We start from the raw sequence: 57,671 nt of genomic DNA on the forward strand, positions 1-57,671 counted from the left end.
CATCCCCTTCCACCGCGCCGTCGTCACCGACCCCGCCTTCACCAGCGACCCCTTCACCATCCACACCCGCTGGATCGAGACCGAATTCGTCAACGCCATCCCGGCGTTCGTCCCTCCGACGGCTGACGGCGACGACGACGTCTCCGCCGAGCGGGAGTCGGTGGTGGTCGAGGTCGCGGGCAAGCGCCTTGAGGTCTCGCTGCCCGCCTCGCTGGGCATGACGCTGGCCCGTACCGGCCTCGCGGCGGGCGCCAAGCCGCAGCGCCGCGCGGTCAAGAAGGCGGGCTCCGCCGTCTCGGGCGACGCACTCGCGTCGCCGATGCAGGGCACCATCGTCAAGGTCGCCGTCGAGGAGGGCCAGGAGGTCAAGGAAGGCGACCTCATCGTCGTCCTCGAAGCCATGAAGATGGAACAGCCCCTCAACGCCCACCGCTCCGGCACCGTCAAGGACCTGTCGGCCGAGGTGGGTTCGTCCGTCACGTCCGGTGCCACCATCTGCGAGATCAAGGGTTGAGGAGTCACCCATGCTGAAGCAAGTCAAGCGTCTCGACCGGGTGATCATCCGCTTCGCGGGTGACTCGGGTGACGGGATGCAGCTGACCGGTGACCGCTTCACCTCGGAGACCGCCTCGTTCGGCAACGACCTCTCCACCCTGCCGAACTTCCCCGCCGAGATCCGCGCCCCCGCCGGCACCCTGCCGGGCGTCTCCAGCTTCCAGCTCCACTTCGCCGACCACGACATCCTCACCCCCGGCGACGCACCCAACGTCCTCGTCGCGATGAACCCCGCCGCCCTCAAGGCCAACCTCGCCGACGTACCGCGCGGCGCGGAGATCATCGTCAACACCGACGAGTTCACGAAGCGCCCCATGGCCAAGGTCGGTTACGAGACGTCCCCGCTGGAGGACGGCACCCTGGAGGCGTACCACGTCCACCCGGTGCCGCTTACGACGCTGACCGTGGAAGCGCTCAAGGAGTTCGGACTCCCGCGCAAGGAGGCCGAGCGCAGCAAGAACATGTTCGCGCTCGGCCTGCTGAGCTGGATGTACCACCGCCCGACCGAGTCCACCGAGGCGTTCCTGCGGCAGAAGTTCGCCAAGAAGCCGGAGATCGCCGAGGCGAACGTCGCGGCCTTCCGGGCAGGCTGGAACTTCGGTGAGACAACCGAGGACTTCGCCGTCTCCTACGAGGTCGCCCCCGCCACCACCGCCTTCCCGGCCGGCACCTACCGCAACATCTCCGGCAACCTCGCCCTGTCGTACGGACTGATCGCGGCGGGCCGACAGGCCGATCTGCCGCTCTACCTGGGCTCCTACCCGATCACCCCCGCTTCCGACATCCTGCACGAGCTGTCCAAGCACAAGAACTTCGGCGTGCGCACCTTCCAGGCCGAGGACGAGATCGCGGGCATCGGCGCAGCCCTGGGAGCCGCCTTCGGCGGCTCGCTCGCCGTGACCACCACCTCCGGCCCGGGCGTCGCCCTGAAGTCCGAGACCATCGGCCTCGCCGTCAGCCTCGAACTGCCGCTGCTGATCGTCGACATCCAGCGCGGCGGCCCCTCCACCGGCCTGCCCACCAAGACCGAGCAAGCCGACCTGCTGCAAGCGATGTACGGGCGCAATGGTGAAGCCCCCGTCCCGATCGTGGCGCCGAAGACCCCGGCCGACTGCTTCGACGCGGCCCTGGACGCCGCCCGGATCGCCCTGACCTACCGCACCCCGGTCTTTCTCCTGTCCGACGGCTATCTGGCCAACGGTTCGGAGCCCTGGCGGGTTCCCGACGCCGAGGAACTGCCCGACCTGCGCGTCCAGTTCGCGACCGTGCCCAATCACACGCTGGCCGACGGCACCGAGGTGTTCTGGCCCTACAAGCGCGACCCGCAGACGCTGGCCCGCCCCTGGGCCGTCCCCGGCACCCCGGGCCTCGAACACCGCATCGGCGGGATCGAGAAGCAGGACGGCACCGGCAACATCTCGTACGACCCCGCCAACCACGACCTCATGGTCCGCACCCGACAGGCCAAGATCGACGGCATCCAGGTCCCCGACCTCGAAGTCGACGACCTCGGCGGCGCCAACACCCTCGTGCTCGGCTGGGGTTCGACCTATGGCCCGATCACCGCCGCCGTCCGCCGGCTGCGCGCCGAGGGCGTGCCCATCGCCCAGGCCCATCTGCGCCACCTCAACCCCTTCCCGAGGAATCTCGGCGAGGTGCTGAGGCGTTACGACAAGGTGGTCGTCCCCGAGATGAACCTCGGCCAGCTCGCCACGCTGATCCGGGCGAAGTTCGTGGTCGACGCCCAGTCGTACACCCAGGTCAACGGAATGCCGTTCAAGGCCGAGCAGCTCGCGGAGGCCCTCAAGGAGGCCATCAATGACTGAGACGACGGCACGTACCCTGCTCTCCCTGGTTCCCAAGGCCGAGGCCAAGCAGTCCATGAAGGACTTCAAGTCGGACCAGGAGGTCCGCTGGTGCCCCGGCTGCGGCGACTACGCCGTCCTGGCCGCCGTCCAGGGCTTCATGCCCGAACTCGGCCTCGCCAAGGAAAACATCGTCTTCGTCTCCGGCATCGGCTGCTCCAGCCGCTTCCCGTACTACATGAACACCTACGGGATGCACTCCATCCACGGCCGCGCCCCCGCCATCGCCACCGGCCTCGCCACCTCGCGGCGCGACCTGAGCGTCTGGGTGGTCACCGGTGACGGCGACGCGCTGTCGATCGGCGGCAACCACCTGATCCACGCCCTGCGGCGCAACGTCAACCTCAAGATCCTGCTGTTCAACAACCGGATCTACGGCCTGACCAAGGGCCAGTACTCGCCCACCTCCGAGGTCGGGAAGATCACCAAGTCGACGCCCATGGGCTCGCTCGACGCGCCCTTCAACCCGGTCTCGCTGGCGCTGGGCGCGGAGGCGTCGTTCGTGGCCCGCACGGTCGACTCGGACCGCAAGCACCTCACCGAAACCCTGCGCCAGGCCGCCGACCACCCCGGCACCGCCCTCATCGAGATCTACCAGAACTGCAACATCTTCAACGACGACGCCTTCGAGGTCCTGAAGGACAACGAGCTGGCGCAGGAGGCCGTGATCCGGCTGGAGCACGGGGAGCAGATCCGTTTCGGCGCCGACCTGCACAAGGGTGTCGTCCGCGATCCGGCCACCGGCGACCTCCAGGTGGTCGAGGTGACCCCGGAGAACGAGTCGCGGATCCTGGTGCACGACGCGCACGCCGCGTCGCCGACCACCGCCTTCGCGCTGTCCCGCCTCGCCGACCCGGACACGCTCCACCAGACCCCCATCGGCGTGTTCCGCAGCGTGAACCGGGCCGTGTACGACACGCAGATGGCGGACCAGCTGGACCAGGCCATCGAGCAGCGCGGCAAGGGCGACCTCGCCTCCCTCCTCGCGGGCAACGACACCTGGACCGTCATCGGCTGAGGAACACAAGGCCCCTAGGGCCTGTCCGGTGGATCTGGCCGCCTTCGGTCCGGGCCGCCGTTTCGGTGCTGGTGAGCGGGGGGCTGGTGCGTGCAGCTGCAAGGCGGAGGAGGGCGGCGACGCGGAGCGTCGGCAACCGACGACAACGCGGCAGATGGGCGTGCCACACCCCCGCGTCCCAGGCAAGATCCACCGGACAGGCCCTAGGGGACGCAAAGGGATACGCGGGGCTGAAAACCAACCCCTGCCGTCAAACCGGGACTCCGGTTTGTTAGTGTCCTCCCGCCCACGCGTCTGGGGGGAGGGCACAGTAGTCGGCATGGCACGCACCCCCCGTTCCCGTCCCCTTCGGAGCACTTCCATGCCCCAGCACTGCCCGTTCGCCATCGACGCCTCCGGGGCCGACATCCACGGCGAGATCGCCCGTATCCGCGAGCGCGGCCCGGTCACCCGGGTCGAGTTGCCCGGCGGCGTGGCCGCGTGGTCGGTCACCAGCAACGACGTTCTCAAGAGCCTGATGACCGACCCGCGTGTCTCCAAGGACGCCGAACTGCACTGGCCCGCCTGGATCAACGGCGAGATACCGCGCACCTGGCCGCTGGCCATCTGGATATCGGTGCGCAGCATGATCACCGCGTACGGCGAGGAGCACAGCCGGCTGCGCAAGCTCACCAACCGGGCGTTCACCGCGCGCCAGACGGAGTCGCTGCGGCCGACGGTCGCGCGGATCGTCTCCGACCTCCTCGACAAGCTCGCGGACACCCCGCGCGGCGAGGCGGTCGACCTGCGCACGGCCTTCGCCGGGCCGCTGCCCGTACAGGTGATCTGCGAGCTCTTCGGTGTCCCGGACGCCTCCCGCGACCGGCTCTGCAAGCTGATCGACATCACCTTCCTGACGTCGGTGAGCGCCGAGGAGGCCGAGGCGAACGGGCGCGAACTGTACGCCGCGCTGCACGAGTTCATCGCCTACAAGCGCGCCGAGCCCGGCGACGACATGACCAGCGGCCTCATCGCCACCCATGACGAGGACGGCAGCGGTCTGACCGAGGTGGAGCTCGTCGACACCCTGCTGCTGATGATCTCCGCCGGGTTCGAGACCGTGGTCAATCTGATCGACCAGGCGGTGTACGCGCTGCTCACCCACCCCGAGGAGCTGGCCCGGGCCCGGCGAGGCGAGGTGGCCTGGGAGGACGTGGTCGAGGAGACCCTGCGCTGGGAGCCGCCGGCCGCCCATGTGCCGCTGCGGTACGCCGTGGAGGACATCGAGGCCGGGGGCGTGCTGATCCGCAAGGGCGAGCCGATCCTGGCCGCGCTGGCCGGGCCCGGCCGCGACCCCGAGGTGCACGGGGACGACGCCGACCGGTTCGACCCGTCGCGCCCCCTGCGCCGCGAGCACCTGGCGTTCGGGCACGGCGTCCACTTCTGCCTGGGCGCGCCGCTGGCCCGGATGGAGGCGACGGTCGCGCTCTCCGCGCTCTTCGAGCGCTTCCCGGACGTGGCCCTGGCCAAGCCCGGTGAACGCCTGCCGCAGCTGCCGTCGTTCATCTCCAACGGCCACCAGGAGCTGCCGGTCCTGCTGAACGGCTGACCTGGCCGAGGCCCCGCGCGCCACCTACGTACTACGTACGTAAGGGCGCCTGACGGCCCGCGCTCACGCGAAGGCGCTCGCGTGGGCGCGGGCCCAGTCGGCGTACGAGCGCGCCGGGCGGCCGGTCAGTTCGCGGACCGTGTCCGACACCCCGGCCTTGGCGCCCGCCCGCTGGCGCTCGGCGCTGTCGAGCAGCGCCTCGGCCACCGGCTCGGGGTAGCGCTTCAGGAGCGCCGCGCGGGCCCGTTCACGGCCCAGTTCCTCGAACTTCAGCGGTCTGCCCAGGGCTTCGGAGAGCCGCTCGGTCTGCTCGACGGCGGTGACCGCCGCCGGGCCCGACAGGGCGTACCGGGCGCCCTCGTGCGCCTCGGGCTCACTGAGCACCCGTACCGCGACCTCCGCGATGTCACGGGGGTCGACGGTCGCGTTGGGCGCGTCCCCGTACAGCGCGCGCACCACGCCCTCGGCACGCACCGAGGGCGCCCAGGACAGGGTGTTGGTCATGAACGCCCGGGGCCGCAGCAGCGTCCAGGCGAGGCCCGACTCCCGTACGGCCGTCTCGTTCTCGCGCTGGCGACGCGTGATGAGGTCGGTCGCGTCCGGGTCGGCGACGGCGAGCGCGGAGAGCTTGACCAGATGGCGCACCCCGGCCGCGCGGGCCGCCGCCACGAAGTGGGCGTCGTCGGGCTCGGTCATGCTGTTCGTCACCAGGAAGGCCGCGTGGACGCCGTCCAGCGCGCGCTCCAGGCTGTCGCGGTCGCCGTAGGCGCCGGGCACGACCTCGACGGCCGGGCCCCGCTCCGTCACCCGTTGCGGGGTTCTGGCCAGGATCCGCAGCGGGCCGCGGGCCGCGAGCAGCCGGGCGACCTCGCGCCCCACGGTCCCGGTCGCGCCGGTCACCAGAATCATCCGAGCCTCCGTCAACTTCCTTGTGCTGCCGACAGGGTGGCGAGGAAGACCAGACTGTCGTCCTGGTGGCCGGTGACCTGCACGGCGCGCGTACCGGGCCGCGCGTCCGGCACGTCGGACACCTGGATCCAGCACGTCGTGCCGAATTCGGCGTACCGGTGGAAGGCTATGCCGCCCGCGAGCGGGACGAACGGCGCGGGTCCGAGCGCCGCGCAGGCCGCCTGCCGGGCCGCCTCCAGGAGCAGCATGCCGGGTATGTGGTCGTTGGGGCGCTGGAAGAGCGTGGGGTGCGTGGTGTCGACGCGCAGCCGCCAGACGCGCTCCTGCGGGAACGGCGCGAGCACCACATCCTCGGCGCGGGAGCGGCCCGCGAGGTCGGCGGGTACCGGCGGCGGCAGGTGCTCCAGGACGCCGGGGAACTCCTTGTCGCCGCGCAGCCTGCGGTAGACGCCGGGGCTCAGGATCCGGGCGCGGCCGTTTCCAGTGGCCACCAGCCGGCCGCCGCGCCGCAGCGTCCAGTCGACCTTCAGCTGGGTGAGCCTGCCGCCGCGCCATTCGAGCTGGGAGAAGTCCAGCTCGACATCGATGAGCGCCTGCGCGCCACCGACGTCCAACTGGTCGGCGTGGCCCTCGTATTCGAGGTCGGTGAGCATGAAATGCCAGTCGAGCGGCACTCCGTACCCCGCGTGCACGATGAGCATCGCGGACTGGCGCATCGTCTCCACGACGAGCAGCGGGTCGTGCAGAGCCCCGGAGACTGGCTCGAAAAAGACGTGGTCATGGGGCCAGCTGGCGGTGACCGAGAAGGTATCGTCACCGCGGCGCCGCCAGCCGCGCGGGAACGCGTCGGCGGGCCGGGCCCGGTGGACCAGGTCGGGTGAAACGGTGTGCGCAGGGCCGCTGTTCAGGGCGTTTGCGGCCGCGGTGCCGGATATGAGCTGGGCACCGGTCAAGACTGCCTGCGTTTTGGGCATGCTCCCCCCAGGGGCGTGTACCGAAAGACCGTAGTGGCGCGTCCCCTGATAAGATACAAACTAGACGGTTTTTTTCAAGACATGGGGGCGGGCGGCCCCGGAAAGCTTCACCGCGCTGACATCGCGGCGATACAACGAGGAGGCAGCGTGGCGAAGCAGGACCGGGCGATCCGTACCAGGAGGGCGATCCTGGAGGCCGCGGCCATGGTCTTCGAGAAGCAGGGGTTCCAGGCCGCCACCATCACGGACATCCTGAAGGTCGCCGGGGTCACCAAGGGCGCCCTCTACTTCCACTTCCAGTCGAAGGAAGCGCTCGCCCACGGGGTCCTCAGCGAGCAGGGCTCGGGCCCCGGTCTCCAGCCGCAGCCGATCAAGCTCCAGGAACTCATCGACGCCGGCTCGATCCTCGCGCACCGGCTCCGTACCGACCACCTGGTACGGGCGAGTGTCCGCCTCACGCTCGACCAGCAGGCCCACGGCCTGGACCGCAGCGGGCCGTTCCGGCACTGGAGCGAGGCCAACGCCGAACTGCTCACCGTGGCGCAGCAGCGCGGCGAGCTGCTGCCCAACGTGGTCATCTCCGACACGGCCGAGCTGTACGTGGGGGCCTTCGCGGGGCTGCAGATGATGTCGCAGATCCTCAGCGACTACCAGGACCTCTCGCACCGCCACTCGGTCATGCAGCGCCACATGATGTCCAGCATCGCGGTGCCGTCGGTGCTCGCGGCCCTGGACTTCGCCGAGGACCGCGGCGCCCGCATCTCCGCCGAGCTGGAAGCCGCCGAGCGCGAGGCCGCCGCGGTCTGACCTCCGGCGGCGGCCCGCCCGCGGCGATCAGGGGCTACTCGCCCGACTCCGGCTCGGGCTCCGGCTGGCCCTGGTTGGGGATCGCCCCGCCGAAGCGGCGGTCGCGCTGGGCGAACTCCAGGCACGCGCGCCACAGGTCGCGGCGGTCGAAGTCCGGCCACAGCACGTCCTGGAAGACCATCTCGGCGTAAGCGCTCTGCCAGATCAGGTAGTTGGAGGTGCGCTGCTCGCCCGACGGGCGCAGGAACAGGTCCACGTCCGGCATGTCGGGGTAGTACAGGTACTTCGCGAAGGTCTTCTCGTTGACCTTCGACGGGTCCAGGCGGCCCGCCTTCACATCCTCCGCCAGCGCCTGCGCGGCGTCCGTGATCTCCGCCCGGCCGCCGTAGTTCATGCAGAAGTACAGCGTGAGCCTGTCATTGTCCTTGGTCTGCTCCTGGGCGACCTGGAGCTCCTTGGCCACCGACTTCCACAGCTTCGGCATCCGGCCCACCCAGCGCACCCGGATGCCCAGCTCGTCGAGCTGGTCGCGGGTCTTGCGGATGAAGTCGCGGTTGAAGTTCATCAGGAAGCGCACCTCGTCCGGCGAGCGCCGCCAGTTCTCGGTGGAGAAGGCGTACAGGGAGATGCTTCCCACGCCCATCTCGATGGCGCCCTGGAGCACGTCGAGGACCCGCTCGGCGCCGATCTTGTGGCCCTCGGTGCGCGGCAGCCCGCGCTCCTTGGCCCAGCGCCCGTTGCCGTCCATGACGACCGCCACGTGCTTGGGCACCAGCTCGCCGGGGATCTTCGGCGGGCGCGCGCCCGACGGGTGCGGCTCGGGGGTCGTGTACTCCCGGCGGGACCGGCCGCCCAGGATTCCGCGTCGTGCCATGTGGAGTTCTTCTCCCTCAGTTCTTCTCTACGTACCGCAGTGAGCGCAGGCCGCGCTCCAGATGCCAGTGCAGATAGGCCGACACCAGGCCACTGCCCTCCCGCACGTGCCTCGGCTCGCTCGCGTCGGCCGTCACCCAGTCCCCCGTCAGCAGCGCGCTCAGCAGGGCGAGCGCCTCCGCAGAGGGTACGACGCTGCCGGGCACCCGGCAGTCGGCGCATATCGCTCCGCCGGCGGCGACCGAGAAGAACCGGTTGGGCCCGTGGATGCCGCACTTCGCGCAGTCCTCGAAGCTCGGCGCGTAGCCGTTGACCGCGAGCGAGCGGAGCAGGAAGGCGTCCAGGACCAGGCCGGGCGCGTGCTCGCCGCGCGCCAGGGTGCGCAGCGCGCCGACGAGCAGCAGATACTGCTGCACGGCGGGCTCGCCCTCGTTGTCGGTGAACCGTTCCGCCGTCTCCAGCATGGCCGTACCGGCGGTGTACCGGGCGTAGTCGGTGACGATGGCGCCACCGTACGGAGCGATCGTCTCACTCTGGGTGCACAACGGCAGCCCCCGGCCGACCAGTTCGCTGCCGCGTGCGAAGAACTGCACGTCGACGTGCGAGAACGGTTCGAGCCGCGCCCCGAACTTGGACTTCGTCCGGCGCACTCCGCGGGCGACGGCGCGCACCCGCCCGTGCCCGCGGGTCAGAAGCGTGATGATCCGGTCGGCCTCACCGAGCTTCTGGGTCCGCAGCACGATGCCGTCGTCCCGGAAAAGACTCATGGGCCCATTGTTTCACCGGTTCCCCGGCGCCCGGACCGCCGTACGGAACCGGCCTCTCAGGACGGCGTGCGGGCCGCCGCGAGCAGCCGTGAGACGTCGTCCGCGCACAGCTGGAGCGCGCCGCCGACCGTCGTCAGGACCTCGCGCTCGGCCGGGCTGTACGGGCCGTCGGCGAGCGCGATACGGGCGCCCTGGAGCAGGATCGACTCACGGCCGGCCGGGGCCAGGTGCGGGGCCAGCGGCTCCAGGGACTCATGGAGCTCGATGGCGAGGGCGGCGCCGCACGGGTCGGCGTCGGTGTCGGCGAGGTAGCGGCCGGTGTCGGCGGCCAGCGCCTCGATGAGGGCGATCAGCTGCTCCTCGGTGCAGTCGTCGTACCCGGCGGCGCGGACCGTGGCGGCCGCGGTGGCCGTGACCGTACGGGAGGAGGTGCCGCCGGCGGCGAGGACGGCGAGCGCGACGGTGTGGACCGCGTCCCGCAGCATCGCCGAGAAGCGGGTGGTGGTCGGGTGGTCCAGGGCGTCCATGCCGAAGTGGCTCTCGCAGGCGGCGCACTCGACGACGGGCCCGGCGTCCCCGCGCGAGAACAGCGGCACCCCGAACACGGCGAGCCGCCTGCGGCCGGTCCTGCGCCGGAAGTTGCGGTCGCCCCCGCACTCCGGGCAGAAGAAGTCGCCGTCGCCGACGGTGTTCCAGGATGTCCGGATCGCCCACACTCGTACGAGGATGCCTCGGGCGCGAGGGTTCGAACCGTTGTATCCCCGGCCTTGCACCACCGCGCACCTCCGTAACGGTCCGGCAACACTGCCGCGTTGACGTGATGTTAGCCACACCGACGAGGCGACGTCAGCACCCCGTAGGGAGGAGTGGCGCAAAGACGGCGCCCCACCGCCCGTACCGGGCCGGTGGGGCGCCGCAAACCCTCCGCAGGGGGTGTCAGCGCGCGGCGCGGTTGACCGCCGAGACGACCGCCTTCAGGGACGCGCGCGTGGTGTTGGCGTCGATGCCGATGCCCCACAGCACCTGGCCGTCGATCGCGCACTCGATGTACGAGGCGGCCTGCGCGGACGCGCCCTCGCTCATCGTGTGCTCCTGGTAGTCCAGCAGCCGCGCGTCCACGCCGACGGCCGCCAGCGCCTCGAAGAAGGCCGAGATCGGACCGTTTCCGGTACCGGTCAGAACCGTCGGCACGCCGTCCACGGCCGCCTCGACGGTCAGCGTGTCCCGGCCGTCCTTGTCGGTCGTGGTCTGGCCGGATCGCAGCTGGATGCGGCCCCACTGGTTGGCCGGATTCGGCAGGTACTCGTCCTGGAAGACCGACCAGATCTGGCCGGGCGTGACCTCGCCGCCCTCGGCGTCGGTCTTCGCCTGGATGATCTTCGAGAACTCGATCTGCATCCGGCGCGGCAGGTCCAGCTTGTGGTCGTTCTTCAGGACGTACGCGATACCGCCCTTGCCCGACTGCGAGTTGACCCGGATGACGGCCTCGTAGGAGCGGCCGACGTCCTTGGGGTCGATCGGCAGATACGGCACCGCCCACTCGATGTCGTCGACCGTGACGCCCTTGGCGGCCGCGTCGGCCTCCATGGCGTCGAAGCCCTTCTTGATGGCGTCCTGGTGGGAGCCGGAGAAGGCGGTGTAGACCAGATCGCCCGCGTACGGGTGGCGCGGGTGGACCTCCATCTGGTTGCAGTACTCGCTGGTGCGGCGGATCTCGTCGATCTGCGAGAAGTCGATCTGCGGGTCGACGCCCTGGCTGAACAGGTTCATGCCCAGGGTGACCAGGTCGACGTTGCCGGTGCGCTCGCCCTGGCCGAACAGACAGCCCTCGATGCGGTCGGCCCCGGCCATGATCGCCAGCTCGGCCGCCGCCACCGCCGTACCCCGGTCGTTGTGCGGGTGCACCGACAGGCAGACGAACTCGCGGCGGGTCAGGTTGCGGCTCATCCACTCGAACCGGTCCGCGTGCGTGGACGGCGTCGAACGCTCCACCGTGGCGGGCAGGTTGAGGATGATCTCGCGGCCCTCCCCGGGCTGCCAGACGTCGCAGACCGCCTCGCAGACCTCCAGGGCGAAGTCCAGCTCGGTGTCGGTGAAGATCTCCGGGCTGTACTGGTAGCCGAAGGTCGTCTCCGGGCCCAGGATCTTCTCCGCGTACTCCATCACCAGCCGGGTGCCGTCCACCGCGATCTGCTTGATGTCGTCCTTGGAGCCGCGGAAGACGACCCGGCGGAAGGTGGGGGCGGTGGCGTTGTACAGGTGCACGGTGGCCCGGTTCGCGCCGCGCAGCGACTCGACGGTCCGCTCGATCAGGTCCTCGCGGGCCTGGGTCAGGACGGAGATCGTCACGTCCTCGGGGATCGCGCCCTCTTCGATGATCGAGCGTACGAAGTTGAAGTCGGTGTCGCCGGACGACGGGAAGCCGACCTCGATCTCCTTGTAGCCCATGCGCACCAGCAGGTCGAACATCTCGCGCTTGCGGGCGGGCGACATCGGGTCGATCAGCGCCTGGTTGCCGTCGCGCAGATCGGTGGACAGCCAGCGCGGCGCCTTGGTGATGCGGCGCTCGGGCCAGGTGCGGTCGGGGATATCCACGGCGTCGTACGTGCCGTACTTGTGGATCGGCATCCCGGACGGCCGCTGGGTGTGGGTCGCGTTGGTGATCGGCGTGGGGCGGCCGGCGAAGGTGTGTTGCGTCATTGCGAAGGGCTCCTCGGGGGTCCTGCGACTGGGGGTCCCCCTGCTCCTCAAGAGCTTGGGGGAGGCCGACTGCAGAAGCGCAACACCAGATCCCGCGGGGAGGGGGTCGGCCTACGACTACAGGCCCTCGCCGCGGCAGCTAAGGAGAAGCAGCCCGAAACGCATGATGTGCAGAAGAGTAATCGAGCGGCGGCGGGGTGGCAGTCCCGTTTCAGTATGCGGGACGCCTCGGGTGACACCAGGGACGAAAGCCCCAAGGGGGACTGTCCGCCCTTGTCGGAACCAATCATGGTGGCGGGTAGTGACAGCCTTGTGACCCGGTGCCACATTGTCGCGACATGAACGCGCATACACCCGCCTTCTGCACCATCGTTCCCCCACACGTCTTCGACCGGCTCCTTGGGGCCGAGGACCCCGCGCTGTGCGAGAGCGCCCGCAGGACACTCGTCGCGGACGCGGCCCAGCGCACCTCCCGCCGCGTGACCACCGTGCTCGGCGCGCCCGCCGTCGCCCCGCCCCAGGGCGCGGCCGCCGACCAGCCGCACCGCACCGTCTGCGACGCCCGGCACGGCACCGCGCTGCCCGGCACCGCGGTGCGCCACGAGAGCGACAAGCCGGTCCAGGACGCCACCGTCAACCGCGCCTTCGACGGGCTCGGCGCGACCTTCGACCTCTACCTCAAGGCGTACGGGCGGAACTCGATCGACGGCGCCGGAATGCCGCTGGACGCCACCGTGCACTTCGACAACCAGTACGACAACGCCTTCTGGAACGGCTCGCAGATGGTGTTCGGGGACGGCGACGGCCGGATCTTCCTGGACTTCACGCTCCCCGTCGACGTCATCGGCCACGAGCTGACCCACGGCGTCACCCAGCACACCGCGAACCTCACGTACTTCGGCCAGCCGGGCGCGCTCAACGAGTCGATGTCGGACGTCTTCGGCTCGCTGATCAAGCAGTACACGCTCGACCAGGACGCACAGGACGCCGACTGGCTCATCGGCCAGGGCCTGCTCGCCCCGGGGGTGACCGGGACGGCGCTGCGCTCGATGAAGGCGCCGGGCACGGCGTACGACGACCACGTCCTCGGCAAGGACCCGCAGCCCGCGACGATGCAGAACTACGTCACCACCGGCCGCGACAACGGCGGCGTCCACATCAACTCCGGCATCCCCAACCACGCCTTCTACCTGGTCGCCGAGGCGCTCGGCGGCAAGGCGTGGGAGCGCGCCGGGCAGATCTGGTACGACGTGCTGACCGGCGGCGAGCTGGGCAAACAGGCCATGTTCACGGACTTCGCCCGGCTGACGGTGGCCGCCGCGCAGGGCCGGTACGGCGACGGGGAGGAACATCAGGCCGTTCTCAAGGCCTGGTCCCAGGTCGGCGTGGCTTCCGGCTGACGCGGACCCGGAGCACTGCTAGACAGGGACCATGCGAATCCAGGTGACCCGCACAGGAGGTTTCGCCGGTATCGAGCGCCGGGCCGAGGTGGACACCTCGGGCCGGCCCGATGCCGCCGAGTGGGAGGCCCTGGCCGAGGCGGCGCTCGCCGACGGCCGGGCCGAGCCGTCCACAGGCGTGCCGGACGGCTTCCATTACGAGATCACCGTCGACGGCCGCACGGTCCACTGCGAGGACCCGCACCTGTCGGAGGCCCAGCGCACCCTCGTCTCACGGGTTCTCAAAGAAGGTGCGTAGCCGGTCCGCCAGTTGCTTTGATGCGGAGCATGACGACACGCACTTCCAGCCTCGAACTCCTTGAGCGCTACTACGACTCGGTGCCGCGCGCATCGGCCCGGGCGGAGGACTTCGGTCCGCTGACCCTCTTCGTACGGGAGGGAGCGGGCTGGCCGTTCTACGCCCGGCCGACCCTCGACCACCCGGGCCCGGTCTCGGCCGCCGACGTGGACCGGGTCCGGGCGCGCCAGCGGAAGCTCGGGATACCGGAGGCGTTCGAGTGGGTGGACGAGGTGAGCCCGGGGCTGCGGGCCGCCGTGGAGGCGACGGGGCTCACCGTCCATGAGCACCCGCTGATGGTGCTCGCGGCCAACGCGCCGGACGCCCCGGCCCACCCACTGGTGCGGATGCTCGGCGCGGACGACCCGCTGCTGCACGCGGCGCTCGTCGTGCCGCACCTGGCGTTCTCCGCGCCCGGTACGGCGGTGGGCGCGGCCGGTCCGGCGGAGCTCAGCGCCGAGATCACCGCGCGGGTCGGCGACGGCCGGGCCGAGCAGGTCGCCCAGCGCATCCGTGACGGCCTCAGCGCGGTGGCGGCGGCCGTGGAGGACGGGCTTCCGCTCTGCTCGGGCATGCATCAGCCGGTGGGCGGTGTGACGGAGATCGTCGGCGTCGGCACGCTTCCGGCTGCGCGGCGGCGGGGGCTTGGCGAGGCCGTCACGGGGGAGCTGGTGCGGGATGCGCGGGCGCGGGGCGCGGCCACGGTGTTCCTGTCGGCGGGCGACGAGGATGTGGCCCGTATTTACGGTCGGCTCGGGTTCGTGCGGGTCGCTACCGCGCTCATTGCCGAGGGGTAGTTCGGCTGCGGACCGGTGGGGGCTGGTCGCGCAGTTCCCCGCGCCCCTTAGATGGGCCCTTCGGGCCCTCCTTCAGGGGCGCGGGGAACTGCGCGAGCAACCCAGCACGGTCCGCGGACGAAGAATCAGGCCGCCCGCCCAGGGCTTTCGGGAAGGGGCGGGGTGGGGGCTAGAAGCCCAGCTTCCGGAGCTGCTTCGGGTCGCGCTGCCAGTCCTTCGCGACCTTCACATGAAGGTCCAGGAACACCGGCGTCCCCAGCAGCGCCTCGATGTGCTTGCGCGACTTCATGCCGACCTCCTTGAGCCGCTTGCCCTTGGGGCCGATGATGATCCCCTTCTGGCTGGGCCGCTCGATGTAGACGTTGGCGTGGATGTCGAGCAGCGGCCGGTCCGCCGGGCGGTCCTCGCGCGGCAGCATCTCCTCGACCACCACCGCGATGGAGTGCGGCAGCTCGTCGCGTACGCCTTCGAGCGCGGCCTCGCGGATCAGCTCGGCCACCATGACCTGCTCGGGCTCGTCCGTGAGGTCGCCCTCCGGGTACAGCGCCGGGCCCTCGGGCAGCAGCGGGACCAGCAGGTCAGCCACCAGCTGGACCTGCTGGTCGCCGACGGCGGAGACCGGCACGATCTGCGCCCACTCGAAGCCCAGCTCCTCACCGAGCCGCTGCACGGCGATCAGCTGCTCGGCCAGCGCCTTGGAGTCGACCAGGTCCGTCTTGGTGACGATCGCGATCTTCGGGGTCTTCTTGATCCCGGCGAGTTCCTTGGCGATGAACTTGTCGCCGGGGCCGAGCTTCTGGTCGGCGGGCAGGCAGAAGCCGATCACGTCGACCTCGGCCCAGGTCGTACGGACCACGTCGTTCAGGCGCTCGCCGAGCAGCGTGCGCGGCTTGTGCAGGCCCGGCGTGTCGACCAGGATCAGCTGGGCGTCGGGGCGGTGCACGATGCCGCGGACCGTGTGCCGCGTCGTCTGCGGACGGTTGGAGGTGATCGCCACCTTCTGTCCGACCAGAGCGTTCGTGAGGGTGGACTTGCCCGCGTTGGGGCGGCCGACGAAGCAGGCGAAGCCGGCCCGGTGGGGGGCGTTGTTCTCAACAGTACGAGCGCTCATGCCGCCCATTCTCCCCGATCCGCACGGCCCCGCCGCACGCGCCCGGCGCGCACTCACGATCGCCGCGCCCGCACCCGCCGCAGCCGCCACCCCACGACACCCGCCGCGAGCGCCGCCACCAGCGCGCCGACCGCCGGCCAGGGCAGCGCGAGGAAGGAGGCGCCGCCGGAGCCGGTGGTGTCCTTGGCGCTCGCGGTGAGGGAGACATCACCCCAGTCCAGCTGGGGCGAGCCCGACCACGGTTCGCTGAGGCGGACCGTCTGGCCGGGCAGCAGCTCGGCCGGGATCCGGGTCAGGGCGCGGCTCAGGAGCGTACGGCCGAACAGGCCCTTCGCCTTGAGCTCGACCTTCGGGTTGAGCGTGACGTTTCCCCGGTTGTGCAGGGTGTACGAGATGACGGTCCGGCTGGTGCCGGTGCCGGGCACCAGGGGGCGGTGCTGGGCGAGCGAGACGTCCTCGACGGCGAGCGCGGGCACCGCCGGGCCGCTCACCCGCAGATAGACCCGGGCCCCGACGGCCTGCTGGACGCCCATGGCGAGCTGTCCGCTGCCGGCCGCGATCCTCTCGTCGAGCGCGACCAGCGCGCCCGGGTGATCGCCGGGTTCGGCGTCGGCCGGGACGGTGACGGTGAACGGCACGGTGACCGAGGCGTGCGCGGGGACGGTGACGACCGAGCGGTCCGGCCTGGTCCAGGCGCCGACACCGCGCTGGGTCTCGCGCTGGGTGCGCACGGCGAACCCGCCGTCGCGTTCGGTGTTGTACGCGTCGGCCCCGTAGAGCCGGAAGGTCATGGGCGCGGCGGTCTTGTTGGTGACGGTCACCTTGTCGGCCAGCGTGGTGCCGGGCGCGGCCGAGAGATAGAAGTACGGGCGCTGGGCGGCGGCGGTGGAGGTGGGGAAGACGGCCCAGTTGCCGTTGTCGGCGGCCCGCGCGGGCGGGGCGAGCAGCAGGACGGCCGCGGCGAGGAGGAGTGCGTACAGCTTGCGCACGGTCAGGGACCCCCGGGGACGGGTGGGCCGGCCGGGTGCGCGCCCGGCCCACGGGTTGATGCGTGGCGGCTCAGGCCAGCGTGAGCGTCAGCACACCCGCGTACGTGCCGGGTGCGGTGTACGCCGGGACGGTCAGCGAGACCTTGGCGTCGACGGTGAACTCACCGCCGGTCAGCGCCGCGTTGGGCGTGGTCGCGAGCGTCGCGCCCGCGCTGCCCACGGTGCCCGCCGAACCCGCCGCACAGGTCGACGGGGAACCGGCCTTGGTCGCGCAGGCCGGGGTCCAGCCGAGCTTCGAGGCGTCGATCCTGGCCCCGGCGGGGCCGGTGAAGTCGGTGACCTTGCCGGTCAGGGACCAGCCCGCGGGGCCGCCGCGGAAGTCCTGGACCGTCACCGTCTTCAGCGAACCGTTGGAGGCGCCGCCCTTGCCGAAGTCGACGGCGTCCATCGAGACGGCGTCACCGGCCTGGGTCATGGAGAGCGTGCCCGCCTTGACCGCGGAGCTGAGCTTCTGACTGTTCGGCGGCGTCGGGGTGTTGTCGACGACGGTGTACGCCGCCGGGCCCGCGCCCTTGTCGTCGCTCCAGCTCGCGCCCTCATAGGCGACGACGCCGCTGGTCGACTTGTCGTTGACCGTCAGGGCGGTGGAGAACGCGCCCTGCGCGTCCGCCGTCACGGTCGTCCTGTCCGCGGTCTCGGCGGCCCCGGCGCGGCCCGCGACCGTCACGGTCGCGCCCGCGGTGAACTTGGACCCGGTGACGGTGACGCTGTCGCCGGGCTTGCCGGAGGCGCTGCCGAGCCGGACCGCCCGCTGGTTGGTCTGGCCACCGCCGGTCGCGGTGACCGTCTCGGAGACGGGCGCGGGCGGGTTGGTGACCGTACAGGGGGTGTCCAGCTCCATGACGTAGCTGGTGTGGATGTTGTAGTCACCGGGCGAGAGGGTGATCGCGCCGGGTGCGGTGACGGTGAACGTGCCGGTCATGGAGAACGCCGGGAACGCGCCCTTCCCCGGTACCGGGTCGTTCTTCTTGGGCCCGGCGACCGTGACGGCGCCGGACTGCGCGCCGCCCAGGGCGACCTTTCCGGTGGGGGTCATGATGTCGGCGGGCAGCGCGATGTCCACCGGGTTGCTCGCGGCGGGCTTGGTGACGGTGTACGTCACGGTCACCGTGTCGCCGACCTTGGGGGTGGCCTTGTCGACGGTGATCTGGGCGGTCGTGGTCCCGTCGATCGGCGGGATGCCCGCGATGGGCGGGGGTACGCAGTGTGTGGCGAAGTCGACGGGCGTCGCGGCCAGGGCCTGCGCGGGCGCGACGAGCGCGCCCGTTCCGGCCATGAGCGCGGCGGCGCCCAGTACGGCGGCCCAGTTGCGCCGTCTTCGTGGCGAAGGCATGACTGCCCTCCTCTGCGATAGCGGCACAGCGCGGCTCGGCTGCGCCTCTGGCAGGGGCCATTGACGAGGGGGCGCGAAGAGAAGTCAATGGAATCGAAATCCATTGACTGATGGGCCATCAGATACTGTCAAGATCGGAGTTTACGCAGGTCAGGCGGCACGGCCCGCTGGCGCGGTGCTTGACTGCGGGCCAGTGGGGGCAGTGGGGGCTGGTCGCGCAGTTCCCCGCGCCCCTTAAGGGGCGGAGCCACAGAGCGGGGTGCAGGGGCCGCAGGCCCCGCCAGGGATGCAGTCCCCGCCAGGGGTGCAGGGGGCGGAGCCCCCGCCAGGGGTGCAGGGGCCGCAGTCCCCGCCAGGGGTGGAGGGGCCGCAGTCCCCGCCAGGGGTGCAGGGGGCGGAGCCCCCGCTTCCTTGGGGGGTCCGGGGGCGTAGCCCCCGGGAAACCCCCCTCTCCCCCTTCACCCCCACCCACCCCCGGAGGGTTAAGGGAACGGGCGGGGTGGGGGGATCACACCGGTGCCACGGACCGCAGGGCCCCGTCCGGCCCCGCCACCAGCACCGGCGTCCCCGCCCCGCCCAGGTCCCGCACCGCCGCCCGGTCCTCGTCCGACGCGGCCGCCGCCTCGGTGACCACGGCCGCCGCCTCCAGGGACTTCGCCCCGCTCGCCACCGCCATCGCGACAGCCGTCCGCAGCGCGGACAGCTTCAGCGAGTCCAGCTCCACGGTCCCGGCGACATACGTACGCCCGGTCTCGTCGCGCACGGCCGCGCCCTCGGACACCCCGTTGCGGGCCCGGGCGCTGCGCGCCAGCGTGATGATCTTGCGGTCCTCGGGGTCGAGTTCGGTGCTCTGAGTCATGCCCCGAGCATAAGGAGCGCCGTCGCGGCCGCTCAGCCCGCCACCGGGTACATCGAGCCGCGCCGCCCCTCGGGCGAGGTCAGCCACTCCAGCTTGGCCGCCGTGTCGGCCTTGGGCAGCGGTGTGTGCAGCACGATCGTGAGGTCCGGCCGGGCGGGCACGCGCAGCGGAGTGGACTCCACGAACAGCGTGCCCACCACCTCGTGCTGGAACTCCTTGCGGACCTGTCCGGCGGGCACGATGTCGCGCCGTTCCCACAGTTCGGCGAACTCCGCGGACAGCCGCGTCGCCTCCTCGATCACCGCCGCGAACCCCTCGTCGCCCGGCCGCTCCGAAGAGGCGGCCCGGTACTGGGCGACCACGTTCCCCGCGATCTCCTCCCAGCGCGCCGAGCGGGCCCGGTAGAGGGGGTCGGTGAAGAACGCGATCAGGCAGTTCTGCACGATCTCCGGCCGCATGCCCAGCACCAGCGCGGCCGCGTCGTTGTACATCACCGTGTTCCAGTACGCGTCCATGATGTGCGCGGGGAACGGCATCCAGGCGTCGATCAGCCGTTGCAGCCCCTGGCACATGTCGACGTCGGCCGGATCGACCTCGGGCGCCGGCGGGTTGAGCCCGGCCAGCACGTACAGATGGCGGCGCTCGGCGCTGGTGAGCTTGAGGACCCGCCCCACCGAGTCCAGGACCTGCGGGGAGACCGTGATGTCGCGGCCCTGCTCCAGCCACTGGTACCAGGAGACGCCCACCCCGGCGAGCACGGCGACCTCCTCGCGGCGCAGGCCCGGGGTGCGCCGGCGGGCGCCGCCGTCGGGCAGTCCGGCCTGCGTCGGGCTGATCCTGGCCCGGCGGTTCATCAGGAACTCGCGCAGCTCCGTGCGGCGCGAGGCGTTGCCGATCGGCGTGGCCACGTACGTACTCCCCCTCGTCGACTGCCCGTTGGCGCCACCGGTCGTGCCTGGTGGTGCCACCAACAGGATAAGTTCCCTCTCTCCACGGGCATTCCCGGGCGGCCAGGCTGTGGCCATGGCAATCGACACCCACACCGCATCGGCCACCGCGCCGGTGCTCACGCAGGACCCGGAGGACAGCCGGCTCTCGGGCCGGGCGAAGCTGGTCCTGTTCGTACTCTGCGCCGCCCAGTTCATGGTGGCGCTCGACTTCTCCGTACTGAACGTGGCCCTGCCCGTCCTCGGCGACGACCTGGGCCTGAGCCGGTCCGCCCTGCAGTGGGCGGTCACCGCCTTCGCCCTGCCGTCCGGCGGCTTCCTGCTCCTGTTCGGCCGGATCGCCGACCTGTTCGGCCGCAAGAAGCTGTTCCTGACCGGGCTCGCCCTGTTCGGCGCGGCCTCGCTGCTCGCCACGCTCGCCTGGGACCCGGCGTCCTTCCTCACCGGGCGCGCCCTGCAGGGCCTGGGCGCCGCCGTGATCGTGCCGACCGGCATGTCCCTGCTGACCACCACCTTCCCCGAGGGCCCGCAGCGGGACCGGGCGCTGGGCATCAGCGGCACCCTGCTCTCGCTCGGCTTCACCGTCGGCATGGTGCTCGGCGGGGTCATGACCGACACGCTGGGCTGGCGCTCCACGATGGCGCTGCTCGCGGTCGCCGCGGTGATCGTCCTGGCCCTCGCCCCCGGCCTGCTGCCCGAGTCCCGCACCACGGGCGAGCGCCCGCGCCTGGACGTGCCCGGCGCGGTCACCGTCACCGGTGGTCTGCTCGCGGTGATCTACGCCCTGTCGACGGCGGCCCAGCGCGGCTTCGGCGGCGTGGACGTCTGGGGCACGCTGGTCGTCGGCGTCGCGCTGCTCGCCGCGTTCGTCGCGGTGGAGTCGAGGGCGGTCGCCCCGCTGGTCTCGCTGCCGATGCTGAAGCGCCGCACCGTGGCGTGGGGCAACCTGGCCGGTCTGGTCACCTTCTCGATGATGTCGACGGTCATCTTCGTGCTGACCCTCTACCTCCAGGAGGTGCTGGGTCTGTCGTCCTTCGAGACCGGTCTGGTCTTCGGCGTCCAGGGCGTCCTGTCGGCCGTCGCAGGCTCCCTCGCCCCGAAGGTCATCGGCCGCTTCGGCGCCCGCCGCACGCTGGTCGGCTCGCTGCTCGGCCAGGGCCTGTTCATCGCCGCGCTGCTCGGCATCGGCACCGGCTCGGGCGCGCTGCTCGCCACCGCCGCCGTCTCGCTGGCCAGTATGTGCCACCTGGGCGCGATCATCTCGTACGGACTGACCGTCACCAGCGGGGTGCCGGACGAGGAGCAGGGCCTGGCGACCGGTCTGGTCACCACCACCCAGCAGGTCGGCATCACGATCGGGATCCCGCTGCTCGGCGTCCTCGCCACCACCGGGGACAGCCTGTTCGACGGGGTGCGCACGGTCCTGCTCATCGACGCGGTGATCGTCGTCGCGGCGGCGGCCCTGGTGGCCCTCGGCCTCGGCCGCCGGGCCGCCCAGTGACTCAGGGCCGGTCGAGCCTGAGCCGTTCGGCCTTCGGGAGACCGGCCACCACCAGGTCGTACGAGTCCTCGATCAGCTCCCGGACCAACCGGTCCGGGAGCTGGTCCACGTCCACCGTGTTCCAGTGCCGCTTGTTCATGTGCCAGCCGGGCACGATCGCCGCGTACTCCTCGCGCAGCCGCACCGCGTCGTCCGGGTCGCACTTGAGGTTGGCGGTGAGCGGCTTGCCGCCCAGGTTGCTCAGCGCGAACATCTTGCCGAGGACCTTGAAGACCGAGGTCTCCGAGTCGAACGGGAACTCCTCGGTCGCCGCGTTGAACGCGAGACAGAAGGCCCTGAGCTCCTTGGGCGTCATACGTCGTCGTCCTCCTTGTGGACCGGCACGGGCTCGACGAGGACCGTGACGATCTTGTTCCGGCGGCCCGCCGGGGACTCGGCGGTGAGCCGCAGCGCCCGCCCGTCCGGCAGGTCCACCACGGCCGTGGCGCCCGCGATCGGCACCCGGCCGAGCGCCTTGGCGAGCAGCCCGCCGACCGTCTCCACGTCCTCGTCGTCGTACTCGTCGAGCCCGAACAGCTCGCCGAGGTCGGTGATGTCGAGCCGCGCGGTGACCCGGAAGCAGCCGCCCGGCAGTTCCTCGACCGGCGGCAGCTCCCGGTCGTACTCGTCGGTGATCTCCCCGACGATCTCCTCCAGGATGTCCTCGATGGTGACGATGCCGGCCGTGCCGCCGTACTCGTCGATGACCACCGCGACATGGTTGCGGTCCTGCTGCATCTCGCGCAGCAGATCCCCGGCGTTCTTGGTGTCGGGCACGAACACGGCGGGGCGCATGGCCGTCGACACCAGGTCCGCCTCGGAGTCCCGGTTGATGTGCGTCTTGCGGGCCAGGTCCTTGAGGTACACGATCCCGACGATGTCGTCCTCGTTCTCGCCGGTCACCGGGATACGGGAGAAGCCCGAGCGCAGCGCGAGGGTGAGCGCCTGACGGATCGTCTTGTAGCGCTCGATGCAGACGAGGTCGGTACGGGGCACCATCACCTCGCGCACCAGCGTGTCGCCCAGCTCGAAGACCGAGTGCACCATACGGCGCTCCTCGTCCTCGATCAGGGACTCCTGCTCGGCGAGGTCCACCATCGCCCGCAGCTCGGCCTCGGAGGCGAACGGGCCCTTGCGGAAGCCCTTTCCGGGCGTGAGCGCGTTGCCGAGGAGGATCAGGAGCTGCGGGACCGGGCCCATGATCCTGGCGAGCGGCAGCAGTACGTACGCGGCCGCCGTCGCCGTGTTCAGCGGGTGCTGGCGGCCGATGGTGCGCGGCGAGACGCCGACGGCCACATAGGAGACGAGCACCATCACCGCGATGGCGACGACCAGCGCCGTCCAGGTCTCACCGAACTCGTTGAGACAGACGTATGTGACGAGCACCCCGGCCGCCATCTCGCAGGCGACCCGCACCAGCAGGGCCACATTGAGATAGCGGGTCGGGTCGGCCGCCACCTGGGCGAGCTTCGCCGCCCCGCGCCGCCCGGACCGTACGGCCTCGGCGGCCCGGAACGACGACGTACGGGCGATCCCGGCCTCCGCGCAGGCGGCGAGCCAGGCGACCACGACCAGGGCGACCGCCCCGAAGAGCAGTTGCCCGGTCATGAGACGGTCGGCGCCGGGGAGGGGCCGGTGAAGCCCTTCTCCGCCCGCCAGCCGTCCACGATCGCCGCCTGGAGGCCGAACATCTCGGCCTTCTCGTCCGGCTCCTCGTGGTCGTAACCCAGCAGGTGGAGCACCCCGTGGACGGTCAGGAGCTGGAGCTCCTCGTCCATCGAGTGCCGCGTCGGCGCGTCCTCGCCCTGCTTGGTGGCGACCTCGGGGCACAGCACGATGTCACCGAGGAGCCCCTGCGGGGGCTCCTCGTCGTCCTTCATCGGCGGACGCAGCTCGTCCATCGGGAAGGACATGACATCGGTCGGACCGGGCAGGTCCATCCACTGGATGTGCAGTTGCTCCATGGCCTCGGCGTCCACGACGATCACCGAGAGCTCGGAGAGCGGGTGGATCCGCATCCGCGTGAGCGCGTAGCGGGCGATGTCGAGGATCGCCTGCTCGTCGACCTCGGTTCCGGACTCGTTGTTGACGTCGATCGACATGGTGCGCTCTGACTACTTCCCGTTGCGGTCCTGCTGGCTGTCGTACTTCTCGTACGCGTCGACGATACGGCCGACGAGCTTGTGCCGGACGACGTCCTGCGACGTGAGCCGGGAGAAGTGGACGTCCTCGACACCCTCCAGGATCTCCTGGACCTGGCGCAGCCCGCTCTTCGTGCCGGTCGGCAGGTCGACCTGGGTGATGTCACCCGTGATGACGATCTTCGAGTCGAAACCGAGCCTGGTCAGGAACATCTTCATCTGCTCGGCGCTGGTGTTCTGCGCCTCGTCCAGAATGATGAACGCGTCGTTGAGCGTACGACCGCGCATGTACGCGAGCGGCGCCACCTCGATGGTCCCCGCCGCCATCAGCCGGGGGATGGACTCCGGGTCGAGCATGTCGTGCAGCGCGTCGTAGAGCGGGCGCAGATACGGGTCGATCTTCTCGTAGAGCGTGCCCGGCAGGAAGCCGAGCCGCTCCCCCGCCTCGACGGCGGGCCGGGTCAGGATGATCCGCGTGACCTGCTTGGACTGCAGGGCCTGGACCGCCTTCGCCATGGCGAGATAGGTCTTTCCGGTACCGGCGGGGCCGATGCCGAAGACGATCGTGTGCTTGTCGATCGCGTCGACGTACCGCTTCTGGTTGAGGGTCTTCGGCCGGATCGTGCGACCACGGCTGGAGAGGATGTTCTGGGTCAGCACATCGGCCGGGGTCTCGTGGCCGTCCTCCGCCCTGCCGTTCCCGCTCGCCCTGAGCATGGCGATCGAGCGTTCCACTGCGTCCTCCGTCATCGGCTGACCGGTGCGGAGCACCAGCATCATCTGGTCGAACAGGCGTTGGATGAGCGCGACTTCCGCCGGGTCCCCCGTGGCACTGATCTCATTGCCCCGGACATGGATGTCGGCCGCCGGGAAGGCCTTCTCGATCACGCGCAGCAGCGAGTCGCCGGATCCGAGCAGCATCACCATCGGGTGCTTGGCAGGGACCTTGATCTGGGCACTCGCCTGCGGCTGTGTGGGTGTCTGAGTCATGGGCCGGCTCTGTGGCCTGCACATACCTCCCGTTGCAGGGTTCTCGCTGCTCGACAACCTCTGGATTACCAAGCCTACGACCTGCCACTGACAGGGCCGAGGGGTTTTCGAGGGGTGTTCGAGCCGGGAGCGTACCCGGGCCACTCAGCGGTCCGGGGCCACTTAAGGGGCGCGGGGAACTGCGCGACCAGCCACGCACGGTCCGCAGCCGAACGCCCGCCCCACCGGGCACTCACGCCGGACGGCGGAAGCCGATCGTCGGGACAGCGCGGCGCAGGGGCCACGGCCGGGCCGCGCCGGGAAGCAGGGCCTGAAGGAACTCGTAGCGGCGCAGAGCCTCGGGGTCCTGCCCCGGCCGCGTGCGGACGGCCTGCCACCACCCCGCGATCTCCGCCCACCCCGGCGCCGACAACGACCCCCCGAACTCCTGCACCGACAGCGCCGCCGTCAGCCCCGCGAACGCGAGCCGGTCCGCCAGCGGCCACCCCGCCAGCGTCCCGGTCACGAACCCGGCCACGAAGACATCGCCCGCCCCCGTGGGATCGAGCGCCTCCACCGCGATCGCGGGCACCTCGGCGGTCTCCCCGGTCGCCCCGTCCACCGCGTACGCCCCCTCCGCGCCGAGCGTGACCACCGCGACCGGCACCTTCTCGGCCAGCGCGCGGGCGGCCGCGCGCGGGCAGTCGGTGCGGGTGTAGCGCATCGCCTCGGCCGCGTTGGGCAGGAACGCCTCGCAGTGTTCGAGCCCGGCCAACCCCGCCAGGTCCCAGTGCCCGGTGTCGTCCCAGCCGACGTCGGCGAAGATCCGCGAGCCGCGCCGGGCGGCGTCCTCGATCCACTCCTCGCGCCGCCCCGGCACCAGCGAGGCGATCGCGGCACGCGCGCGTGGCGGACAGGCGGGGGCGGACTCCTCCGGGGGCGCCTCGTGGCCGTGCGAGACCATCGTCCGCTCGCCCTCGTACGCCATCGAGACGGTGACCGGCGAGTGCCAGCCGGGCACCGTCCGCGACAGCGACAGATCGATGCCCTCGCCCTGCTCCAGCGCGTCCCAGCAGTACTCGCCGTAGTGGTCGTCGCCGAACGCCGCCGCCAGTGAGGTGCGCAGGCCGAGCCGGGACAGCGCGATGGCCATGTTGGCGACCCCGCCGGGGCTCGATCCCATGCCGCGCGCCCAGGACTCCGTACCGCGCACCGGGGCGGAGTCGAGGCCAGTGAAGATGATGTCGAGGAAGACCGTGCCGGTCAGGAAGACGTCGCAGTCCGGGTCCCGGGGCCGGCGCACCTTGTCCAGCGGGTCGACACCGGCACTGTGGCCCGAGGGGGCGTACTGGTCGCTCTGCTCTCTGCGGGATGTGGTCACGGCGGGCTCCCCGTTCGCGTACGGATCTGGCCAGTGTGCCCGATCCGGGTCGCGCGGGACTCGTCCTACCAGCGAGGCAGCGCCGGAGCCGACCATTGCGAACGCCCGGGCGCCCGGCGCATCGCGGCGGCGTCGTCGCGGTCGCGCATGCTCCCGTCGTCCGCCAGCCATCGCCGATGGAGCCGGTCGAGGGCGTCCCGGTCGAGCTCGACGCCGAGCCCGGGGGCGTCGCACACGGGGAGCCGCCCGTCCCGGAAGACATGACGCCCGACGATGACGTCCTCGCTCTGCCACGGGTAGTGGCTGTCGCACGCGTAGTCGAGGTTGGGCACGGTGGCGGCGACGTGCGTCATCGCGGCGAGGCTGATGCCCAGATGGGTGTTGGAGTGCATGGACAGACCCACCCCGAAGGTGCGGCAGACCGCCGCCAGCTCCTGCGTGCGGCGCAGCCCGCCCCAGTAGTGATGGTCGGCGAGGACCACCTGGACGGCGTCGGTGGCGAACGCCTCGCGGATCTCGGGGAAGGTGGTCACGCACATGTTGGTGGCGAGCGGGACGTCCGTACCGGCCGAGACCTCGGCCATCGCGCGCGTGCCGGGCGCCGGGTCCTCCAGATACTCCAGTACGCCCACGAGCTCGGCGGCGACGCGCAGTGAAGTCCCGGGCGTCCAGCCGCCGTTGGGGTCGAGCCGCAGCGGGTGCCCGGGGAAGGCGTCGGCGAGCGCGCGGACGGCGGCGATCTCCCGCTCGGGCGGGAAGACGCCGCCCTTGAGCTTGAAGGACGTGAACCCGTGCTCGCGCACGAACCGGCGGGCCTGGGCGACGATCCCGTCGGGGTCGAGCGCGGCCCCCCAGTCGTCCTTCTCGCCGGTCCCGCCCGGGTGTTCGGCCCACCGGTAGAAGAGATAGGCGCTGTACTCCACGCTGTCGCGCACCTTGCCGCCGAGGAGGGTGTGGACGGGCACGCCCAGGGTCCTGCCGAGCGCGTCGAGGCACGCCACCTCGAAGGCGGACACGACGGAGAGCCGCAGCTTGTCGGCGGTCTGCACCCCGCGCAGCCCGCCGACGCCTACGGAGTGGTCGACACGGGATTCATCGACACCGATCGCGTCCATGAGTGTGAACAGCCCATTGAGGTCGGCGATGTCGTGGCCGACCAGCAGCGGGGCGTACGGGCGGGCGAGCTCCAGGTACTTGGTGTCGCCGTAGGTCTCGCCGACACCGGTGACGCCGTCCTCGGTGACGACTTCGACGACGAGGCGGGGGGTGTACGGCTGGTGGACGCCCTGGACATTGAGGAGCGGGGGGTCGCAGACGAGGACGGGGGTGAGCCGGACTTCGGCGATCGCGTGGCGACAACTGCCCATCTGCGCATCCATGAATGAAGACTAGATATGTGAACAAGGCAGGGTCAAGAGATCGTGCGCTCATCACGGCGAATCGGCGAGCGAGGCCGGGGCAAGGGCCACACGATTACCCGGCGAACATCGCCACAAACAAAAAGTGACCCAGATCACTCACCCGCACCTTTCGTGCACTCCGGGCGCTTGATACAAATTGGGCCCGCGTTCCCGTACAACACCGGGCGCATCTCCCCTCTTTGGCACCTGCCCGTTCGGGCACCGCTCCCTGGAACGCCCATGTCCGCACGCTCCCGTGCCGCCTGGCCCCTGGTCGCCCTCTTCGCGGCCGGCTACCTCGCCGCGTATCTGCTCCCGACCGTCGTCGGACGGCTCTCCTCGGGCCTCGGGCTCTCGTCCACCCAGGCCGGACTCATCGGCTCCGCACTGCTGTTGAGCTCGGCGGCGGCCGGGTTCACGCTGGCGTCCCGGGTGGAGCGGTACGGGGAGCGGCGCCTGGCCCGGCTCGGGCTGCTGCTCGCGTTCGCGGGGTACGGCGGGGGCGCGCTGACGACGTACGTGCCGCTCGTGGTGGCGGGCGCGGTCGTCGGGGGCTTCGGGTCCGGTACGGCGACGGCCGTGGCCGCGGCGGGGATGGCCGCGCGGCCCGACCCCCACCGGGCGACCACGCTCGGCCTGCTGACCGTCTCGGCCACAGCCGGGACGCTGTATCTGACGATCCCTCATCTCGGTGGTGGCCACGCCCTGCCGTTCGCGGCGATCGCGCTGGTGGCGGCGGCGGTGTGGCCGGTGACGGGACGGCTGCCGGAGGCGGGTCCGGCGCGCGTCACCGCTGCGGGGGACGCGCCCGTGAGCCCGCTGCCCCGGCTGCGCTCGGGCGCGGTGCTGGCCGTGGGCATGCTCTGCTGGTCGCTGGCGCAGAACGCGCTGTGGGGCGTGAGCGGACGTATCGGCCTGAACCAGGCGGGACTGTCCGAGGTCACCGTCGGCGCGGTGTTCGCCGTCGCGCTCGGGGCGGGGCTGCTCGGGGTGAGCGGGGCGGGGGCGCTGGGCCTGCGGCTCGGGCGGACGGCGCCGATCGGGGTGGGGACGGTGGTCATCGCGGGGTGCGTGGTGCTGAGTTCGTCGGCGCGGGACCTGCCGTCGTTCGCGGGCGGTGTGATGCTCTGGAACGTCTTCTACCCGGTCGTGCTCTCGTATCTCCTCGGCCTCGCGGCCGCGCTGGATCCGCGGGGGCGGTGGGCGGTGCTGGTGGGTTCGGCGTCGTCGCTCGGCGTCGCGTGCGGGCCGCTGACGGGGAGCCTGCTGTCGGAACAGCTGGGGTTCGTGGGGATGGGGACGGTGCTGGCCGCGCTGCTGCTGGTGGTGGCGGGGCCGCTGGGGGTTGTGGCACGGGGTGTGTCCGGGCGGGGGCCGGTGGTCGGTACGGTGCACCAGGACGAGCCGCGGGTCGCGCTCGCGTCGTAGCCGCCACTACGTGGGCGTTCGTCTACAGACCGCGCTGGGTTGCTCGCGCCCACGCGGCGGAGCCACACACAACCCGCAGACGAACGCGAACCCCCAACCTCACCCCGTACCGAATTCGTACGCCTCCACCTCGCCCAGGTACCGCTCGCGCAGCTCCTCCTCGTCGTCCAGGAACGCCGCGAGGAACGAGTTCCGGGCGAGTTCGCGCAGGCGCTCCTCCTCCAGCCCCAACGCGTCCCGCACCGCGAGCAACGTGTCGTCCACGTAGCCGCCGAAGTACGCCGGATCGTCGGAGTTCACCGTGCACATCAGCCCCGCGTCCATCATCCGCCGCAGCGGATGCTCCGTCAGGACGGACACGGCACGCAGCCGGACGTTCGAGAGGGGGCACAGCGTCAGCGGGACGCGGTCGCGGACCAGGCGCGCCACCAGATCCGGGTCCTCAAGCGCCCGCAGCCCGTGGTCGATCCGCTCGACGCCGAGCACGTCCAGCGCCTCGGTGATGTACGACGGCGGCCCCTCCTCCCCCGCGTGCGCGACCTTGCGCAGCCCGAGCGTGTCCGCCACCGCGTACACCTCACGGAACTTCGCCGGCGGATGCCCGACCTCCGCCGAGTCGAGGCCGATGCCCACGATCCGGTCCAGGTGCGGCCGCGCCGCCTCCAGCGTCGCCAGCGCCGACTCGGCCGACTGGTCCCGCAGGAAGCAGAGGATCAGCCGGGTGGAGATGCCGTGCCGCTCCCGGCTGCGGTCGAGCGCCCGGCCGAGCCCTTCCACCACCGTCCCGATCGGCACGCCCCGCGCCGTATGCGCCTGCGGGTCGAAGAAGATCTCCGCGTGCCGCACCCCCTGCGCCGCGGCCCGCGCCAGATACGCCTCCGCCAGCGCCTCGAAGTCGTCCTCCGTCCGCAGCACCGCCATCAGCGAGTAGTACAGGTCGAGGAAGGACTGGAGGTCGTCGAAGAGGTACGCCTTGCGCAGCTCCTCGGTGTCCGCGTACGGGAGCCGCACTCCGTTGCGCGCGGCCAGTTCGAAGGCGAGCTCGGGTTCGAGGGTGCCTTCGATGTGGAGGTGGAGTTCGGCCTTGGGGAGGGGCATGAGGTGCTGCTTCCTGGTGGTGCGTGCGTTGCGTCTTGCGTCCGGGCCTCGTACGGCTACGTCGTACGTTTCGGCAGCGGGACCCTCGTCAGGTCCTCCGCCACCGTCAGCTCCCCCGCGAACCCCGCCGCCCGCGCCTGCCGTTCGAACTCGGCCGGGTCGGCGTAGCGCTGCGAGAAGTGGGTGAGGACCAGGTGGCGCACACCGGCGTCGCGCGCCACCGCCGCCGCCTGGCCCGCCGTCAGGTGACCGTGGTCCTCGGCCAGTCGGACGTCCTCGTCCAGGAACGTCGACTCGATGACCAGCATGTCGCAGCCCCGCGCCAGCGCCGTGACGCCGTCGCAGAGCCGGGTGTCCATCACGAAGGCGAACCGCTGGCCGCGCCGTATCTCGCTGACCTCGTCGAGCGTGACCCCGTCGAGCACGCCCTCGCGCTGCAGGCGGCCCACGTCGGGTCCGGCGATGCCGCGCTCGGCGAGCAGCGCGGGCAGCATCCGGCGGCGGTCCGGCTCGGTGAACCGGTAGCCGTACGACTCGACCGGGTGCGAGAGCCGCCGCGCTTCCAGCGTGTACGCGTCGGTGGCGGCCAGCACCGCTCCCTCGCCCTCGACCGGCACCTGGCCGAGCTCGACCGTCTCGCGGTAGGCCGTGGCGTACCGCAGCCGGTCGAAGAAGCGCTGCCCGCTCGCCGGGTAGTGCGCGGTGACCGGGTGCGGCACCCGGTCGAGGTTGATCCGCTGGATCACCCCGGCCAGGCCCAGCGAGTGGTCGCCGTGGAAGTGCGTGACGCAGATCCGGTTGATGTCGTGGGCGGCCACCCCGGCCCGCAGCATCTGCCGCTGGGTGCCCTCGCCGGGGTCGAAGAGGATGCCCTCGCCGTCCCAGCGCAGCAGATAGCCGTTGTGGTTGCGGTGCCGGGTCGGGACCTGGCTGGCGGTGCCGAGCACCACCAATTCACGTACGGACACGGGCAGTTATCCGGGCGGCCACTGGAGGCCGCGGCCGCCGAGCAGATGGGCGTGGGCGTGGAAGACCGTCTGGCCCGCGCCGCTGCCGGTGTTGAAGACGATCCGGTAGCCGGTCCCGGCGATCTTCTCGTCGCCCGCGATCTCGCCCGCCGCGCGCAGCAGATCGGCGGCGACCGCCGGTTCGGCGGCGGCCAGCGAGGCGGCGTCCGGGTAGTGGACCCGGGGGATGACGAGGATGTGGGTGGGGGCCTGGGGGTTTATGTCGCGGAAGGCGACGACCCTCTCGCTCTCCTTCACGACGGTCGCCGGGACGTCCCCCGAGACGATCTTGCAGAACAGGCAGTCCGCCTGCGGCTCTCCGGCCACGTTCCTGAGCTCCTCGGTAGCGGTGATCAGTTCATGGGCATGCTACTGAGGTTCGCGGGGCGATAGCGTGCCGCCCTGTCCGGGAGGCGTACGCGGCGAGGCTCGCGGCCCGCCCGCTCACTTGCCCCGGAACGTCTCCGTCACCGTCACGGTGACCGTCGCCGTCGGGTGGCTGCCCGGTTTGCCGGGGGGCTTGGGGTGGGTGGTGGCGGTGGGCGCGGGGGCGTTGCAGTCGCCCAGGACGTTGACCTTGAAGACCGTGCGGTCGCCGACCTTCGCCGTCAGATCGCCGCGCACGCAGCGGTCGTCGCGGACCTCGGTGACCTTGCCGGTGACCGTGATCGCCTTGTTGTCCTTGGTGCGGCCGCGGCAGTCCACCGTGGCGACCGAGTGCGTCGAGGACGGGGCCGGGGTGCGGGTCGAGGTGCCGCCGCCGTTGACCTTCGCCGTACAGGACAGCCACTGCACGTTCACGCCGTCCTGCTTCAGCTTGTCCGTCGCCGTCTTGTCGGTGGTGATCGAGACGGTCGCCGAGCTCATGCCGCCCACCGGGTCGCAGGCCGCCACCGCCGCGCCCGCCGTGGCGATCACACCGAGCGCGGCGAGCGCGCGCCGGTGCCGCAGCGGCATCCGTACGTATCTCCGTACCCCCATACGCGACAGCGTCCCACCGGCCGGGCCCGCGCGGTAGACGGCTTTACGACGTCACGCCGCCTGCCTCACGCCCAGCGCCCCGTGCGTCCCATCAGCAACGCGGCGGCCGCCGTGCCCGCCGTGGAGGTGCGCAGCACGCTCGGGCCGAGCCGGTAGGGCCTGGCGCCCGCCGCCTCGAAGACCGCCAGCTCCTCGGGGGACACACCGCCCTCCGGGCCCACCACCAGCACGATCTCCCCGCGCTCGGGCAGCTTCGCGGTGGCCAGCGCCTCGCTCGGCGCGTCCCGGTCCTCGTGCAGCACAGCGGCGAAATCAGCCGTGGCCAGAAAAGCGACAACCTGCTTGGTCGTCATCGCGTCCCGTACCTCCGGGAACCGCACCCGGCGCGACTGCTTGCCCGACTCACGGGCCGTACTGCGCCACTTGGCCAGGGACTTGGCGCCCCGCTCGCCCTTCCACTGGGTGATGCACCGCGCGGCCTGCCACGGCACCACGGCGTCGACGCCGGTCTCGGTCATCGTCTCCACGGCGACCTCGCCCCGGTCGCCCTTGGGCAGCGCCTGGACGACGGTGATCCTGACCTCGGGCTCGGGCTCGTGGCGTACCGCGTCGAGCCGTACGACGAGCCGGTCCTTGCCCTCGGTCTCCAGGACCACGGCGTCGGCCCAGTCGCCGTGCCCGTCGGTGAGGACCACGTCCTCGCCGGGACCGAGCCGCTTGACCGAGACGGCGTGCCGTCCCTCGGGCCCGTCCAGGACGTACCGGCCGTCCGGTCCCACCGCTGTGAAACCGTCGACCACGAAGACCGGGGCGGTCATGACGCACTCCTCATGTTTCTCGATGCCGCCGCCAACGCGGCCAGCGAAGCGTCCAGTTCGGCCGCCAGTACCTCCACCAGCCGCCCGGCGGGCAGCTCGCGCGCGAGCCGGTGGCCCTGGCCCGCCCACAGCGCCATGCCCTGGGCGTCACCGGCCGCCGCGGCGGCCCGCCGCAGTCCGGTGGTGATCTGGTGGACCTCCGGATAGGCGGCCGGCGCGTACGGCCCGTGCTCGCGCATGAACCGGTTGACCAGGCCGCGGGCGGGCCGGCCGGAGAACGCGCGGGTCAACTCCGTACGGGCGAACAGGGGGTTGGTCAGGGCCTGCTTGTGCAGCGCGTCGGCGCCGGACTCCGGGCAGGCCAGGAACGCCGTGCCGAGCTGCGCCGCGTCCGCGCCCGCCGCGAGCACCGCCGCGATCTGGGCGCCGCGCATCAGGCCGCCGGTCGCGATGATCGGCAGCCGCACGGCCTCGCGGACCAGCGTGATCAGGGTGAGCAGCCCGATCCCGGAGCCGTCGGCCTGCGGGTCGTCGCGGTGCGTCGACTGGTGCCCGCCGGCCTCTATCCCCTGCACGCACACGGCGTCCGCACCGGCGCTCTGCGCGGCCAGCGCCTCGTCGGGGGTGGTCACGGTGACGACGGTGTACGTGCCGAGGGCGGCGAAGGCGGCGAGCACCTCGGGCTCGGGGCAGCCGAAGGTGAACGACACGGCCGGGACCGGGTCGTCGCGCAGGATCGCCAGCTTGGCCTCGTAGCCGTCGTCGCCGCCGGAGTCCGCCTCGCCCAGCGGTGTCTCGTACCAGGTGGCCTCGCCCGCCAGCTGGTGCCGGTAGACGTCGATGACCGCGGGGTCGGTGTGCGGGGGCTGCGGCATGAACAGGTTGACGCCGAAGGGGCGGCCGGTGAGCCGGCGCAGCTGCTTGATCTCCTGGTACATCCCGTCGGCCGTCTTGTACCCGGCGGCCAGGAATCCGAGCCCGCCGGCCTCGCAGACCGCGGCGGCGAGACCGGCGGCGGAGACACCACCGGCCATGGGGGCCTGCACGATCGGATACCGGCAGAGATCGGTCAAAGCCATGCCCGCATCGTGCCACGGGTGCGCCCCGGCACCGAATCCCCCTCCCACCGCGGGCTGCGCCCCGGGCCCCTGCTGACCTGCGGGCCGGTGGGGGCTGGTCGCGCAGTTCCCCGCGCCCCTAAGAGGGCCCGAAGGGCCCATCAAGGGGCGCGGGGCTGTGACATTTCGCGGCTCAGCGGCCGTTGAACGCGTCCTTCAAGCGGGAGAACAGGCCCTGCTGGCCCGGCTGGAACTGGCCCAGGGGGCGCTCCTCGCCGCGCAGCTTGGCCAGCTGGCGCAGCAGGTCCTCCTGCTGCGGGTCCAGCTTGGTCGGCGTGGTGACCTCGACGTGGACGATCAGATCGCCCCGCCCGCCGCCGCGCAGATGCGTCACACCGCGCCCGTGCAGCGGGATGGACTGGCCCGACTGGGTGCCCGGGCGGATGTCCACCTCCTCCATGCCGTCCAGCGTCTGCAGCGGCACCTTGGTGCCGAGCGCCGCCGCCGTCATGGGGATCGTCACCGTGCAGTGCAGATCGTCGCCGCGCCGCTGGAAGACGTCGTGCGGCAGCTCGTGGATCTCCACATAGAGGTCGCCGGCGGGGCCGCCGCCGGGGCCGACCTCGCCCTCGCCCGCCAGCTGGATCCGGGTGCCGTTGTCGACACCGGCCGGGATCTTCACGGTCAGGGTGCGCCGCGAACGGATCCGGCCGTCGCCCGCGCACTCGGGGCACGGGGTCGGCACCACGGTGCCGAAGCCCTGGCACTGCGGGCACGGCCGCGAGGTCATGACCTGGCCGAGGAAGGAGCGGGTGACCTGGGAGACCTCACCGCGGCCGCGGCACATGTCACACGTCTGCGCCGAGGTGCCGGGGGCGGCGCCCTCGCCGGAGCAGGTCGTACAGACGACCGCCGTGTCGACCTGGATCTCCTTGGTGGTCCCGAAGGCCGCCTCGTTGAGGTCGATCTCCAGGCGGATCATGGCGTCCTGGCCCCGGCGGGTCCGCGAGCGCGGACCGCGCTGCGAGGCCGTGCCGAAGAACGCGTCCATGATGTCCGAGAAGTTCCCGAAGCCGCCCGCGCCGAAGCCGCCCGCGCCACCGCCGCCGGAGGACGACAGGGGGTCGCCGCCGAGGTCGTAGACCTGCTTCTTCTGCGGGTCCGACAGCACCTCGTAAGCGGCGTTGATCTCCTTGAACCGCTCCTGGGTCTTGGGGTCGGGGTTCACATCGGGGTGAAGTTCCCTCGCCAGCCGGCGGAACGCCTTCTTGATCTCGTCCTGCGATGCGTCGCGGCGTACGCCCAGTACGGCGTAGTAGTCCGTGGCCACTTACGACTCCGCCAGGATCTGTCCGACGTAACGTGCCACTGCGCGTACCGCTCCCATCGTTCCGGGGTAATCCATGCGGGTCGGGCCGACCACGCCGAGTTTGGCGACCGCCTCGCCGCCCGAACCGTAGCCGACCGAGACGACGGACGTGGAGTTCAGCCCTTCATGGGCGTTCTCATGCCCGATTCGTACGGTCATGCCCGATTCCTTGGCCTCGCCGAGCAGTTTGAGGAGCACGACCTGCTCCTCAAGTGCCTCCAGCACCGGCCGAATGGTCAGGGGAAAATCATGTCCGAAGCGGGTCAGATTGGCGGTGCCGCCGATCATCAACCGCTCCTCGGTCTCTTCGACCAGGGTTTCGAGCAGGGTGGCCAGGACCGTCGAAACGGTTCCTCGGTCCTCCGGCTCGAAGGACTCCGGCAGGTCCTGCACCAGCTGCGGTACGTCGGCGAAGCGCCGCCCGACCACCCGGCTGTTGAGCCGGGCCCGCAGATCCGCGAGCGAGGTCTCGCCGAACGGCGCCGGGCAGTCGACCAACCGCTGCTCGACCCGCCCGGTGTCCGTGATGAGCACCAGCATGAGTCTGGCGGGCGCGAGTGAGAGCAGTTCCACATGCCGCACGGTCGAGCGTGTCAGCGACGGGTACTGCACCACGGCGACCTGCCGGGTCAGCTGGGCGAGCAGCCGCACGGTCCGCGCCACCACGTCGTCGAGGTCGACGGCGCCGTCCAAGAAGTTCTGGATGGCCCGCCGCTCCGGCGACGTCATCGGCTTGACGCCCGCGAGCTTGTCGACGAACAGCCGGTAGCCCTTGTCCGTGGGGATGCGACCGGCGCTGGTGTGAGGCTGGGCGATGAAGCCCTCCTCCTCCAGGACGGCCATGTCGTTGCGCACGGTCGCCGGCGAGACGCCGAGCGCGTGCCGCTCGGTCAGGGCCTTCGACCCCACCGGCTCCTCGGTCCCGACATAGTCCTGGACGATCGCGCGCAGGACCTCCAGTCTGCGTTCACTGAGCACCGCGCACACCTCCAGCTGTGGTCCCTGGCCGCTCTGCCTGGCACTCTGTGCGTTCGAGTGCCAGCATTCCCCCGGCCAGTGTACGGCCGACCGGTACACCCCTAGCAAGGGCGGCCACCCTTACCGCTCGCGGCGCGGTCGAGCGACGCGCCCGGTGACCCGGGATACCGTCGCGGTCATGGGCATCGACACGACGGACATCCGCTGGGAGGAGTCCGGCTGGGAACGCCTGGGCGACGGCGTCGGCCGCCGCAGGCTGCCCGGCTGGGACGCGACGGCCGGCCTGGTCGTCGGCGAGCGGGCGGTACTGCTGTACGACACGGGGTCCACGCTGCGCGAGGGCGCCGAACTGCGCGCCCAGGCGCAGGCGCTCGCCGGGCGCCGGGTCACCCACATCGCGCTCAGCCATCCGCACTTCGACCATGTGCTCGGCACGGCCGCGTTCTCGGGCGCCGAGGTGTACGGGGCGGTGGGCATCGACCGGGTCCTGGACGGCGAGGCCCTGAAGGCCGACGCGACGGCGCACGGGGTCCCGGCCGCGCAGGCCGCCGAAGCGGCCGACCTGCTGGTGCGGCCGCACCACTTCGTGAGCGGCGAGTGGACGCTGGACCTGGGCGGCCGACAGGTGCTCCTCGCCAACGTGGGCCCCGGCCACTCCGGCCACGACCTCGTGCTGCTGATCCCCGGCTCCCCCGAGATCGTCTTCTGCGGCGACCTGGTGGAGGAGTCCGGCGAGCCGCAGGCGGGCCCCGACGCGGTCCGCACCCGCTGGCCCGCCGCGCTGGACCGGCTGCTCGACCTGGGCGGGGAGGACGCGGTGTACGTGCCCGGGCACGGGGCGGTGGTGGACGCGGCGTTCGTACGGGGGCAACGGGCGTCGCTGGCGGCCCAATTCGGCGTGTCGTAACCCGCCCGGGGTCGGTGATCAGCCCGTATTCTCATCCGAATGCGCAGCTACAGCCCGGATCTGACCCCGCCCTGGAAGAAGCAGGCCCCGGCCCCCGAGGTCGCCGCCGAGCCCGATCTGGTGGTGGAGGAGGTGACGACCGGCTTCTGCGGGGCGGTGATCCGCTGCGAGGCGGGCACGGTGACGCTGGAGGACCGCTTCGGCAAGCACCGGGTGTTCCCGCTGGCGCCGCGCGGGTTCCTGCTGGAGGGCAAGGTGGTGACGCTGGTCCGCCCCTCGGCCGCGCCGTCCCGCCCCACCCGTACGGCGTCGGGGTCGGTGGCGGTGCCCGGGGCGCGGGCGCGGGTGGCGCGGGCGGGGCGGATCTATGTCGAGGGGCGCCACGACGCGGAGCTCGTGGAGAAGGTGTGGGGCGACGACCTGCGGATCGAGGGCGTCGTCGTCGAGTACCTGGAGGGCATCGACGACCTCCCCGCGATCGTCGCGGACTTCGCCCCCGGACCCGACGCGCGCCTCGGAGTCCTGGTCGACCACCTGGTCCCCGGCTCGAAGGAGTCCCGGATCGCGGCGGCGGTCACGGGCGAGCACGTCCTGATCGCCGGGCATCCGTACATCGACGTGTGGGAGGCGGTGAAGCCGGCGTCCGTCGGGATCGGGGGGTGGCCGGTGGTGCCGCGGGGTGTGGACTGGAAGACGGGGGTGTGCGCGGCCCTGGGCTGGCCCCCGCACACGGGCGCGGCGTGGCAGCACATCCTGTCCCGCGTCCACACGTACAAGGACCTGGAGCCGGAGCTGCTGGGCCGGGTGGAGGAGCTGATCGATTTCGTGACGGCGTAGTTGGGGACCGGGGTTTGGTTTTCCCCCACCCCACCCCTTCCCGAAACCCTCCGGGGGATCTGGTCGGCTGCGGCCCGGTGGGAACTGCGCGCGCAACCCAGCACGGTCGGCAGCCGGAGAGTGGGTGCAGGGGGCGCAGCCCCCGCGCGGGGTCCGGGGCGCAGCCCCGGGAAACCCTCCTCAACCCCCACCCGCCCCCGGAGGCCACGCGGCGGAGCCGCAAATGTCACAGCGGGAAGGTGCGGGGTGGGGGTCAATCCACCAGGTCGCGGACCACCGCGTCCGCCAGCAGCCGCCCCCGCAGCGTCAGCACCGCCCGGCCGTCGGCGTACGGGCCCGGGTCGAGCAGCCCGTCGGACAGCGCGCGGCGCGCCGCCGCGAGGCCCGTCGGGCGCAGCAGGGACAGCTCGCAGCCCGCGCGCAGGCGCAGTTCCAGGAGGATGCGCTCGACCCGGCGGTCCTCCGAGGACAGGACCTCCCGGCCCGCCCCCGGGCTGCGGCCGACGGACAGCGCCGACGCATACGCCCCGGGATGCTTCACGTTCCACCACCGCACGCCCCCCACATGGCTGTGCGCCCCCGGCCCCGCCCCCCACCAGTCCGCCCCGCGCCAGTACAGCTCGTTGTGCAGGCACCGCCCGGCCTCGGACGTGGCCCAGTTCGACACCTCGTACCAGTCGAAGCCCGCCTCGGCCAGCACCGAGTCGGCGATCAGATAGCGGTCCGCGTGGACGTCGTCGTCCGTCATCGGGACCTCGCCCCGGCGGATGCGCCGCGCCAGCTTGGTGCCCTCCTCGACGATCAGCGCGTACGCCGAGATGTGGTCGGGGCCCGCGCCGACCGCCGCCGCCAGCGACGCGCGCCAGTCGTCGTCCGACTCCCCGGGCGTCCCGTAGATCAGGTCCAGGTTGACGTGGTCGAACCCCGCCGCCCGCGCCTCGGCGACGCACGCCTCGGGGCGCCCCGGCGTGTGCGTACGGTCGAGGACCTTCAGTACGTGCTGCTTCGCGCTCTGCATGCCGAAGGACACCCGGTTGAAGCCGCCGGCCCGCAGCTCCTCCAGATACGCCCGGTCCACCGACTCGGGGTTCGCCTCCGTCGTCACCTCGGCGTCGTCCGCGAGCCCGAACTCGTCCCGTACCGCCGCCAGCATCCGGACCAGGTCACCCGCGGCGAGCAGCGTCGGCGTGCCACCGCCGACGAACACCGTACGGACCGGACGGTCGTCGTCGCCCAGCACCTTGCGGGCGAGGCGGATCTCGTCGATCAGGGTCGTGGCGTAGTTGTCCCGGGAGGCGAGCACGCCGCCGGAACCGCGCAGCTCGGTGGCGGTGTAGGTGTTGAAGTCGCAGTAGCCGCAGCGCGTGGCGCAGTACGGAACGTGCAGGTAGAAGCCGAGCGGCCGCTCCCCGGCGCCCTCCAGGGCGGAACCGGGCAGCGCCCCGTCCTCGGGCATGGGCTCACCATCGGGCAGTACGGAAGGCATGACCCCATTGTCCGCCACCCGTGGGGCGGCCCCGTCCCCCGACCGCGGCCCCGCCTCACCGCGCCTGTAGCACCAGCAGCGCCAGGTCGTCCTCCGGCGGCTTCGCGCCGAACGCGTACACCGCTCGCTTGATCCGTTCGGCGATCCCCGACGCGGGCAGCCCGGCGCACTGGGCGAGCGCCGTCGCCAGGCCGTCCTCGTCGTCGAACATCCGCGAGCCGGAGCGCCGCTCGGTCACCCCGTCGGTGACGCACAGCAGGCTGTCGCCGGGCATCAGCCGGAAGCTCTCGCTCTCGTACGCCGCCCCCTCGACCACGCCGATCAGCACCTGCGGCACCGCCGCCGCCCGTACCGCGCCGTCGGGGCTCAGCAGCAGCGGCAGCGGGTGCCCGGCGCTGGCCAGGGTGCAGCGGGCGCCGCCGCCCTGGTCCTCGGGGACCGGCACCAGCTCCCCGTACAGGAGGGAGAGGAACCTGGCCTGCGGGCCCTCGGGCATCTCGTGGCCGCCCGCCGTCGCGACCATCCGGGCGGCCGCCTCCGCCGCCTCGACGCCGTCGTCGACGAGCAGCTTGTTGAGGCGGTCGAGCACGTCGTGCACCGCGTACCCCTCACGCGCCAGGAGCCGCAGCCACGGCCGCACCAGGCCCGTGACGACCGCCGCCTCCGGGCCGCTGCCCTGGACGTCGCCGAGCGCGAAGCACCAGCGGCCGTCGGCGCCCGGGAACAGGTCGTAGAAGTCGCCCCCGGCCACCCCTTCGCCGCTCGGCTGGTAGACCAGCGCGCTGTCGACCCCCGGGATCTCCGCCACGCCCGCGGGCAGCAGCCCGCGCTGGAGCACCCGGCTGATGGTGACCTGCCGGGTGTACTGGCGCGCGGCGCCGATCGCCAGCGCCACCCGGCGTACGAAGTCCTCGACCAGGCCGGTGACCTCGTCCGGGAGCCGCATCAGGCCGCCCCGGCCGAGCATGAGCACGCCCACCGACCGGCCGCCCGCCACCATCCGGTAGGCGAGCGCCGCCCCGTCGTCCTCGTCCGGGCACGGCCAGGGCATCGGCACCGGTCCGCCGCGCGCCGACTCCGGCAGCCGGGGCGGCTCCTTCTCCAGGGCCGCCCGCAGCTCCTCGATGCCGGACTCGCGGGCGTGCCAGACCCGGGCGAGGCGCGGCGAGCCCAGCGGTCCGCCTGCCTCCGGGTCGAGCCAGATCGCACACCAGTCGGCGAGCCGGGGCACCAGGAGCTGCCCGGCGAGCGCCGCGATCATGTCCTCGTCGAACTGGCCCGCCAGCAGGTCGGACGCCTCGGCGAGGAAGGACAGCGCGCCCCGGTTGACCCAGTCCCGGTCGTGCTCGGACGAGGTGCGCCGGGGCGCGTTGGTGAGTATCTCGGCGGCGCGCAGGCCGCGTTGGAGGCGCGCGTCGGACCCGGGGTCGTAGTGGCCGTCCCCGTCGCCCCCGTCGCCCTCGCCGTCCGCCACCAGCTCCAGGCGGGCCCATACGGTCTTCATGCCCGTGCGGTAGGTGATGCCCCAGCTCTCCGAGAGCGCCGCCACCAGGTGCAGGCCCCGGCCGTATTCGGGCGCTCCGGGCTCGCGCGGGGCGCGCGGCTCGTTGTGGACGGCCCTGGCGGGATGGTGGTCGGAGACCTCCAGGACCACCCCGCCGAGGTCGCCGCCGGCCGGCTGCTCCAGACGGCAGACCAGCTCGACCGTGGTGCCGGCGTGCACCACCGCGTTGGTGACGAGCTCGTTGACCAGTATCGCCGCGTCGTCCGCGAGCCGGTCGCCGAGCCGGGTCGCGCCGGGCAGGTCCTGGTCCGTCCAGTCGGCGAGCGCGGCCCGCACGAAGCGGCGGGCGGCGGACGGGGCGAGCGGGTTGCCGGGCAGGCTGGTGCGGGCGCAGGACCGGGCGCCGTACTCCGTCGCGTCGGGCGGAGCGGGTGAGTTCAGTAGGCGGTTCACGCTCTCCCGCTGCGTTGGAATGGATCCCACGGTGCGGCTCCTGACCGGTTCTCACAATGCGCCGCTTTGACACCGACAGAGTGACAGACTGAGCGTGCCCATAAGCGCCGAGTCACCGAAGTGGGCCGAGATGAAGCATGACAGTGCCGTGCCTCCTGATGAGGGCGACTGGATCCGCGCTCTGGAGCTGCGTCCGCTGCTGGCCGCGATGACCGCTCTGCGCGACGGCGACTTCCGCGTCCGGCTCCAGGAGACCCATGAGGGGATACCCGCGGAGCTCAACGCGATCTTCAATCAGATCGCCGTCCGCAACCAGCACTTCACGGACGAGCTGGCCCGGGTGCGCCGTGAGGTGGTCCGGCACGGGCACCTGGACGAGCGCCTCGCGGCCAGCCCCGGGCAGGGCGCCTGGACGGCCGGTGTGGCGAGCACCAACTCCCTGATCGACGCCCTGGTCGTACCGGCGGCGAACGCGACGCGCGTCCTGGACGCGGTGGCGGGCGGTGATCTGACCCAGCGGGTCGATCTGCACGACGGCAACCGGCAGTTGCGCGGCGATCTGCGCAGACTCGGCCGGGCCGTCAACAAGATGGTCGACCAGCTGTCGCTGTTCACGGGCGAGGTGACCCGGGTGGCGCGGGAGGTCGGCACCGAGGGGCGGCTCGGCGGGCGCGCCAAGGTGCAGGGGCTGAGCGGCAGTTGGCGCGATGTCACCGAGGCCGTCAACACCATGGCCGCGCGGCTGACCGCCCAGGTCCGCGACATCGCGGCGGTGACCACGGCCGTGGCGCGCGGCGATCTGACCCGTACGGTCACGGTCGAGGCGACCGGGGAGCTCCTGGAGCTGAAACTGACCGTCAACACGATGGTGGACCAGCTCTCCGCCTTCGCCGACGAGGTCACCCGCGTCGCCCGCGAAGTCGGCACCGAGGGGCGGCTCGGCGGGCGCGCCCAGGTCAGGGGCGTCTCCGGGGTCTGGAAGGACCTCACGGACAACGTCAACTTCATGGCGTCCAACCTCACCTCCCAGGTCCGCAACATCGCCCAGGTGACGACCGCCGTCGCCAACGGCGACCTCTCGCAGAAGATCACGGTGGACGCGCAGGGCGAGATCCTGGAGCTGAAGTCGACGATCAACACCATGGTCGACCAGCTCTCCGCCTTCGCCGACGAGGTCACCCGCGTCGCCCGCGAAGTCGGCACCGAAGGAAACCTCGGCGGGCGCGCCCAGGTCAGAGGCGTCTCCGGGGTCTGGAAGGACCTCACCGAGAACGTCAACTTCATGGCGGACAACCTGACCTCGCAGGTCCGCAACATCGCGCTCGTCTCGACCGCCGTAGCCCAGGGCGACCTCGGCAAGAAGATCACGGTCGAGGCGAAGGGCGAGATCCTGGGCCTGAAGTCGACGATCAACACGATGGTCGACCAGCTCTCCGCCTTCGCCGACGAAGTCACCCGCGTCGCCCGCGAAGTCGGCACCGAAGGAAACCTCGGCGGCCAGGCCCAGGTCAGAGGCGTCTCCGGGGTCTGGAAGGACCTCACGGACAACGTCAACTTCATGGCGTCCAACCTCACCTCCCAGGTCCGCAACATCGCCCAGGTGACGACCGCCGTCGCCAACGGCGACCTCTCCAAGAAGATCACGGTCGACGCGCGCGGCGAGATCCTGGAGCTCAAGGACACCGTCAACACGATGGTGGAGCAACTGCGCGCCTTCGCCGACGAGGTGACCAGGGTCGCCCGCGAGGTCGGCACCGACGGCCGCCTCGGCGGGCGCGCCCAGGTCCTCGGCGTCTCCGGCGTCTGGAAGGACCTGACCGACAACGTCAACTACATGGCGGACAACCTGACTTCCCAGGTCCGCAACATCGCCCAGGTGGCGACCGCGGTGGCTCAGGGCGACCTGTCGAAGAAGATCGACGTGGACGCGCGCGGCGAGATCCTGGAGCTCAAGACCACCATCAACACCATGGTCGACACGCTCTCCTCGTTCTCCTCCGAGGTCACCCGGGTCGCCCGCGAGGTCGGCTCGGAGGGCCAGCTGGGCGGTCAGGCCCGGGTCGAGGGCGTGTACGGGACGTGGAAGCGCCTGACGACCAACGTCAACGAGCTCGCGCTGAACCTCACCACCCAGGTCCGCGCGATCGCCGAGGTGGCCTCGGCCGTCGCCCAGGGCGACATGTCCCGCTCGATCACCGTGGAGACGCGCGGCGAGGTCTCCGAGCTGAAGGACAACATCAACCTGATGGTGTCCAACCTGCGCGAGACGACCCGCGCCAAGGACTGGCTGGAGTCCAACCTCGCCCGGCTCGCGGCTCTGATGCAGGGCCACCGCGACCTGATGGAGGTCGCCGACCTGATCCTGCGCGAGCTGACCCCCCTGGTGAACGCCCAGTACGGCGCGTTCTTCCTGGCCGACCCGGGGAACGAGGACACCCCCTCCCGTACGACGTCGACGACGAAGGGACTGGCGTTCATCGCGGGATACGGCTCCGCGCAGGGCGCGACCGTCGACACCACCGGCATGCCGGGCCACGGCCTGGTCCGCCAGGCTGCGCTGGAGAAGAAACGCATCCTCCTGGAAGAGGCCCCGCCGGACTACATCAAGATCAACTCCGGCCTCGGGGAGGCCTCCCCGGCCAGCGTCGTCATCATCCCGATCCTCTTCGAGGACAAGCTCCTCGGCGTGATCGAGCTCGCCTCGTTCTCCCGCTTCTCCGATGTCCACCTGGCGTTCTTCGACCAGTTCGTGAACACCATCGGCGTCGCCATCAACACCATCATCGCCAACTCCCGTACGGAATCGCTGCTCAGCGAGTCCCAGCGGCTCGCCGTGCAGCTCCAGGAGCGCTCCAACGAACTCCAGCGCCAGCAGGCCGAGCTGCAGCGCTCCAACGCCGCGCTGGAGGAGAAGGCCGCGCTGCTCGCCAGCAGCTCCCAGTACAAGTCGGAGTTCCTGGCGAACATGTCGCACGAGCTGCGCACCCCGCTCAACTCGCTGCTCATCCTGGCCCGGCTGCTCTCCGACAACCCGGACGGCCACCTCTCCGACCAGGAGGTCCAGTTCGCCACCACCATCCACCGCTCGGGCTCCGACCTGCTCCAGCTGATCAACGACATCCTGGACCTGTCGAAGATCGAGGCGGGCCGGATGGACGTACGCCCCAAGAAGCTCCCGCTCATCAAGGTGCTCGACTACGTCCATGCCACCTTCCGGCCCATCACCCTCGACCGGGGCCTCGCCTTCGAGGTGGCGGTCGGCGAGGACGTGCCGCGCGAGATGTACTCCGACGAGCAGCGGCTCCAGCAGATCCTGCGCAACCTCCTCTCCAACGCGATCAAGTTCACCTCCTCGGGCCGGGTCGAACTGCGCGTCAGCCGGATCAAGGACCCGGAGAACCGGCTGCTCGGCGGCTCCGACGACCTGATCGCCTTCGCGGTCCTCGACACGGGCATCGGCATCGCGCCGGAGAAACTCCCGGTGATCTTCGAGGCGTTCCAGCAGGCCGACGGCACCACCAACCGCAAGTACGGCGGCACCGGCCTCGGCCTGTCGATCAGCCGCGAGATCGCGGGCCTGCTCGGCGGCCGGATCATCGCGGAGAGCGAGCCGGGCGACGGCTCCACCTTCACCCTGTACGTGCCGGTGCTCTACCCCGGCCATCTGCCCGGCGAGCCCGACCAGCCCTCGGAGATCGACCTCCGGCCGTCCGACCGGCTCGCCGCCGACCAGCACCTGCCGCTGCCGGACGAGGACGACGACTGGCCCATCAGCACCAAGCTGGAGGAGTGGAAGCGCGGCCGGGCGGGCCAGGTCCTCCCGGGGCGCCGCGTGCTGATCGTCGACGACGACATCCGCAACGTGTTCGCCCTCACCCATGTGCTCGGCCGGGTCGGCATGCCCGTGCTCTACGCCGAGAACGGCCGCGAGGGGATCGAGACCCTGGAGCGCAACCCGGACGTCGAGCTCGTCCTGATGGACATCATGATGCCGGAGATGGACGGCTACGAGACGATCGAGGCCATCCGCCGCAGCCCGCTCTGGGCCGAGCTGCCGATCGTCGCCCTGACCGCGAAGGCGATGCCCGGCGACCGCGAGAAGTCGATCGCCCGGGGCGCCAACGAGTACGTGCCGAAGCCCGTCGACGTCGACCGGCTCCTCACCGTCGTCTGCGCCCTGCTGGACCCGGAGGGCGAGACCGGGGAACCGTGCATACCCTCTGTCCCGGAGCAGTCGGGCGGCACCGGGGAGTCCGCCGCCGCTCCAGAGACCACGTAAGGCGACACCATGATCACCCAGGCACCACCCGGCGACCGGGCGAGCATCCTGCTGGTCGACGACATGGAGGACAATCTGATCGCCTTGGAGGCCGTCCTCGGATCACTCAACGAACCGCTGGTACGGGCGCGTTCGGGCGAGGAGGCCATGAAGGCACTGCTGCGCCAGCAGTTCGCGGTGGTGCTGCTCGATGTGCGCATGCCGGGCATGGACGGCTTCGAGACGGCGACCAACATCAAGCGCCTGGACCAGACGAAGGACGTCCCGATCATCTTCCTGACCGGGACGGAGGGCGACAGCGGCTATGCGTTCCGGGGGTACGCCACGGGCGCGGCGGACTTCCTCGCCAAGCCGTTCGACCCCTGGGTGCTGCGGGCCAAGGTGAACGTGTTCCTCGAACTGCACCGCAAGAACCAGCAGTTGGAGCGGCTGCTCGACCACGAGCAGCGGCAGCTGGGCGAGATCATGCGCCAACTGGCCTCCATCGAGGAGGAGCTGGCCAAGGGCGACGGCCCGCCCGAGGTGGGCGAGCTGCGCCGCACCCTGGCGGCGATGGAGGAGCTGATAGGGGAGATGAGACGGCGGGGCCGCTGACGCTTGGCCGGGAGGCCGGTCATTCGGCTGCGGACCGTGCGAGGCGGTCCCCCTGCCCGAACGAAGTCGAGAGTCGGGGGAGATCGCACCCGCGCGGCGGAGCCGCACAGGTCACAGCCCGCGCCCCTCATGGGGCGCAAAGCCGCCGCCCCCGGCCCTCACGCCTCGCGCGAACCCGCGTACATCTCCTCGATGAGGTCCTTGTACTGGCGCTCGACGACCGGCCGCTTCAGCTTCAGGCTGGGCGTCAACTCGCCGTGCTCGACGTCGAGATCGCGCGGCAGCAGCCGGAACTGCTTGATGGTCTGCCAGCGCTGCAGGCCCTCGTTGAGCCGCTTCACATAGCCGTCGACGAGCTCCACCGTCTCGGGGCGGGCGACCACCTCGGCGTACGGGCCGGTGATGCCCTTCTCCTTGGCCCAGCCGAGGATCGCGGGCTCGTCCAGGGCGATCAGCGCGGTGCAGAAGTTCCGGTCGGCACCGTGCACCAGGATGTTGGAGACGAACGGGCAGACCGCCTTGAACTGGCCCTCGACCTCGGCGGGCGCCACGTACTTGCCGCCGGACGTCTTGATCAGGTCCTTCTTGCGGTCGGTGATCCGCAGATACCCGTCCGGGGAGAGCTCGCCGATGTCACCGGTGTGGAACCACCCGTCGGGCTCCAGGACTTCGGCGGTCTTCTCGGGCAGCTTGTGGTAGCCCTGCATGACGCCGGGGCTGCGCAGCAGGATCTCGCCGTCGTCGGCGATGCGCACCTCGGTGCCGGGCAGCGGCTTGCCGACCGTGCCGGTGCGGTAGGACTCGCCCGGGTTCACGAAGGAGGCGGCGCTGGTCTCGGTGAGCCCGTACCCCTCCAGGATGTGGATGCCGGCGCCGGAGAAGAAGAAGCCGATCTCGGGCGCGAGGGCTGCCGAGCCCGAGACGGCGGCGCGCAGCCGCCCGCCGAACGCCTCGCGGATCTTCGAGTACACCAGCGCGTCCGCGACCTTGTGCTTGGCGGCGAGGCCGAACGGCGCCGAAGGGCGGCCGGTGCGGCGGAAGTTGTCCTGGGTGACCTTGGCGTACTCGCGGGCCACCTCGGCCGCCCACTTGAAGATCTTGTACTTGGCGCCGCCGGCCTCCCGGGCCTTGGCGGCGACCCCGTTGTAGACCTTCTCGAAGATCCGGGGCACCGCCGCCATATAGGTCGGCTGGACCACCGGAAGATTCGTGATGATCTTGTCGACCCGGCCGTCGACGGCCGTGACGTGCCCGACCTCGATCTGCCCGGACGTGAGCACCTTGCCGAAGACGTGCGCGAGCGGCAGCCACAGGTACTGCACGTCCTCGCCGCTGATCAGGCCGGTCGCCGCGATGGCCTTCGCCATGTACGACCAGTTGTCCTGCGGCAGCCGCACGCCCTTGGGGCGGCCGGTCGTCCCGGAGGTGTAGATCAGCGTGGCCAGCTGGTCGGCGGTGATGGCAGCGATCCGCTCCTTGACCGCGTCCGGGTGCTTCTCCAGATACGCGGCGCCGCGCTCCTCCAGCTCGGCGAGGGTGATCACCCAGCCCTGCGGGTCGTCCTCGGCGGCCTCGACGCCCGCCGGGTCGATCACCACGACGTGGCGCAGCTCCGGAAGCTCGGCGCGGCGCTCGCGCGCCTTCGCCAGCTGGGCCGCGTCCTCGGCGATCAGCACCACGCTCTCGGAGTCGGCGAGCACGTACGCCGACTCCTCGGCGTTGGTCTGCGGGTAGATGGTGGTGGTCGCGCCGCCCGCGCACATCACCCCGAGGTCCGCCAGGATCCACTCGACCCGGGTGGAACAGGCCAGCGCGACGCGCTGCTCGGAGACGACCCCGAGATCGGCGAGCCCGGCGGCGATCGCGTAGACCCGTCCGGCCGCCTGGCCCCAGGTCAGCGACTTCCACTCGTCGGGGCCCGTGCCGTCCGCGGACGGCACCGGATGCCGGTAGGCCTCCAGGTCCGGGGTGGCCTCCACGCGCTGGACGAAGAGGGCCGCCACGGACGGTGGCCGATTCTCGATCAAGGTCTGTGTATCGCTCACGACGTCCTCCGGGCCGGCCTGCGGCAGGGCTGGGGCTGCTTCTTGTTCAGCCTGGGCTGCTTCTTGTTTAACTGGCGAGTAACCATCGGGCCGTGATCAGAGTAGAGCGCTCCCGGCCGCCGCGTAAGGGGCAGCGGAAGGTGGTTTCATAACGAACGGACCCCCACTCCGAGGAGCGGGGGTCCGTGATCCGACGAGGGGTGACTGGCCGGTAACAACAGCTGACGCCCTGTCGCCGACCGGCCCGGTCACCACGTCTGTTGCCTCTTCTTGTTACTTCTTCTTGCCGGCGGACTCGTCGCTGGACAGCACCGCGATGAAGGCCTCCTGCGGGACCTCCACGGAGCCGACCATCTTCATCCGCTTCTTGCCTTCCTTCTGCTTCTCCAGCAGCTTCCGCTTACGGGAGATGTCACCGCCGTAGCACTTGGCGAGGACGTCCTTGCGGATGGCGCGGATGGTCTCGCGGGCGATGACCCGGGAGCCGATCGCGGCCTGGATCGGCACCTCGAAGGCCTGCCTCGGGATGAGCTCGCGCAGCTTGGCGACGAGCCGCACACCGTAGGCGTAGGCGGCGTCCTTGTGGGTGACGGCGGAGAAGGCGTCGACCTTGTCGCCGTGCAGCAGGATGTCGACCTTGACCAGGCTCGCGGACTGCTCGCCGGTGGGCTCGTAGTCGAGGGAGGCGTAGCCGCGGGTCTTGGACTTCAGCTGGTCGAAGAAGTCGAAGACGATCTCGGCGAGCGGCAGCGTGTAGCGGATCTCGACGCGGTCCTCGGAGAGGTAGTCCATGCCGATGAGCGTGCCGCGGCGGGTCTGGCAGAGCTCCATGATCGCGCCGATGAACTCGCTGGGCGCGAGGATCGTGGCGCGCACGACCGGCTCGTACACGTCCGAGATCTTGCCCTCGGGGAACTCGCTCGGGTTGGTGACGGTGACCTCGTTGCCGTCCTCCAGGACGACGCGGTAGACCACGTTGGGCGCGGTGGCGATCAGGTCGAGCCCGAACTCGCGCTCCAGGCGCTCACGGATCACGTCGAGGTGCAGCAGGCCGAGGAAGCCGACGCGGAAGCCGAAGCCGAGCGCGGCCGAGGTCTCCGGCTCGTACACCAGCGCGGCGTCGTTGAGCTGGAGCTTGTCCAGCGCCTCGCGCAGATCCGGGTACTCGGACCCGTCCAGCGGATACAGACCCGAGAAGACCATCGGCTTCGGGTCCTTGTAACCGCCGAGGGCCTCGGTCGCACCCTTGTTGAGGGAGGTGATGGTGTCACCCACCTTGGACTGGCGGACGTCCTTCACACCGGTGATGAGGTAGCCCACCTCGCCGACCCCGAGGCCGTCGGACGGCGTCATCTCGGGCGAGGAGACACCGATCTCCAGCAGCTCGTGCGTCGCCCCGGTGGACATCATCCGGATCCGCTCGCGCTTGTTGAGCTGCCCGTCGACCACACGTACGTACGTCACGACACCGCGGTACGAGTCGTACACCGAGTCGAAGATCATCGCGCGGGCCGGGGCGTCGGCCACGCCGACGGGCGCGGGCACGTCGCGCACGACCCGGTCGAGCAGCGCGTCCACGCCGACACCGGTCTTCGCGGACACCTTGAGCACGTCCTCCGGCTGGCAGCCGATGAGGTTCGCGAGCTCCTCGGAGAACTTCTCCGGCTGGGCGGCCGGAAGGTCGATCTTGTTCAGGACGGGAACGATGGTGAGGTCGTTCTCCATGGCGAGGTAGAGGTTCGCCAGCGTCTGCGCCTCGATGCCCTGGGCGGCGTCGACGAGCAGGACGGTCCCCTCACAGGCGGCGAGCGACCGCGACACCTCGTACGTGAAGTCCACGTGCCCCGGGGTGTCGATCATGTTCAGGATGTGCGTGTTGCCCTGACCGGGTCCCTCGGTGGGGGCCCAGGGCAGCCGCACGGCCTGGCTCTTGATCGTGATGCCGCGCTCGCGCTCGATGTCCATACGGTCGAGGTACTGAGCACGCATCTGCCGCTGCTCGACCACACCGGTCAGCTGGAGCATCCGGTCGGCAAGGGTCGACTTGCCGTGGTCGATGTGCGCGATGATGCAGAAATTGCGGATCAGAGCCGGGTCGGTACGGCTCGGCTCGGGCACGTTGGTAGGAGTCGCGGGCACGCAGGGTCCTGATTCTTGAGACGCGGGGCGTCTCGTCTCGGGCGATGTCGGATCGATACGTAGCCCCTATCGTCCCATGGGAACGGGACTGCGCTCGGTTTGGGCCGCCATGAGGACGGCTGGTAACCTGGGCAGCTGTGCCTCGTCTGCCCTCTCAGCGGCGAGTGTCACACCCATCTGATTCATCGAACCTGAAAAGGCTCTTTCGTGGCGAACATCAAGTCCCAGATCAAGCGGAACAAGACCAACGAGAAGGCGCGCCTGCGCAACAAGGCCGTCAAGTCCGAGGTCAAGACCGCGGTCCGCAAGGCCCGTGAGGCTGTCCTGGCCGGCGACGTCGAGGCGGCCACCACGGCTGTCCGCGCCGCCTCCAAGAAGCTGGACAAGGCCGTCAGCAAGGGTGTCATCCACAAGAACGCCGCCGCCAACAAGAAGTCGGCGCTGGCCACCAAGGTTGCCGCCCTCCAGGCCTGACCTGACTGACCGACCGGCCTCCGGTCGGCCACCTGGTCCACTCGGGCCACTTGATTGTCCACCGGAAGGGACCCAGCGGGCCCTCTCATCCGCTCCCTCCCGGTACCCAGCACCACCGCCGCACGCGGCCTGCGTTCGCCACGCGGGTGCGGCGCTCAGTTTGATTGTTTGAACGGAAACCCCGTTCCTGCCCTCCTTGGGGGTGGGGGCGGGGTTTTTGCGTGGGGGCGGTGGGGGCGGGTGTCGTTGCCGGGGGTGGGGGCGCCCAGGGCCGGGGGGGCCGAGGCGGGGTGCAGAGGCGCAGCCCCGTTCACCACCCACCCACCACAGCCGGTGTCTAGGGGCGAAGCCACGAGAGCCGGGGCTCGCGGGCGCAGCCCCGAGGCGGGGGTCCGGGGCGCAGCCCCGAGGCGGGGGTCCGGGGCGCAGGCCCGAGGCGGGGCGCAGGGGCCGCAGGCCCCGCGAAGGGGGTCCGGGGGCGCAGCCCCCGGGAAAACCACCTCCACCCGCACCCAGCCGCCCGCAGGGCTTTAGGGAAGGGGCGGGGTGGGGCAACAGCTCAGCGCCGAGCCCGCGCCGCCCGCGCCACCACCACAACCGCCTTCTCCAGGGCGTACTCAGGATCGTCCCCCCCGCCCTTCACCCCCGCATCCGCCTCAGCCACAGCCCGCAAAGCGACGGCGACCCCATCCGGCGTCCACCCCCGCATCTGCTGCCGCACCCGATCGATCTTCCACGGCGGCATCCCCAGCTCCCGAGCAAGATCGGCCGGCCGCCCACCCCGAGCCGACGAAAGCTTCCCGATCGCCCGCACCCCCTGAGCCAGCGCACTAGTGATCATCACCGGCGCGACCCCGGTCGACAGCGACCAGCGCAACGCCTCCAGCGCCTCCGCGGCCCGCCCCTCCACCGCCCGGTCCGCGACCGTGAAGCTCGACGCCTCCGCCCGCCCGGTGTAGTAGCGCCCGACGACCGCCTCGTCGATCGTCCCCGCCACGTCCGCGCACAGCTGCGACACCGCCGACGCCAGCTCCCGCAGATCGCTGCCGATCGAGTCGACCAGCGCCTGGCACGCCTCGGGCGTCGCCGAGCGCCCCAGCGCCCGGAACTCCGACCGCACGAACGTCAGCCGCTCCGCCGGCTTCGTCGTCTTGGGACACGCGACCTCCCGCGCCCCCGCCTTGCGCGCCGCGTCAAGGAGCCCCTTGCCCTTGGCGCCGCCCGCGTGCAGCAGTACGAGCGTGATCTCCTCGGCGGGCGCCTCGAAGTACGCCTTCACATCCTTGATCGTGTCCGCCGACAGATCCTGTGAGTTGCGTACGACCACGACCTTGCGCTCGGCGAACAGCGAAGGGCTGGTCAGCTCGGCCAGCGTGCCGGGCTGCAGCTGATCGGAGGTGAGGTCGCGCACATCGGTGTCCGCGTCGGCGGCCCGGGCGGCCGCCACGACCTGCTGCACGGCGCGGTCGAGCAGCAGGTCCTCCTGGCCCACGGCGAGCGTGAGCGGGGCGAGCGGATCGTCGGTGGAATTCTTCCTGGTGGCCATCGCCGTCCAGCATCCCACGCCCCACTGACAGCCCCCGGCGCCCGCCCCGGCGGCCGTTCCCCGGCACCCCGCCCCGTATCGGAGAATGTCCAGGTGAGCGATGTGACCCGACACGTACTCGTACTGCCCGACCGCGACGCCGCCGACGAGGTGGCCCAGGAACTCCCCGCCCGCTTCGCCGTGGCCGAGGAGCCCCAGCTCGTACGCGACGCCCTGGCCGGCGAGGACGACGCCGAGGACGCCCAGTGGCTGGTCGTCATCGAGGACCCGACCGCCCGCCTGGACCCGGCGGCCCTCAACGAACTGGCCGAGGAATACGAGGGCTGGCTGGAAACCCCGTAGCCGTTCGGGGGGCGAAGGGGCGAGGTCGGAGGGGCGGCCGTGGGGCTCAGGCCGCCTTGACCGAACGCTTGGGCACATCCTGCACGTCCTGCACGTCCAGGTCGACGGAGATCGACGACCCGGTGCACGAAGCGGTCGCTGACGGAGAGGCCCGAATTGCTACCCCCGGTTACCCGCGCGCACCCCGCCCTCCTCCCGTCATGGACCACGCCCCATCGGCACCGCCCGAAGCCCGCTGCCCGTCCCCGTCACGGCGATCGCGCCATCCATGTCCGTACGCAGCACCCTCGCCCCGGCCGCGCCGAGCAGGGCGACGGTGTCGGGTGCCGGATGGCCGTACCGGTTGCCCCGGCCCACCGAGATGAGCGCCAGCCGTGGCCGCACCGCCCTCAGCAGCGCCGGATCCTGGTGGGCCGAGCCATGATGGGCCACCTTGAGAACATCCACCGGCGGCAACTCCGGATGATCCCGCAACAAGGCCTGCTGAGCGGGCGGTTCAAGGTCTCCCGGTAACAGCAGGGTCAGCCCTCCGGCCCGTACGAGCAACGTGACACTGGCGTTGTTCGGCCCGTCCAGCACGGGGTCGAGGCGGGTGGCACCGATGCCGTTCGGCGACTTCGGCCCGCCCCGCGGGTTCGGCTCACCCCGCGGGTTCGGCGAGCTCGTCATGTTCGCCGCCCCGACAGGTGGCACCCCGACCTGTGGACTCCCAACCTGTGGCATCCCGACCGGCGGTGGCAGGGCCGCCGGTGACAGGGCCGGTCGCGACAGGGCCGCCGGTGACAGGGCCGGTCGCGACAGGGCCGCCGGTGACAGGGCCGGTCGGGACAGGGCTGGCGGTGGCAAGGGCGGCGGTGGCCACAGCACCTGCCAGGACAGTCCGCCCACCGCACGCCGCTCCCCCGGCTCCGCCGACACGACCGGCACGCCCGCCCGCGCGGCGACCCTCCGTACGAACCGGGCTTGTTCCGGCGGTTCTTCGAACGTCGTCGTCTCGATCACCCCGACCGCCCGGCCGCGCAACACCCCGGGCAGCCCTGCCACATGGTCGGCATGGAAGTGCGTGAGCAGGAGGAGGGGAATCCGGGTGACGCCCAGGGCCCGCAGACACCGGTCGGCCGGAGCGGGGTCGGGTCCCGTGTCGACCACCACCGCCGTACCCTCCCCCGCCGCCAAGACCGTGGCGTCGCCCTGCCCCACATCGCACATCGCATAGCTCCAGCCCGGCGGCGGCCACCCGGTGACGATCCTGGTCAGCGGCGCGGGCCGCACGACCGCGAGCAGCACCAGGAGCGCACACAGCGCGGCCGCCCATGGATGGCGCGGCAGTCGACGCGCCAGGAACACCCCGCCGACCGTCACCCCGGCGAGCAACAGCCCTCCGCCCCAGCCGCCCGGCCACCCCGTCTGCGCCCCCGGCAACGCGGCCCCGGCCCGCGCGATCGTCGCGATCCACCCCGTCGGCCACCCCGCACACCAGGCCAGCAACTCGGCGACCGGCATCGCGACCGGTGCCACGGCCAGGGCCGCGAACCCCAGCACGGTCGCCGGGGCCACCGCGAGCTCCGCCAGCAGATTGCACGGGACGGCGACCAGACTCACCCGCGCCGCGAACACCGCCACCACGGGCGCGCACACCAACTGCGCCGCGCCCGCCGCCGCCAGCACCTCCGCGAGCCCACGCGGCACCCCGCGCCGTCGCAGCGCCTCACCCCACCCCGGGGCGACGGTGAGCAGCGCTCCCGTGGCCAGGACGGAGAGCACAAAGCCATAACTGCGCGCCAGCTCCGGCGAGTACAGCACCAGGAGCAGTACGGCGGCGGCCAGTGCCGGGATCAGCGATCTGCGCCGACCCGTACCGATCGCGAGCAGGGTGACCAGTCCGCAGGCCGCCGCACGCAGCACGCTCGGGTCCGGTCGGCACACCACCACGAATGCGAGGGTGATCACCCCACCGAGCAGCGCCGTCGCACGCAGCGGGATGCCGAGGCGCGGGGCCAAGCCGCCCCGCTCGGCCAGCGACGCCCGGCCGGGCGAGCCGATGAGCAGCGCCAGGACGATCACCAGGTTGCTGCCCGACACCGCCATCAGATGCGTGAGGTCGGTCGCCTCGAAGGCGTCCCGCAGCTCGGGCGTGATCTGCGTGGTGTCGCCGACGACCAGCCCGGGCAGCAGCGCCCGGGCATCCGGGCTCAGCCCGTCGGCCGCCTTCCGCAACCCGGCCCGCAGCCCACCCGCCGTGCGTTGCAAGGCGGTTGGCTCCCCCACCACCTCCGGCACCGCCCGCTCGGGCACCCTCAGCACGGCCGCCACCGAGTCGTTGCCCGACGCCGGCGGAGCGAGCCGGGCGGACAGACGCAGCCGCGTCGAGGGCAGCAGCCCCTGCCACGGCTTCGGGGCGATCACCAGCACGGGCGTCCGCAGCCGCTGGCCCCCGCCGTGCGCTCCGACGACCCGGGTGACCTCCCCCTGAAGTACCACGGACCCGGCACCCCTCGTCCGCCCCCGCACCGGCCTCGGGTCCGAGGTGGTGGTCAACTCGACGGTGACGGGCGCGTATTGCCGCGCCAGTCCGGGAATCGGACCTTGCCGCGCCTGCGCCACATGAAGCGCCCCAGAGACGGCACCGGCCGCCGAGCACAACAACACGGCCGCGACGGCGACACGGTTCACCCACCAGGGCCCGGCTCTGGCGGCCGGGGACACGGGGACGGGCACGGAGGGGGCAGTGGGGGCGAGTAGTCGAGCCCCGCCGGACGCCGTGGCGAGTGGTCGAGCACTGCCGATCGCCGGAGCGAGTCGTCGAGGACCGTCGGCCGCCGGAGCGAGTGGTCGAGCACCGTCGGCCGCCCCGGCCTCCGCACCGTGCCGCCCACGCGAAGTACCGTGCCACCGCCAGCGAATCGCGGGTGTCAGCAACAGCCCAGCCGCCACCAGGCAGAACGCCAGCCCCCACATCACCCACTCCGCCGGGGCGTTCATCGCCACTGCGGCAGCCAGCCACGCCCCGACGGCAGGCGGGACGAGGCGCAGGTCGGCCGGGCCCTCCTGATAGGGGTTGGCGGCGCCGAGCCGGTGGCCCGAGTCGGCGTGGACCGCCGGGCGGTTCACAGCCGCACCAACGACTGGAGGTCCGCGAACCGGCGGTCGCCGATCCCGTTCACCTGGCGCAGCTCGCCCACGGACCGGAAACCACCGTGCTGAAGGCGGTAGTCGACGATGTGCTGGGCGAGCACCGGCCCCACACCGGGCAGGGCGTCCAGCTGATCCACCGATGCGGAGTTCAGGCTGACCGGCCCGCTCGTCGCCGCACCCGCCCCGGCGCTGCCACCGCCTCCGGAGACCGCTCCAGGTGACGTTCCGGTCCCCCCCGACCGCCATTCCGGGCACCACACCGGGCACCCCCACGACCACCTGCTCGCCGTCCATGAGCACGCGTGCCCGGTTGAGCCCCGTGGTGTCCACCCCGTCCCGCACCCCGCCCGCCGCGTCCAGCGCGTCGGCGACCCGCGATCCGGTCGGCAGCCGGTGGATCCCCGGCCGCCGTACCTTGCCGCTGACGTCGACGACGATGCCTCCGCCGGGAGAGGGCGCGGGTACCCCACTCGGCCCGGCCCCCACCGCCGGGCTCGGCGACCGCCCCGGGCCCGTCGACCGCGCCGGCGATGAGGACGGCACGGGCCCGACCACTCGCTCCGGCGCCCGCACGGGCTCGGGCCTCCCCGTCCAGAACTGCTGCACGGCCAACCCCACGGCCACGATCAGCACCACGCTCAGCGCGGCGAGACTCTTCGGCGTGAGCCCGCACCGCACCTGCACCCAGACGGGCAGCCGTTCCCGTAACGCCGTCCACATCCGCTCCCGCACTCCTGGGAAAGGAACGAAAGTCGAGCCGGTGGAAGACGGTGCCGGACCCGGTGGCGGATCGGCGACGGACCGGGCCACCGGCGGGAGGATCCCAGGCGCCGCCTCCCCCGGAGTCGGCGCCTGGGGCGGAGTCGGGGGCGGCGCGGTCGACGCCGAGGGCTCACTCGGCGACGGCTCAGTCTGCGACGACGCCGGGAACAGCGTCTCCGCCCGCCGCCGTGCGGCCACTGTGATGGAGGCCTGGACCTCGGCGCCGCGTCCGCGACGGCCGTGACCATGGCGGACACGGCCGTCCGAACCCGGAGCTCGGCCCGGCCCGCTCGTTGCGCTGCGTGGTGATCGGATAGCCATGCCACGAAACGCTAGGCACCTTCGGCCGACCCCGCTGAGCAGGCCCGATTCCCGTGGAAAACTTGCCAGTTGTGGATAACTCCCTCACCCGGGAGAGTGACGCAGTCCCGCACGGATCACCACGACGAGATCACTTCGACGATCGGCGCGACGGCCACCACCGCCGCCGCCACCCCGCCGCCACGACGGCCACCACCGCCACGATCAGCGCGGCGACACCACCGCGCCCAGCAGCCCCGGCCCCGTGTGCGCCCCGATCACCGCGCCGACCTCGCTCACATGCAGGTCCACAAGCCCCGGCACCCGCTCCCGCAGCCTTTCCGCGAGCGCCGCGGCGCGGTCCGGCGCCGCGAGATGGTGCACGGCGATGTCCACCCGGCTCGACCCGGCCCGGTCGACGACGATCTCCTCAAGCCGGGCAATGGCCTTCGAGGCCGTACGTACCTTCTCCAGCATCTCGATCCGGCCGCCCTCCAGCTGGAGCAGCGGCTTGACCGCGAGCGCCGAACCGAACAGCGCCTGTGCCGCGCCGATACGGCCGCCCCGGCGCAGATACTCCAGCGTGTCCACGTAGAAGAAGGCGGACGTGCCGCCCGCGCGCTTCTCGGCCGCCGCCACCGCCTCGTCGAGCGTGCCGCCCGCCTCGGCGATCTCCGCGGCCGCCAACGCGCAGAAGCCCAGCGCCATCGCGACCATCCCGGTGTCCACCACCCGTACCGGCACGGGGGCGCTCTTCGCGGCCAGCACGGCGGCGTCGTAGGTCCCCGAGAACTCGGCCGAGAGGTGCAGC

Annotated in this window: 48 protein-coding genes and 2 pseudogenes (1 of these 50 running past the window's edge); 16 read left to right on the forward strand and 34 right to left on the reverse strand. The window is 71.6% G+C overall.

Translation table 11 applies throughout. The features are described from left to right. From ACGFRG_RS11680 to ACGFRG_RS11695, 4 genes are all read left to right on the forward strand, one after another. Positions 1-514 (forward strand): biotin/lipoyl-containing protein (locus ACGFRG_RS11680; RefSeq protein WP_361434238.1); only part of this gene is annotated, 514 nt, incomplete at its 5' end. A gap of 10 nt (positions 515-524) precedes the next feature. Beyond that, positions 525-2,381, forward strand: coding sequence for a 2-oxoacid:acceptor oxidoreductase subunit alpha (locus ACGFRG_RS11685; protein WP_393263322.1), 1,857 nt, complete (start codon positions 525-527; stop codon positions 2,379-2,381). Continuing rightward, a complete protein-coding gene (locus ACGFRG_RS11690; protein WP_393263324.1) occupies positions 2,374-3,438 on the forward strand; it encodes a 2-oxoacid:ferredoxin oxidoreductase subunit beta in 1,065 nt (354 codons plus the stop codon). Before ACGFRG_RS11685 ends, ACGFRG_RS11690 begins: the two co-directional genes overlap by 8 nt. A gap of 361 nt (positions 3,439-3,799) precedes the next feature. Continuing rightward, on the forward strand, positions 3,800-5,026 hold the full coding sequence (locus tag ACGFRG_RS11695) for a cytochrome P450 (protein WP_361434055.1): 1,227 nt from the start codon (positions 3,800-3,802) through the stop codon (positions 5,024-5,026). A 63-nt stretch (positions 5,027-5,089) separates the two neighbouring features. On the opposite strand, the gene ACGFRG_RS11700 is transcribed toward ACGFRG_RS11695, so the two are convergent. Then, positions 5,090-5,935 carry an NAD(P)H-binding protein gene (locus ACGFRG_RS11700; RefSeq protein WP_393263326.1) on the reverse strand — a complete coding sequence of 282 codons (846 nt, stop codon included), beginning with the start codon at positions 5,933-5,935 and terminating at the stop codon, positions 5,090-5,092. An 11-nt stretch (positions 5,936-5,946) separates the two neighbouring features. Next, complete coding sequence (locus ACGFRG_RS11705; RefSeq protein WP_393263328.1) at positions 5,947-6,888, reverse strand: ScbA/BarX family gamma-butyrolactone biosynthesis protein; 942 nt, start codon at positions 6,886-6,888, stop codon at positions 5,947-5,949. 168 nt (positions 6,889-7,056) lie between these two features. On the opposite strand from ACGFRG_RS11705, the gene ACGFRG_RS11710 reads away from it, so the two are divergent. Next, positions 7,057-7,716 (forward strand): ScbR family autoregulator-binding transcription factor, encoded by a 660-nt coding sequence (locus ACGFRG_RS11710; protein WP_361434049.1) that lies wholly within the window; start codon positions 7,057-7,059, stop codon positions 7,714-7,716. 34 nt (positions 7,717-7,750) lie between these two features. Here ACGFRG_RS11710 and ACGFRG_RS11715 read toward each other — a convergent pair whose 3' ends face one another. The 4 genes from ACGFRG_RS11715 to leuA all read right to left on the reverse strand — a co-directional run bounded on the left by ACGFRG_RS11715 (position 7,751) and on the right by leuA (position 12,056). Continuing rightward, positions 7,751-8,590, reverse strand: a complete 840-nt coding sequence (locus ACGFRG_RS11715; RefSeq protein WP_361434047.1) for an isoprenyl transferase — start codon at positions 8,588-8,590, stop codon at positions 7,751-7,753. A 16-nt stretch (positions 8,591-8,606) separates the two neighbouring features. After that, positions 8,607-9,356 carry a DNA repair protein RecO gene (gene recO, locus ACGFRG_RS11720; protein ID WP_361434045.1) on the reverse strand — a complete coding sequence of 250 codons (750 nt, stop codon included), beginning with the start codon at positions 9,354-9,356 and terminating at the stop codon, positions 8,607-8,609. A gap of 56 nt (positions 9,357-9,412) precedes the next feature. Continuing rightward, entirely contained in the window at positions 9,413-10,132 is a 720-nt protein-coding gene (locus ACGFRG_RS11725; protein WP_393263331.1) for a TerB family tellurite resistance protein, read from the reverse strand. A 160-nt stretch (positions 10,133-10,292) separates the two neighbouring features. Further along, positions 10,293-12,056, reverse strand: coding sequence for a 2-isopropylmalate synthase (leuA, locus tag ACGFRG_RS11730; protein ID WP_393263333.1), 1,764 nt, complete (start codon positions 12,054-12,056; stop codon positions 10,293-10,295). Between the two features lie 338 nt (positions 12,057-12,394). Between leuA and ACGFRG_RS11735 the strand changes: the two genes are divergently transcribed. Genes ACGFRG_RS11735 through ACGFRG_RS11745 form a run of 3 tightly spaced genes read left to right on the forward strand, consistent with a single transcriptional unit; the run spans position 12,395 to position 14,590 of the window. Continuing rightward, a complete protein-coding gene (locus ACGFRG_RS11735; protein ID WP_361434039.1) occupies positions 12,395-13,456 on the forward strand; it encodes a M4 family metallopeptidase in 1,062 nt (353 codons plus the stop codon). Positions 13,457-13,487: 31 nt separating this feature from the next. Next, on the forward strand, positions 13,488-13,754 hold the full coding sequence (locus ACGFRG_RS11740; RefSeq protein ID WP_361434037.1) for a protealysin inhibitor emfourin: 267 nt from the start codon (positions 13,488-13,490) through the stop codon (positions 13,752-13,754). Between the two features lie 29 nt (positions 13,755-13,783). Further along, a complete protein-coding gene (locus ACGFRG_RS11745; RefSeq protein WP_361434035.1) occupies positions 13,784-14,590 on the forward strand; it encodes a GNAT family N-acetyltransferase in 807 nt (268 codons plus the stop codon). 169 nt (positions 14,591-14,759) lie between these two features. On the opposite strand, the gene era is transcribed toward ACGFRG_RS11745, so the two are convergent. The 5 genes from era to ACGFRG_RS11770 all read right to left on the reverse strand — a co-directional run bounded on the left by era (position 14,760) and on the right by ACGFRG_RS11770 (position 19,796). Next, positions 14,760-15,701 carry a GTPase Era gene (gene era / locus ACGFRG_RS11750; RefSeq protein WP_361430099.1) on the reverse strand — a complete coding sequence of 314 codons (942 nt, stop codon included), beginning with the start codon at positions 15,699-15,701 and terminating at the stop codon, positions 14,760-14,762. A 53-nt stretch (positions 15,702-15,754) separates the two neighbouring features. Continuing rightward, complete coding sequence (locus ACGFRG_RS11755; protein ID WP_393263336.1) at positions 15,755-16,690, reverse strand: WxL protein peptidoglycan domain-containing protein; 936 nt, start codon at positions 16,688-16,690, stop codon at positions 15,755-15,757. A 70-nt stretch (positions 16,691-16,760) separates the two neighbouring features. Beyond that, positions 16,761-18,083, reverse strand: coding sequence for a beta-xylosidase (locus tag ACGFRG_RS11760; RefSeq protein ID WP_361430096.1), 1,323 nt, complete (start codon positions 18,081-18,083; stop codon positions 16,761-16,763). A 508-nt stretch (positions 18,084-18,591) separates the two neighbouring features. Next, positions 18,592-18,942 (reverse strand): cytidine deaminase, encoded by a 351-nt coding sequence (locus ACGFRG_RS11765; RefSeq protein ID WP_361430094.1) that lies wholly within the window; start codon positions 18,940-18,942, stop codon positions 18,592-18,594. Between the two features lie 32 nt (positions 18,943-18,974). Further along, positions 18,975-19,796 carry a helix-turn-helix transcriptional regulator gene (locus ACGFRG_RS11770; RefSeq protein ID WP_361430108.1) on the reverse strand — a complete coding sequence of 274 codons (822 nt, stop codon included), beginning with the start codon at positions 19,794-19,796 and terminating at the stop codon, positions 18,975-18,977. A gap of 169 nt (positions 19,797-19,965) precedes the next feature. Here ACGFRG_RS11770 and ACGFRG_RS11775 point away from each other — a divergent pair, with 169 nt between their 5' ends. Beyond that, positions 19,966-21,390, forward strand: a complete 1,425-nt coding sequence (locus ACGFRG_RS11775) for an MFS transporter (RefSeq protein WP_393263338.1) — start codon at positions 19,966-19,968, stop codon at positions 21,388-21,390. 1 nt (position 21,391) lies between these two features. Here ACGFRG_RS11775 and ACGFRG_RS11780 read toward each other — a convergent pair whose 3' ends face one another. The 6 genes from ACGFRG_RS11780 to ACGFRG_RS11805 form a co-directional block, all read right to left on the reverse strand. Further along, the gene (locus tag ACGFRG_RS11780; protein WP_361430091.1) at positions 21,392-21,745 is read right to left on the reverse strand and encodes an MmcQ/YjbR family DNA-binding protein; all 354 of its coding nucleotides are present in this window, start codon (positions 21,743-21,745) and stop codon (positions 21,392-21,394) included. Further along, positions 21,742-23,037 (reverse strand): hemolysin family protein, encoded by a 1,296-nt coding sequence (locus ACGFRG_RS11785; protein WP_361430089.1) that lies wholly within the window; start codon positions 23,035-23,037, stop codon positions 21,742-21,744. The genes ACGFRG_RS11780 and ACGFRG_RS11785 overlap by 4 nt, the downstream gene beginning before the upstream one ends. Continuing rightward, a complete protein-coding gene (gene ybeY, locus ACGFRG_RS11790) occupies positions 23,034-23,531 on the reverse strand; it encodes an rRNA maturation RNase YbeY (protein WP_361430088.1) in 498 nt (165 codons plus the stop codon). Before ybeY ends, ACGFRG_RS11785 begins: the two co-directional genes overlap by 4 nt. Positions 23,532-23,543: 12 nt before the next feature. Beyond that, a complete protein-coding gene (locus ACGFRG_RS11795; protein ID WP_361430087.1) occupies positions 23,544-24,560 on the reverse strand; it encodes a PhoH family protein in 1,017 nt (338 codons plus the stop codon). A gap of 232 nt (positions 24,561-24,792) precedes the next feature. Continuing rightward, the gene (locus tag ACGFRG_RS11800; protein WP_361430085.1) at positions 24,793-25,920 is read right to left on the reverse strand and encodes a PfkB family carbohydrate kinase; all 1,128 of its coding nucleotides are present in this window, start codon (positions 25,918-25,920) and stop codon (positions 24,793-24,795) included. A gap of 65 nt (positions 25,921-25,985) precedes the next feature. Then, positions 25,986-27,299: a glucarate dehydratase family protein gene (locus ACGFRG_RS11805; protein WP_393263341.1), complete on the reverse strand. Its 1,314-nt coding sequence runs from the start codon at positions 27,297-27,299 to the stop codon at positions 25,986-25,988. 261 nt (positions 27,300-27,560) lie between these two features. On the opposite strand from ACGFRG_RS11805, the pseudogene ACGFRG_RS11810 reads away from it, so the two are divergent. Then, a pseudogene (locus ACGFRG_RS11810) lies at positions 27,561-28,900 on the forward strand (MFS transporter); the annotation flags it as partial. Here the strand turns inward: ACGFRG_RS11810 and ACGFRG_RS11815 are convergent. From ACGFRG_RS11815 to hrcA, 8 genes are all read right to left on the reverse strand, one after another. Further along, positions 28,848-29,846: an adenosine deaminase gene (locus ACGFRG_RS11815; RefSeq protein ID WP_361430080.1), complete on the reverse strand. Its 999-nt coding sequence runs from the start codon at positions 29,844-29,846 to the stop codon at positions 28,848-28,850. The pseudogene ACGFRG_RS11810 and the gene ACGFRG_RS11815 overlap by 53 nt on opposite strands. A 56-nt stretch (positions 29,847-29,902) precedes the next feature. Then, on the reverse strand, positions 29,903-30,814 hold the full coding sequence (locus ACGFRG_RS11820; protein WP_361430079.1) for a ribonuclease Z: 912 nt from the start codon (positions 30,812-30,814) through the stop codon (positions 29,903-29,905). A gap of 6 nt (positions 30,815-30,820) precedes the next feature. Then, positions 30,821-31,180 (reverse strand): histidine triad nucleotide-binding protein, encoded by a 360-nt coding sequence (locus ACGFRG_RS11825; RefSeq protein WP_361430078.1) that lies wholly within the window; start codon positions 31,178-31,180, stop codon positions 30,821-30,823. 117 nt (positions 31,181-31,297) lie between these two features. Next, positions 31,298-31,834, reverse strand: a complete 537-nt coding sequence (locus tag ACGFRG_RS11830; RefSeq protein ID WP_361430077.1) for a hypothetical protein — start codon at positions 31,832-31,834, stop codon at positions 31,298-31,300. Positions 31,835-31,899: 65 nt separating this feature from the next. Beyond that, positions 31,900-32,652 carry a 16S rRNA (uracil(1498)-N(3))-methyltransferase gene (locus ACGFRG_RS11835; protein WP_361430076.1) on the reverse strand — a complete coding sequence of 251 codons (753 nt, stop codon included), beginning with the start codon at positions 32,650-32,652 and terminating at the stop codon, positions 31,900-31,902. Next, complete coding sequence (locus ACGFRG_RS11840) at positions 32,649-33,731, reverse strand: nitronate monooxygenase (RefSeq protein ID WP_361430074.1); 1,083 nt, start codon at positions 33,729-33,731, stop codon at positions 32,649-32,651. The genes ACGFRG_RS11835 and ACGFRG_RS11840 overlap by 4 nt, the downstream gene beginning before the upstream one ends. Before the next feature lie 172 nt (positions 33,732-33,903). Further along, positions 33,904-35,040 (reverse strand): molecular chaperone DnaJ, encoded by a 1,137-nt coding sequence (dnaJ, locus tag ACGFRG_RS11845; protein WP_361430072.1) that lies wholly within the window; start codon positions 35,038-35,040, stop codon positions 33,904-33,906. Continuing rightward, entirely contained in the window at positions 35,041-36,057 is a 1,017-nt protein-coding gene (gene hrcA, locus ACGFRG_RS11850) for a heat-inducible transcriptional repressor HrcA (protein WP_361430071.1), read from the reverse strand. It abuts the gene before it with no gap. A gap of 178 nt (positions 36,058-36,235) precedes the next feature. Between hrcA and ACGFRG_RS11855 the strand changes: the two genes are divergently transcribed. Continuing rightward, positions 36,236-36,964, forward strand: a complete 729-nt coding sequence (locus tag ACGFRG_RS11855) for an MBL fold metallo-hydrolase (RefSeq protein ID WP_361430070.1) — start codon at positions 36,236-36,238, stop codon at positions 36,962-36,964. 39 nt (positions 36,965-37,003) lie between these two features. Beyond that, positions 37,004-37,801, forward strand: coding sequence for a DUF3097 domain-containing protein (locus ACGFRG_RS11860; protein ID WP_361430069.1), 798 nt, complete (start codon positions 37,004-37,006; stop codon positions 37,799-37,801). Positions 37,802-38,054: 253 nt separating this feature from the next. Here the strand turns inward: ACGFRG_RS11860 and hemW are convergent, their stop codons facing one another. Beyond that, positions 38,055-39,287 carry a radical SAM family heme chaperone HemW gene (hemW, locus tag ACGFRG_RS11865; protein ID WP_393263343.1) on the reverse strand — a complete coding sequence of 411 codons (1,233 nt, stop codon included), beginning with the start codon at positions 39,285-39,287 and terminating at the stop codon, positions 38,055-38,057. A 55-nt stretch (positions 39,288-39,342) separates the two neighbouring features. After that, positions 39,343-41,274, reverse strand: coding sequence for a SpoIIE family protein phosphatase (locus ACGFRG_RS11870; protein WP_393263345.1), 1,932 nt, complete (start codon positions 41,272-41,274; stop codon positions 39,343-39,345). 178 nt (positions 41,275-41,452) lie between these two features. Between ACGFRG_RS11870 and ACGFRG_RS11875 the strand changes: the two genes are divergently transcribed. Together ACGFRG_RS11875 and ACGFRG_RS11880 are read left to right on the forward strand one after the other, a co-directional pair. After that, complete coding sequence (locus ACGFRG_RS11875; RefSeq protein WP_361430106.1) at positions 41,453-45,523, forward strand: HAMP domain-containing protein; 4,071 nt, start codon at positions 41,453-41,455, stop codon at positions 45,521-45,523. A 9-nt stretch (positions 45,524-45,532) separates the two neighbouring features. Continuing rightward, positions 45,533-46,117 (forward strand): two-component system response regulator, encoded by a 585-nt coding sequence (locus ACGFRG_RS11880; protein ID WP_393263347.1) that lies wholly within the window; start codon positions 45,533-45,535, stop codon positions 46,115-46,117. A gap of 158 nt (positions 46,118-46,275) precedes the next feature. Here ACGFRG_RS11880 and ACGFRG_RS11885 read toward each other — a convergent pair whose 3' ends face one another. Together ACGFRG_RS11885 and lepA are read right to left on the reverse strand one after the other, a co-directional pair. Then, a complete protein-coding gene (locus ACGFRG_RS11885; RefSeq protein WP_393263349.1) occupies positions 46,276-48,162 on the reverse strand; it encodes an AMP-dependent synthetase/ligase in 1,887 nt (628 codons plus the stop codon). Positions 48,163-48,435: 273 nt separating this feature from the next. Next, complete coding sequence (gene lepA / locus ACGFRG_RS11890; protein WP_361430062.1) at positions 48,436-50,301, reverse strand: translation elongation factor 4; 1,866 nt, start codon at positions 50,299-50,301, stop codon at positions 48,436-48,438. A 207-nt stretch (positions 50,302-50,508) separates the two neighbouring features. Between lepA and rpsT the strand changes: the two genes are divergently transcribed. Further along, positions 50,509-50,775: a 30S ribosomal protein S20 gene (gene rpsT, locus ACGFRG_RS11895; RefSeq protein WP_188278044.1), complete on the forward strand. Its 267-nt coding sequence runs from the start codon at positions 50,509-50,511 to the stop codon at positions 50,773-50,775. A gap of 559 nt (positions 50,776-51,334) precedes the next feature. On the opposite strand, the gene holA is transcribed toward rpsT, so the two are convergent. Beyond that, entirely contained in the window at positions 51,335-52,321 is a 987-nt protein-coding gene (holA, locus tag ACGFRG_RS11900; RefSeq protein WP_393263351.1) for a DNA polymerase III subunit delta, read from the reverse strand. 93 nt (positions 52,322-52,414) lie between these two features. Here holA and ACGFRG_RS11905 point away from each other — a divergent pair, with 93 nt between their 5' ends. Beyond that, complete coding sequence (locus ACGFRG_RS11905; protein ID WP_361430059.1) at positions 52,415-52,663, forward strand: hypothetical protein; 249 nt, start codon at positions 52,415-52,417, stop codon at positions 52,661-52,663. A gap of 198 nt (positions 52,664-52,861) precedes the next feature. On the opposite strand, the gene ACGFRG_RS11910 is transcribed toward ACGFRG_RS11905, so the two are convergent. From ACGFRG_RS11910 to ACGFRG_RS11925, 4 genes and pseudogenes are all read right to left on the reverse strand, one after another. Beyond that, positions 52,862-55,645, reverse strand: coding sequence for a ComEC/Rec2 family competence protein (locus tag ACGFRG_RS11910; RefSeq protein WP_393263753.1), 2,784 nt, complete (start codon positions 55,643-55,645; stop codon positions 52,862-52,864). Positions 55,646-55,770: 125 nt separating this feature from the next. Continuing rightward, complete coding sequence (locus ACGFRG_RS11915; RefSeq protein ID WP_393263755.1) at positions 55,771-55,935, reverse strand: ComEA family DNA-binding protein; 165 nt, start codon at positions 55,933-55,935, stop codon at positions 55,771-55,773. A 196-nt stretch (positions 55,936-56,131) separates the two neighbouring features. After that, positions 56,132-56,881 (reverse strand): annotated as a pseudogene (locus tag ACGFRG_RS11920) (SLBB domain-containing protein); the annotation flags it as partial. A gap of 204 nt (positions 56,882-57,085) precedes the next feature. Beyond that, a protein-coding gene (locus tag ACGFRG_RS11925; protein ID WP_361430056.1) for a DegV family protein crosses the window boundary here: on the reverse strand, positions 57,086-57,671 show its 3' portion. Its footprint extends 260 nt past the window's final position; the window shows 586 of its 846 coding nt (coding positions 261-846); the start codon falls outside the window, past its right edge; its stop codon occupies positions 57,086-57,088.

The organism is Streptomyces sp. NPDC048696 (assembly GCF_043198895.1).
Classification (GTDB): domain Bacteria; phylum Actinomycetota; class Actinomycetes; order Streptomycetales; family Streptomycetaceae; genus Streptomyces.

Bases quoted from the DNA above. Each gene is read 5' to 3' on its own strand.
- ACGFRG_RS11685 (WP_393263322.1), top strand. From the start codon at position 525: ATGCTGAAGCAAGTCAAGCGTCTCGACCGGGTGATCATCCGCTTCGCG.
- ACGFRG_RS11690 (WP_393263324.1), top strand. From the start codon at position 2,374: ATGACTGAGACGACGGCACGTACCCTGCTCTCCCTGGTTCCCAAGGCC.
- ACGFRG_RS11695 (WP_361434055.1), top strand. From the start codon at position 3,800: ATGCCCCAGCACTGCCCGTTCGCCATCGACGCCTCCGGGGCCGACATC.
- ACGFRG_RS11700 (WP_393263326.1), bottom strand. From the start codon at position 5,935: ATGATTCTGGTGACCGGCGCGACCGGGACCGTGGGGCGCGAGGTCGCC.
- ACGFRG_RS11715 (WP_361434047.1), bottom strand. From the start codon at position 8,590: ATGGCACGACGCGGAATCCTGGGCGGCCGGTCCCGCCGGGAGTACACG.
- recO (WP_361434045.1), bottom strand. From the start codon at position 9,356: ATGAGTCTTTTCCGGGACGACGGCATCGTGCTGCGGACCCAGAAGCTC.
- leuA (WP_393263333.1), bottom strand. From the start codon at position 12,056: ATGACGCAACACACCTTCGCCGGCCGCCCCACGCCGATCACCAACGCG.
- ACGFRG_RS11735 (WP_361434039.1), top strand. From the start codon at position 12,395: ATGAACGCGCATACACCCGCCTTCTGCACCATCGTTCCCCCACACGTC.
- ACGFRG_RS11740 (WP_361434037.1), top strand. From the start codon at position 13,488: ATGCGAATCCAGGTGACCCGCACAGGAGGTTTCGCCGGTATCGAGCGC.
- ACGFRG_RS11745 (WP_361434035.1), top strand. From the start codon at position 13,784: ATGACGACACGCACTTCCAGCCTCGAACTCCTTGAGCGCTACTACGAC.
- era (WP_361430099.1), bottom strand. From the start codon at position 15,701: ATGAGCGCTCGTACTGTTGAGAACAACGCCCCCCACCGGGCCGGCTTC.
- ACGFRG_RS11760 (WP_361430096.1), bottom strand. From the start codon at position 18,083: ATGCCTTCGCCACGAAGACGGCGCAACTGGGCCGCCGTACTGGGCGCC.
- ACGFRG_RS11765 (WP_361430094.1), bottom strand. From the start codon at position 18,942: ATGACTCAGAGCACCGAACTCGACCCCGAGGACCGCAAGATCATCACG.
- ACGFRG_RS11770 (WP_361430108.1), bottom strand. From the start codon at position 19,796: ATGAACCGCCGGGCCAGGATCAGCCCGACGCAGGCCGGACTGCCCGAC.
- ACGFRG_RS11775 (WP_393263338.1), top strand. From the start codon at position 19,966: ATGGCAATCGACACCCACACCGCATCGGCCACCGCGCCGGTGCTCACG.
- ACGFRG_RS11780 (WP_361430091.1), bottom strand. From the start codon at position 21,745: ATGACGCCCAAGGAGCTCAGGGCCTTCTGTCTCGCGTTCAACGCGGCG.
- ACGFRG_RS11785 (WP_361430089.1), bottom strand. From the start codon at position 23,037: ATGACCGGGCAACTGCTCTTCGGGGCGGTCGCCCTGGTCGTGGTCGCC.
- ybeY (WP_361430088.1), bottom strand. From the start codon at position 23,531: ATGTCGATCGACGTCAACAACGAGTCCGGAACCGAGGTCGACGAGCAG.
- ACGFRG_RS11795 (WP_361430087.1), bottom strand. From the start codon at position 24,560: ATGACTCAGACACCCACACAGCCGCAGGCGAGTGCCCAGATCAAGGTC.
- ACGFRG_RS11805 (WP_393263341.1), bottom strand. From the start codon at position 27,299: ATGGATGCGCAGATGGGCAGTTGTCGCCACGCGATCGCCGAAGTCCGG.
- ACGFRG_RS11815 (WP_361430080.1), bottom strand. From the start codon at position 29,846: ATGCCCCTCCCCAAGGCCGAACTCCACCTCCACATCGAAGGCACCCTC.
- ACGFRG_RS11830 (WP_361430077.1), bottom strand. From the start codon at position 31,834: ATGGGGGTACGGAGATACGTACGGATGCCGCTGCGGCACCGGCGCGCG.
- ACGFRG_RS11835 (WP_361430076.1), bottom strand. From the start codon at position 32,652: ATGACCGCCCCGGTCTTCGTGGTCGACGGTTTCACAGCGGTGGGACCG.
- ACGFRG_RS11840 (WP_361430074.1), bottom strand. From the start codon at position 33,731: ATGGCTTTGACCGATCTCTGCCGGTATCCGATCGTGCAGGCCCCCATG.
- ACGFRG_RS11855 (WP_361430070.1), top strand. From the start codon at position 36,236: ATGGGCATCGACACGACGGACATCCGCTGGGAGGAGTCCGGCTGGGAA.
- ACGFRG_RS11860 (WP_361430069.1), top strand. From the start codon at position 37,004: ATGCGCAGCTACAGCCCGGATCTGACCCCGCCCTGGAAGAAGCAGGCC.
- hemW (WP_393263343.1), bottom strand. From the start codon at position 39,287: ATGCCTTCCGTACTGCCCGATGGTGAGCCCATGCCCGAGGACGGGGCG.
- ACGFRG_RS11875 (WP_361430106.1), top strand. From the start codon at position 41,453: ATGACCGCTCTGCGCGACGGCGACTTCCGCGTCCGGCTCCAGGAGACC.
- ACGFRG_RS11880 (WP_393263347.1), top strand. From the start codon at position 45,533: ATGATCACCCAGGCACCACCCGGCGACCGGGCGAGCATCCTGCTGGTC.
- holA (WP_393263351.1), bottom strand. From the start codon at position 52,321: ATGGCCACCAGGAAGAATTCCACCGACGATCCGCTCGCCCCGCTCACG.
- ACGFRG_RS11910 (WP_393263753.1), bottom strand. From the start codon at position 55,645: ATGAACGCCCCGGCGGAGTGGGTGATGTGGGGGCTGGCGTTCTGCCTG.